We start from the raw sequence: 57,671 nt of genomic DNA, 5'->3' as shown, positions 1-57,671 counted from the left end.
GGTCGGCACAGTTCATAGCCACAAAGATTTGCTGCTTAAAGGTTTGAGCTGTGCTAATAAAACAGGGGTTAGGTACAATGAGCGAGTCGGTTACCTGCGATACCGGCTTCTCCAGTTCCTGTACAAATAATTTATTCGGCAGCCTTCCGGTAAAAAGCTCAAACTCACCTCCATCGGCTATGTCTTTATAATCTATGAACAACTTACTGTAAGGCTTTTTATTAAAGTTCATGCCTTGCAGGTAAGTATTGCTCAGGCTTACCGCCGTGCCCGAGTTTAATACGGTAAACTTTTTGCCGTTCTCTAAATTGATTACAGTTTTTTCAAACTGCGGCAAACCCACCTGGAACTGCTGCTGTCCGGGTGCAATGTTGTATAAACCCAAAGCACTCATCACATACCAGGCCGACATTTGCCCGCAATCTTCATTACCGGCTAAACCGTCGGGCTTATTGCTGTACTGCGTGCGCATAATATTGTTGACCACCACCTGCGTTTTTTCGGGATCGGCGGTAAAATTATACAGGTAAGCCATGTGGTGGCTGGGCTCGTTACCGTGTGCGTACTGGCCAATTAAACCTGTAATGTCCGACTGCTCGCGCCCGCTTAGCGCTGCTTTAGTCGTGAATAGTTCATCCAGCTTAATTTCGAATTTTTGCATGCCGCCCATGGCCGTAGCTAATCCTTCTACATCCTGCGGCACAAAAAAGCTATACTGCCAGGCGTTACCTTCGGTGTAATTATTATTGACCTCGGTAGGCTCAAAGGGCGTATACCAGCTACCGTTAACCCTTGCCTGCATAAAGCCGTTTTGATTATTGTAAACGTTTTTCCAGTATTGCGAGCGTTTAATGTAAGTAGTGTAATCCTGCGGTTTATCCATCATTTTAGCCATTTGGGCAATACACCAGTCGTCGTAAGCGTACTCCAGGGTTTTGGATACCGACTCATTTTCCTCATCGCCCATTACTAAACCTTTTTGGTTGTACGATGCCAGGCCAAACTGGTTGCGGCTGGTGCTTGCTTTCATGGCTTCAAGGGCCTTACCGGCATCAAAATCGCGGATTCCTTTACTGTAAGCATCTACAATAACGGGGATAGCATGGTTGCCTATCATACAAAAAGTTTCATCAGATGCCAGCGGCCAAACTGGTAATACCTTGGTTTGATCGTACATGGCCAGGAAAGTTTTGATGAAATCGAGCGTGCGTTTTTTATCAATCAGCGCAAGCAGCGGGTGTTCGGCACGGAAGGTATCCCATAGCGAAAAAACTGTATAATAGTTAAAGCCTTGCGCGGTGTGAACTTGCCCGTCTAAACCACGGTATTGCCCGTCAACATCATTGTAAATGTTGGGTGCCATCATGGTATGATACAAGGCGGTATAGAAAATAGTCTGCTTTACCTTTCCATAATCAACAACCGGAGCGCTGCGCTTTGGTGCATTGTTGTAACCATACCCGTATGGGTTGTTCATATTCTGCTGGCCTTGCGGTGCGGGCGGCGAGCCTCCTTCTACATCTATTTTAGATAGTTCGGTATTCCAACTGGCTTTAGCTTGCTTTTGAACTTGTTTAAAGTCAAAATCTTTGATCTCCGCATCCAGGTTTTTCAGGGCGCCCTCGGCACTTACCGATGATATGCCCACCTTTACCAATACCTCTTTTGGGTCGTCAAACTGTATAAACATTTTAATGTTAGTACCATCCAACCGCTGTTTGCCTTGCTGAATTACATCGTTCGACGCTATGCCATAAGTTTTAAAAGGCTTAGAAAACTTGGCGTGAAAATATACGTACTGATTCTTTGCCCACGACTCCGACTGGCGAAAACCCCTGATCTCATGATCGTTCACCACTTCAATCCAGGAGTTTAAAACTTTATCGCGGTGCTTAAGATCTATGATAATATTGGCCTGATTTGTAGAAGGATAAGTGTACTGATGTAAACCGGCGCGCTGGGTAGCGGTGAGTTCAACTTCTACATTATATTTATCGAGCGTGGTTTTATAATAACCCGGCGAAGCCACTTCGTTTACCTTTTTAAAGCCCGAACGGTAATCGGTGTTTTGCAGGCGGGGTACGCCCACGGTAGGCATAAATAAGATGTCGCAGTAATCGGGGATGCCAACGCCACTTAAATGCGTATGCGAGAAACCGTAAACGGTAGTGTCAGAATAATGATAGCCCGAGCATCCGTCCCAACCTTCTAGACGAGTATCGGGGCTTAACTGCACCATACCGAAAGGAACGGTAGCGCCCGGGAACGTATGCCCGTGCCCGCCGGTACCTACAAAAGGGTTAACTAACGGCGTATAGTCTTTTTTCTTTTTTTGAGCAGATGCGTTTGGCGGAGCTATGAGGATTAAACAAGGCAATAATAGGAACGACGCTTGCTTAACTAATTTAATGAACATAGGAATATAAACTACTTGGTTTTATGCAAAATAAGCAGTTTAATATGAAAGCGCAATATTAATTAGGAATACACAACTTACTCGTCTAAAGTAAATTCGTCGGCATCTTTTAAAAAGGGGAGGGCACGGCGCGTTTTTTCAAGCTCTTCGTAATTAATGCTGAAGGTATAAAGGTCTTCTTCGTTTGGCTTGTAGTAGATCACCTTGCCATTAGGGTCAATACACATAGAATCGCCTGAGTGAAAAACCTCGTTACCATCGTAGCCGAAACGGTTTAAACCTATTACATAACTTTGGTTTTCTACGGCGCGGGCCGGTATAAGGGTACGCCAGTGCAGGGAGCGGCGTTCGGGCCAGTTAGCCACTACCAACAGTAAATCATAAACTTCATTAACATTACGCAGCCATACCGGGAAACGCAGGTCGTAACATATTACCGGGCAAATAATCCAGCCTTTCAATTCTACCAACAGCTTTTTTGTACCTGCCGTGTAGGTTTCGTGCTCATTGCTTAAAGCAAATAAATGGCGTTTATCATAACTCTCAAAAGTGCCATCGGGGCGCATCCATATGAGCCGGTTATAATATTTCCCGTTTTCGCTGATGATCAAACTACCCGTTACTACGCAGGCAAATTTTTGCGCCGTGGTGTGCATCCACTGCATGGTTTTACCATTCATGAGCTCGGCCAGCTTTTCGGCATTCATGGTAAAGCCGGTATTAAACATTTCGGGCAAAACAATAAGGTCGGTATTGGTGCGTATGCCCGATAACCGCAACGAAATATTTTGCAGGTTTTTGTCAATATTTTCCCAAAAAAGATAGCCCTGATAGGTAGTAATTTTCAAATTATCCATAGGAAACGGCTTATAAACTGGTTATATACAGGAGCTTGTACTGCTGCAATTAACTAAAAATTTACAACTTAATTAATCTTTCAACGGCTTTATCTAACGTTTCTTGCTTTTTGGCAAAGCAAAATCTCAACACATGATGATCTGTGCCTTTGCTGTAGAACGCAGATACCGGTATAGAAGCCACTCCAAACTCTTTGGTTATGCGCATGGCAAAATCAGTATCCTTTTCATCGCTTATGCCATTGTATTGCACCGATTGAAAGTAAGAACCCGAACATGGCAGCAGTTCAAAACGGGTTTGCGCCAGTCCTTTGCGGAAATAATCACGCTTTTGCTGAAATAGTTCTGCAAGGCCAAGGTAACTCTCTTCGTTTTTTAAATATTGTGCTATAGCTACCTGCATAGGCGTATTCACACTAAACACCATATATTGATGTATTTTGCGGAACTCAGCGGTCATGGCAGCAGGGGCAAGGCAGTACCCTAATTTCCAGCCGGTGGTATGAAACAGTTTGCCAAATGATGATACGATGAAACTGCGCTGCTGCAATTCGGGGTAACGGGCCATACTGTGATGTGTTTGTCCATCGAAAATTAAGTGCTCGTAAACTTCATCGCTCAAGATCAAAATGTCCCGGTTTTTTACCAGCGCTTCCAGCTCCTTAATATCTTCTTCATGCAAAATGGTAGACGTTGGGTTGTGCGGCGAATTCAAAATGATCATTCGCGTACGGTTGCTAATGAGCCTTTTCACCATTTCCCAGTTAATGCGATAGTCGGGCGGTTCCAGCTCCATTGATTTTACCGTGCCGCCCATCAATTTAATGGCAGGGGCATAACAATCATAAGCAGGCTCAAAAACTATTACCTCATCATTAGGATGTATAGCGGCGCAAATAGCCGTAAAAATGGCTTGCGTGCCCCCTGCCGTAATGGTAATTTCGGTATCGGGGTTGTAAACAGCGCCGTGCAGCTTCTCGGTTTTGTAAGCAATTTGCTCACGCAATGGCAGCAGGCCAGGCATAGGTGCGTACTGGTTATGGCCATCTTTCATGGCTTGGGTAACCAGGTCAATTAGCTGAGGAGCACAATCATAATCAGGAAAACCCTGAGATAAATTGATTGCGCCAACCTCATTTGCAAGGGCCGACATTACAGAAAATATAGTGGTGCCGGTATGCGGAAGTTTAGACAGGGACATCATTAATGGCGAAATTAGTTAATTAGAAGTAAAAAATGGGGGCTTATTAAAAAGTATATGTGGCTATACTTCACAATTGACTACTTTAGTACAATGAAGCGCAACTCTTACCTTTTCATATTTATAGTGCTGTTATGTGTTACAGCCTGTAAGCCCAAAAAAGATAAAAATGTAACTGTAGTGGGATTTGTTGATGCTTTTGAGGATGCTACCATTGCCCAGGCTAAAACCGGTTTTACCGATGCATTGGCCAAAAACGGCTTTAGCGAACAAAAAGGAAATCTTAAAATAGAATATAAAAATGCGCAGGGAAGTATACCCACGCTTACCCAGATTGTTAACTATTTTGTATCTGAGCCTGTAGACCTGCTGGCCACCAGTACCACGCTATCATCGGTTACGGCATCGCAAAAAACCAAGACCATTCCTATTTTTATGATGGTATCGCCTACGCCTGAGCGCGCACATTTATTAGATGCGCAGGGCAAGGCGCCGGCCAATTTATTTGGTACGGTAGAAGACCTCAATTACATTGATACTTCTTTTTCTTTGATCCCTAAATTATTGAAACCCAAGCAAGGCAAACTGGTGGTAGGAATGATCTATAACCAATCGGAACCACAGTCGGCCGATGCCATGCAGCGTATTAAGGAACTGGCAGGTAAGCTAAATGTGACCTTGCTGGCATTGCCGCTCAATTCATCGGCTGAGGCGCAACTGGTTACGCAATCGCTATTAGATAAAAATATTGATGCTTTTTTTGCAAATCCCGATAATACTGTGTTTGCAGCCTTTGAAACCATCTTAAAAAGCTGCGAGCAAAAAAATGTTCCCATTTTTACCAGCGAAGCCGGTTTGGTGCAGCGTGGTGCGGTGGCGGCTTTTGGTGCCGATATTTATCAGTGGGGTTACCAATCGGGCGTGCAGGCCGCACAATATTTAAAAACACATAAAACCGATGGTTTAAAGCCCGAAATGGTAAAGGTGCGTAAACGGGTTTATAACGCTGCTGCGGCTAAAAAATACAACGTAACCATACCGGCAAACTTTGAGGCTGTAAAATAGTTATGGATTTTTACCTCACCGCTTTATTACAGGGACTATGCTTTTCGGGCATTGCGTTGGGTATTTACATCTCCATGAAAATATTCAACATCCCCGATATAACTACCGATGGAAGCTATGCTTTAGGCGGTATTGTAACAGGCGTTACGCTTACGCACGCCTACCCACTATACATCAGCATAGTGGTAGTACTATTGGCAGGTGGATTAGCCGGAGCCATAACCGGCTTAATACATACCAAGCTCAAGATAAACGCACTACTGGCGGGAATCCTGGTTATGACGGCATTATATTCTGTGAATCTAACCATTGCAGGGCGCTCTAACTTGCCGCTTATTGGTACGGCATCTATTTTCAACGTACTGAATTTTACCGCCGATGTAAATGTGAATACGTTTATCATACTGCTGGTCATTGTTGCTGTGCTTACAGGTTTTATAGGCTACCTGCTCAAAACTGATTTTGGTATAGCCATGCGTGCCACGGGCAACAGCGAAACCATGATCAGGGCACTGGGTGTAAATACCGACCGTATGAAGATCATCGGGTTGGCTTTGGCAAACGCCCTGACCGCTTTAAGCGGTTTCCTCATTACCCAACAACAAGGCTTTGCAGATATTAGCATGGGCGTAGGTATCGTAATTATTGGATTAGGATCTGTTATTATAGGCGAAACGCTTATAGGCTGGTTGCGCATTACCTCGGTTTGGGGCAGCTTGCTCTTGGTTTTAGCCGGAACCATCGTATTTCAACTGGTGCTTGCCGTAACGTTAGCCGTAGGGGTAAATCCTAATTTGCTTAAAGTGGTTACAGCTGTTTTGGTGCTGTTAATTGTTAGTTTGCCACGTTTATCTTTCAGGAGTCATGATTAAGCTGGAGAACATAAGCAAAACATTTAACCGAGGCAAAGCCAATGAGGTAAAAGCCATTGAAGATCTAAGCCTAACCATTTCGGTTCAGGATTATGTGGTTATTGTTGGTGCCAATGGTTCGGGCAAGAGCACGCTGCTTAACTTAATTGCCGGTAGTACGTTGCCAGGTAGCGGCATTATAGAAATTGATAACCATCCTGTTACCCGCCTGCACGACTATCAGCGCAGCCGCTGGATAGCACGTGTTTTCCAAAATCCCTTAAGTGGAACTGCTCCCGATCTGAGCATTCTGGATAACTTTAGGCTGGCTGCATTACGTACGCAAAGCAAGGGTTTGCGCATTGGAACAAATAATGTCTTTAAGAAGGAGGTACAAGAAAAGATAGCTTTGCTTGACATGGGTTTGGAGAACAAACTGATGCAACCCATGGGCACGCTATCGGGCGGACAAAGGCAGGCGTTAACATTGCTCATGAGTGTGATGGACGAGTGCAAGATTTTACTGCTTGATGAACCTACCGCAGCTTTAGACCCCCGATCGGCCAGGTTGGTAATGGAAACCGCAGATAAGCTGATTGCCGATTTTAAACTGACCGCTATTTTAATCACTCATAACCTAAAAGATGCGCACACGCATGGTAACCGGCTTATTCATATGGCCGAAGGAAAAGTGATCAAAGATTTTTCGAGCGAAAAAAAATTAAATTTAACGCAAAATGATTTATTTGAATGGTTTAGTTAGTTAACCCCAATAATGGCAAAGTAATTGTATTAGCAGGTGTATCTATGAAAAACAATCAATTTGCACCAATCAAAGATGCTTACCAATTAGTGCAAGGCGCTAAAATTAAGGGCATTAAACACGAAGAAATATTTGAACTTGGCAGTTATGACCCCGATAAACGTGGTTATACCGTTTACCCCTATGAAGACGGCGTTAAATTCAATGATTTTAGCGTAATTGTAAGCGAAAAAGAATTAAAAGACCACTATGTAATTGAAGGTGTAAATGTAAATATGCCTATCATGGCAGCTGCACAGGTTCCGTCTGCGTTAACCAGCCTTGGTTTAGCCAGTTAATTATATCATTTTATAAAAATCTGCCTCGGTTACCATTCCGGTTGCGCTAAATTACTTTGGCTTACCGGGATGGTAATCACATACTACACTAATCCCTTTATACGGGGGCAATTACCTCATCTTTTTTTGTTAATTGAAATTTGTATATTTGTGCAAATTTTTAACAATGCTAATTCTAAATCATTTCTGCCAAGCGTTACTTACGCGGCCCATGGGGCTGATGCAGGAGGGTTTTGCCGTTAAATAGCTTTCCTGCCTTCATGCTGATCGTGTTTAGATCAGAACCTTTCAAATCATTTTTTATTGAATTACAACCGGATTATTATTGAGCCGGTTTCCATTTATCGTTTATCATGGACACTTATTATACTATTGATGAAAAGTACTTACAGGCAGTGGAGGAGTACCAGTATGGCGAAACTCCTAAAAGCCTACAATTACTTAATGAAATTATAGCTGCCGAACCTTTGTATGCCCGGGCATATTACCAGTTGGGTTTATTGTACTATTACCAATTAAAAGATTACCAGCAGGCTGGTTATTGTTTTAAAACCTGCACCGAATTGGAGCCGGCGTTTCCAGATGTGTATGTGCATTATCTGAAACTGCTTGCCTTTTTAAATATGGAAAAGGCACTAGAGGCGGCCGGTAGCAAAGCTTTGCAAACACCCGGTGTTGACCAATGCAACGTTTATATTTTGCTTGGCAAGCAGGCCGAAAAAAATCAAAAGCTTACAGCGGCGCACACCTACTATGAACAGGCCTATGCAATAGCCACACGCAAATCGGCATTGCAATATATTGATGAAAGTTTGGAACGGCTGGAAGCTAAACGGCAACGCTCGGCTGCATTTAGGTATAGCTTAGCTTAATACAAGCGCCGTCTCTTTACAGAGGCGGCGCTTTAAAGTTTACACTAACGGTTATAATTTAATGAACACTTAATTTACTTTACCATAGGGCTTAACAATGGCTTAATAGTTTTGCAGTTTCAACAATACTCATTTATCGTATGAAACACTATTTACTATTGGTGCTACTGGCAGCCGGCTTTGTTAGCTGTAAAAAGGACAAAAATAACGCAGCTGAGGTAAACGAAGACCCTTCGACGTTTACTGAAGTGGGCTCTATAGATATTGGCGACGCTGGTGCCGCCGAAATTACAGCTTTTGACCCGGTTACTAACCGTTTGTTCGTGGTAAATAACGGCACGGTAAACAAGATCGACGTGGTTGATTTTAAAGACCCGGCTGCTATGAAAGTAATTTCGTCTATCCAGATGCAGCCTTACGGTGGTGCGGTGAATAGCGTTGCTGTATACAACGGTAAATTAGCGGCGGCTATTGAATCTACCGATAAACAAGCCAACGGTAAAGTAGCGGTGTTTAATACGAGCGATAACAGCGAGGTAAAAGTGATTAACGTTGGTGCCTTGCCCGATATGGTAACTTACTCGCCCGATGGTAAATTCATCTTGACCGCCAACGAGGGAGAACCCAATGCCGCTTACACCAATGACCCTGCCGGAACGGTTTCTATTATTTCGGTAGATAACAATTACGCGGTAACTACCATAGATTTTTCGGCTTTTGTGTCGCAAAAAGCTGCTTTGGCTGCTAAAGGTTTCCGCATTTTTGGCCCGGGTAATGATTTTCTAAAAGACATTGAGCCGGAATACATTACTGTATCAGAAGATTCGAAAACTGCTTGGGTGACCTTACAGGAAAATAATGGTATTGCAAAAATTGACTTGGCTTCTAAAACTATCACCAGCATCTTTCCGCTGGGTTTTAAAGATTATAGCACAGCCGGTAATGAAATTGATCCGAGCGATAAAGACGATAAGGTAGGCGTGCCCGCCAAATGGAATGTGAAAGGCATTTACATGCCCGATGCTATTTCAGTTTTTACATCGAATAATATCCCATACCTGTTCACCGCTAACGAGGGTGATGCCCGTGAGTATACGGCCTTTGTAGAAGCCGAGCGCGTAAAAAATCTGACCTTAGATCCAACCGCTTTTCCTGATGCCGCTAACCTGAAAAAGGATGCCCAATTAGGCCGCCTAAACGTAACCAAAACCTTGGGCGATATTGACGGTGACGGCGATTACGACGCCTTGTATTCTTTCGGCGCACGTTCTTTCAGTGTGTGGAACGGATTAGATGGTACGCAGATATTCGACAGCAAAAACGAGCTTGATGCTAAAACGGTAGCCGCAGGTTATTACGATGATAACCGCAGCGATGATAAATCAGTAGAAGCGGAAGGTATGGCCATTGGCAAAATAGGAAATAAAATGGTAGCCTTTATAGGTATGGAAAGGGTAGATGCTGTTGCCGTTTACGATATCACTACGCCAACTAAGCCTGTGTTTTTGCAACTGCTTAAATGCGGCGATGCCCCTGAAGGTGTGCTTATCATCCCTGCTGCAAAAAGCCCTACCAAAAGAAGTTTGCTGGTAGTAAGCAGTGAAGATGATGGACAAATTAAGATTTATTCGCCTAAAGCGATATAACCAATTAATTCACTAAACAACAAGGGCTGGTTCAATATTGAACCGGCCCTTGTTGTGTTAAAGGTTTGTTATTGTTACAACGTGGCCAGGTCTATCACGAAACGGTAACGTACATCGCCTTTCACCATGCGGTCAAAAGCATCATGGATGTTTGCCATGTCTATTAGCTCAATATCCGAGGTAATGTTATGTTCGGCGCAAAAGTCAAGCATTTCCTGGGTTTGAGGAAGGCCACCCGCACCAGATCCGGCTATGGTTTTATTACCGGCTAAAAGCGAAAAGGCATGAATTTGATAGGGTTCGGCCGGTGCGCCAACGCAAATGAGGGTACCGTTGGTTTTAAGCATTCCTAAGTACAGGTTCAGGTCATGCTTGGCCGAAACGGTATCTATAATGAAATCGAATGTATTCTTTACCGTAGTAACCTGTGCTTCATCTGTGGTTACCACAAAGTGATGAGCGCCTAAGCTCTCCGCATCTTTCTGTTTTTTAGCCGATGTACTCAGGATGGTACCTCGGCACCGAAAGCCACGCCAAACTTTACGGCCATGTGCCCTAAGCCGCCTAAACCAACTACGGCCAGTTTGTGGCCTTTGCCAATTTTCCAGTTGCGTAGGGGCGAATAAGTAGTAATGCCTGCACATAATAACGGCGCAACAGCGGCAAAGTCCAACTTGTCCGAAACGTGAAGCACAAAACGTTCGTCAACCACAATGTTGTTGGAGTAGCCTCCATAAGTAGGTGCACCATCATGCCCAATGCTGTTGTAAGTAAGTACCGGGCTTATCATACAAGCTTGTTCAAGGCCATGGTTACATTCGTCGCAGTGCCTACACGAATCTACCAGCACGCCTACACCCACACGTTCACCAACTTTGAAGTTACTTACGTGTGCGCCGGTTGCCGAAACTATTCCCACAATTTCATGCCCCGGTACCATCGGGAAAACACCCGGGAACCAATCGTTTTTAATGTTATGAAGGTCGGAGTGGCAAACACCGCAGTACTTAATGTCAATCAAAACATCGTGCGGACCAACCTCGCGGCGCTCAAAATTCCAGGGCGCTAAATCTGTTTCAGCACTTTGTGCTGCATATCCTTTGGTTTGTATCATTTTGGTATCTGTTTATGTTTCAAAGATACCGTGTGGGCGAGGTGTGAAATTATGCCAATCAAACAAGATGTTATGAAATGGAAACAGCCTCCTTACGGAATTGATTAGGCGTGTGCCCGGTTTCTTTTTTAAAGAAAATGTTAAAGTTGGATGAATGTTCAAAGCCAAGGCAATAGCCAATTTGGGCGATATCCCAACTGCTGTGCAACAGCAAGGCTTTAGCTTCCTGGATAACTTTTTCGGCTATCCACTCGCTGGTGGTTTTGCCGGTAGTTTCTTTTAAAGCCCTGTTAAGGTGGTTGGTATGAACGGCCAACTGCGTGGCGTACTCGTTAGCATTTTTAAGGCGGATGATTTGGCTGGGAGAATCAATAGGGAACTGGCGCTCCAGCAACTCAATAAACAAAGCACTTATGCGTTGCGAAGCATTACCTGCTTGGTAGTAATGATCGGGCTGTTGCATTTTCAACGCTTCATGCATTAAAATTTGAAGGTAGCTTTTTACCAGTTCGTGCTTATTTACATAGCTCGACTGCATTTCGGCAAGCATGTTTTCGTAAATACCGGTGATGAAAGGGATCTTATCTTCCTGGGGAATAAACAGGTGGTTGTTGCCTAATTTAAACAATGGCGATTGGGCTAAGCTGCCGTTCCTCAGGCTGCTGTCAATAAAATCCTCAGTAAATACACAAAAGTATCCCAAAGGTGTATCGTTTAGGGGTTGCCATGAATAAGGAATCATGGGATTAGTGAAAGTTAAGCAGGGGCCTTTAATATGAATAGATTTATCGGAGTAAGAAAGGATGCCCTCGGTTTGGGTAACAAACGAAACTTTATAAAAATCGCGGCGGTTAGGTGGCAGGTAAGTGCGTGCGCAGCCAAAGTCTTCTATCCTGAAAACGTTAAATTGCCCCTGAGGCACTGTTTCGACATGCTGGCTATAGAACTGGTGTAAAGTTTCTTTAGTGCTCATGTATCAAAGTTATGAATTTCAAACAAGATAATGGCAATAGGGCAAGACGCTTGTGGTGTAAATAGAAGAGGGGGCACTTTGTGAACCCCTCCCTGCCCTCCCGAGGGAGGGACCTTTATTTTTTACATTTTATAAGCAGCTTGATAAAATTCCCTCCTTGGGGAGGGTGCGGCTGCCGGTGTGGTGGCAGGGAGGGGTTTAATGAACTGTCAGCCGTTAGCAAAAGGCTATTTACCAGTCCTTGCCTTTGCTACTTCAGCTACAGTCACGGCGCTGGCTTTGTTGCCAAAGTTGCTGCGTACATAAGTAAGTACATCGGCAATTTGCTGGTTGCTTAGGTAGTTGAGCGACGGCATAATGTTAGAGTATATATCACCCTCGATCTCTACTTTCTCGCTAAAGCCATTCAGCACAATTTTAGCCAGGCGTATTTTATCGCCCAGTACATAAGTGGTTTTAATTAACGGTGGATTCATGTTTGATACACCGCCGCCATCTGCCTGGTGGCAGCTGAGGCAGTTTTGCGTATACACCAGTTTACCGTTAGCTAAAGATGATGCGGCTGCCAGTGTGGCTTTTGTAGCAGTCTTTTTTTTTGCCGGGCTTTTTTGCGCCGTAGTGTAAGTGGTAACTGCGGTTAACACCGTTAAGCATATGAGTGTAAAACGTTTCATTATTTTTTGTTGTAAACTATGCGGTAAATGGTGCCTTTAACATCGTCGCTCACGTATAGAGAACCGTCGGGGCCTTGGGCCAGTCCGCATGGCTTGTGGTCAGCGCGGCCGCTGGCTGTTTTTTCTGGCGAACCGGTAAAGCCATCGGCAAACACTTCGTACTGGCCAAAAGGCTTGCCACCTTTAAACGGCTGAAACACCACAAAGAAACCTGCCTGAGGTTCGGGTGCACGGTTCCATGAACCGTGGAAAGCAATAAAGGCACCGTTTTTATATTTTTCGGGGAACTGGCTGCCGGTGTAGAAAAGCAAACCGTTTGGCGCCATATGGCCAGGGAAAGCAACCGCTGGTGTAATAGCCTCTGGCATACCTTCTTTTTTAGAATCGCCGCCATACTCAGGTGCCAGGATCTTTTTCTTTTGATCCTGATCGTAATAGATATAAGGCCAGCCGGCATTGTCACCTTTTTTAAGGGCATACATGCATTCTGCAGGGTAAATGGCCGATTGTTGTGTGGTGTACATAGCAGGGAAAAGATCATGCAGTTGGTCGCGGCCATGCTGCATTACAAATAGCTGGTTGTTTTGCTGGTTCCAGTCTAACCCAACCACATTGCGCAAACCGGTAGCATAGCGTACACCATCGCCATAAGTTTGGTTAAGCTTATCAGCTTTAAATTGCCATATACCGCCTGCCGAATCTAAAATAGGGCATCCCTTTTGGCCCATGGAACCCGGAGTACGGTCTTTTTCCTGGCAGGAGTTTGAATAAGCACCCACATTTACGTAGATGTTGCCCGCGTTATCCAATACTAATGATTTCGTTTCGTGCTGATTTTTCTCGATTAGTCCAGTCACAATCTTTTCAGGAGTGTTAGGGTCTATCACCTGCTGTTTATCGTTCAGTTTGTAACGGAAAACCTCGCTGTTAGAAGAGGCATATAAGTAGCCGTCTTTAATATACATGCCTGTGCCGCCGTAGTTGCCGAAGCCCTGCGTTTCGTCCATCTTGCCATCGCCGTTGGTATCGTGCAAAAACAAAACGCCTTTGCCATCTTTAGGCCGCGCCAGTTTAACATAGATATCGCCGGCCGGGGTTACGCTGATGTGCCTGGCTTTGCCTGTATTTTCGGCTGCCCTTAAAGCACCAAAACCTGCCGGAAGCTTTAAGCCTGCATTATCGGCATCGGCGCCTACTGCACTTGTGCTATTAATACCAGAGCCATACCAGAGCATACCGGCAACGGCCAGCATAGGTACAATTGTAGAAAATACTGCTTTAGATTTCATAACTGATTGTTGTACTCAAATTAACACATTTCCGTTTGCATAGCCAACATACGTAAGCCAACAATTTTGATACAAAACCCTGTACCATTTGCATTGCTATATGTTGCAACAAACATATTAATAGATGCCTTAAACCTTGGCTCTTTAATTAATGTCATACCTGCAAATTAACGAGAAATGAAAAAGTTTGTCTTATCAATCATCATAGCAGCAGGCGGTTTAATTACTCAAAATGCTGCAGCACAAGTTGGCGTTAACGTAGGTTTACGTATTGGGCCGCTGGTTATCAATCTTCATAAACCTATTGCCCCGGCTGTAGTGTACGATGATTTTTATTACCTGCCCGAGGTAGATGCCTACTATTCGGTACCTGAGCGCTGTTACTATTATATGGATGGAGGCGGCCGTTGGGTTAACGCCGCTTACTTGCCCGGCCGTTACCATGATTACGACTGGCGCACTGTCCGCCGTTACGAGGTAAGAGCTCAGCGTCCGTATGCTAACCACGAATATTATCGCAATAAGTACAATGGTAACCATGGCGGAAATTGGGGTAACGACCAATATGCCTACGGCAGACCGCAAGGCCGCGATGACCGCGGAAATTACGGACGTTTACCATCATCGCCATACGATTCAAACAATGCCGGTGGCCGCGGCAGCTACGGGCAGCCAAACCGCAACAACGGCGGTTACCGCAGCGATGATAACCGTGGAAACTGGGGTCGTGATAACGACGGTAATAATGATAGGGGAAATAATCGTGGTAATTGGAATGGCAGCAACGATAGGGGCAACGACCGTAATGACGCCAATAAACCCGGCAGAGGCCAGGGCGGTAACAACCCAAATTGGGGCGGACAGCAAGGCGGAAATAATGGCAACAACAATGCGCAGCCAAGCCGTGGCAATAATGGCCAGGGCGGAGGTTATAGCCAGCCATCTAACCAAAACGGCGGCCGCGATAACAACACCAACTGGCAGCCAAACCGTGGCAATAATAGCCAGGGCGGTGGTTATAGCCAGCCATCTAACTCAAACAGCCAGCCATCTAACCAAAACGGTAGCCGCGATAGCAATACTAACTGGCAGCCAAACCGTGGCGGTGACACCCGCCCTGCCGGACAAAACGGCGACCGTGGCGGAAACCGGGGTGCCGATGGCCGCGACAACATGCCCGACCGTATGCACTTTAGCAGAAATGCCATGGAAAGCGGCCGCATGCAGGTAGCCGGAAATTAATACAGCGGGTTACTATAACCACTCCATCATATATATTTCTCAATTGAAAAAAGGGCCGCTTGTCAAAGCGGCCCTTTCTGTTTATTAAACGGTTTTATATGCTTACGCTTTAATAAGCACTTGCCTCTGTTAGTTCATTAATAACCTCTTGTGGTAAATTTAATGATACCGATTGTGCTAACTCCTGTAACTGGCTTACGCTGGTAGCGCTGGCAATGGGTGCTGTAATGCCGGGGCGGGCAATAACCCATGCTAAAGCCACTGCCGCAGGTGTGCTGCTGTAATTATGCGCTGTATGATCTAATGCCTTTAGAATACGTTCACCACGCTCATTTAAATACTTTTTGATACCCGCACCGCGCTTGCTTTTGTGCAAATCGGCTTCGCTGCGGTATTTGCCGCTTAAAAAGCCGCTGGCCAGCGAATAGTAGGTAATCACACCCAAATCGTTCTCCCGGCAAAGTGGCTCCAAGGCTTTTTCGTAACCTTCGCGGTCATACAAATTGTTTTCTGGCTGTAAGCTGACATAAGCAGGCAGCCCCAAGTTGGCACTCGTATCTAAGGACTCTTTAAGTCTTTCGGGACTAAAGTTAGATGCACCTATAGCACGCACTTTTCCTTCCTTAATTAGCTGTTCATATGCTTCCAGCGTTTCCTGTACCGGTGTATTTGGATCATCGTAGTGCGACTGGTACAGATCGATATGATCTATCTGCAAGCGCTTTAAAGAATCTTCGGCGGCTTTAATAATGTATTGCTTCGATAGGTTCTTGCTCGGGTCGCTGGCGTTCATCGAACTGCCGCACTTTGTTGCAATAACCACCTGGTTGCGCTTGCCGGTTTTTTTCAACCAGCTGCCTATAATGGTTTCCGATTCGCCTCCTTTGTTGCCTGGTACCCAGCGCGAGTAAACATCGGCTGTATCAATACAGTCTAAACCTAAATCCACAAAGGCATCAAGCAGCGTGAACGAAGTTTTTTCATCAATAGTCCACCCAAACACATTGCCGCCAAATACAAATGGCGCTATGCTGATATCAGAATTACCTAAAGTTCTTTTATTCATTGTCGAAAGTAATGGCTGTATTGTTTGTTTCGGGGTTATTGATCTGTTCAACCAATTCATCAACCCAACCGGCAAAGTAAGGTTCGCTGCCTGCTATGCGTATCCAGTTACCATCAGTGTCGCGGGCAATTACCAGGTTGAGGGTACCGTCAATAGAATTGAATTCATAAGCCTCGCTGTAGCCCGATTGACTTATCGTATTTACCACGCCTTCTATCTGGCTGTCTGAACCGGTTAATATTGCATCAAATTGTTGTTCCATGATTGTTAGTTAATAAAGGTTACTGAAAGTTGTTATACAGATAATAATGTTGGGCTAAAATTGTTTTTTTAAAAGAGGTATGTGACAAGGCTTTAGTATTTGGAAAAACTATTATCTAAAAACAGATGTTATTAAACCATCAATTATAATCTATGCTTTTTAATAAAAACATTAAATATTTTCAGGTTGCCCAAGGTGTTTGGGGCATGCGCCTATTGTTTGTGAACGTATACATCGTGGCTAACCGCCGTGGTTTTCCGAAAGGCTGGGTGCTGGTAGATGCGGGTATACAAGGTTCGGCAAAGCGCATTATTGCTATGGCCGAAGCTATATTTGGACCCGGTGCACGCCCTACGGCTATTGTACTTACCCATGCGCATTCCGACCATACCGGTGCCCTGGAAGAACTGCTTGAACACTGGGATGTACCGGTTTATGCACACGAGCTGGAAATTCCATACCTAACAGGAAAATCATCTTACCCGCCTGCCGACCCAACCGTGGGCGAGGGCATGATGTCGCTGATGTCGGTATTTTTCCGTAAAAAACCGTTGGATATCAGCAAGAACGTGCGCATTATTGATATGGAAGAGGGAATACCTCAATTGCCTGAATGGAAGGTGATCCATACACCGGGGCACACGCCGGGTCATATTTCCTTATTTTTACCGCTTAACACAACCTTGATTGTAGGCGACGCCTTTGTAACCACCAAGCCCGAGTCGGCCGTGGCGGCATTGAGCAACATTAAGCATATATCGGGTCCGCCGCGATATATGACTACCGACTGGGTGGCTGCAGAGGCATCAGTAAAAATACTGGCCTATATGGAACCTCGCATAGCTGCCACCGGGCACGGACCGGTAATGCGTGGTCGCGAGTTGCAGGAAGCCCTGCGTAATTTGGCCGATAACTTTGAGCAGCTGGCCATACCATCGGGAGGGCGCTATACAGATAAACCAGCCGAAGCCGATGAAACAGGTACCTATTACGTGCCTCCATTTAAGTCTACCACTAAATTTAAAGTGGTGGTTGGGTTAATGGCTGCGCTGGCCGGTTTTGCGGTTACCCGCACTTTGGTCAAATAGTAAGTAAGTATATTGTTACCTTTACCGTGTGGAAAGAGTAACGCCAGATAGCCAGATCTTAGTTGAAATTATAAAAATGCCCATGCCTTTTGGCAAACATAAGGGCGTTTTATTGTGCGATTTACCGGTGAGCTACCTTGAGTGGATGCACAGCAAAGGTATGCCTGCCGGTAAATTAGGCATGATGCTCTCCACCGTTTATGAGATCAAGATCAACGGGCTCACGTCAATTTTACATTCGGTAAAGAATGCGGTGAACACTAAGCGCCTGTAGTTTACGTATGTATAGGTATGAACAAGATCATCACCTATCTGGCGTTAATGCTGCTGGTTTGCAGCTGCGCTGACGGACAACCCGGTAAAAATAATCAATTTGCTGCGCTGCCCCAGCCCAAGGCTGGTGAAGCTGTAGCCACTTTTGGAGGAGGCTGTTTTTGGGCCATGGGCGAGGCCATGCTGGAACTGCGCGGCGTTAACCGGGTGGTATCTGGTTATGCAGGCGGCAATACCAAAAACCCTACCTACGAAGAAGTTTGCACCCGCACTACCAACCACGCTGAAACAGTACAAATTTATTACGACCCTAAGAAAATAAGCTACGCCACCTTAGCCGAAGCTTTCTTTTACGCGCACGACCCTACTACCCTTAACCGCCAGGGACCAGACACCGGTACCGATTACCGTTCCATAGCTTTTTATCGTACACCCGAAGAAAAGCAGACATTGCAGCAGGTAATTGCCAAGGTGAACACATCAAAACACTATCCCAGCAAAATAGTAACCCAGGTAGAACCCTTCAAGGTGTTTTATCCCGCAGAGAAATATCATCAGGGCTATTACAGGTTGCATTATAATGATAACGACTACCTGACCGCCGTATCCGAGCCGAAGATCATGAAGATGCGTAAGGCTATGAAAGCACAGTTAAAGCCGGAGTTTCAAAAATAGGAAAAGAAACCTGTTAGGGCCGTCGAAGACTCAACAAAGCGGCGCATACAAAGTCAAGCTTCTTTAAGAAGCTGCCTTAAAGCCGGTTAAACCAGCCTTTTTTCCAAAAGAACAACAGTTGTATTAAGCCAATGAACACCATAATGCCTACGCAATACAGGTAGCCATGCGGTTCATACAGCTCGGGCATGTTTAGCGGGAGTGATTTATTCGTATGCGGGTCGGCAGGAGCGAAGTTCATGCCGTATACGCCGGCCACAAAGGTTAGCGGGATAAAGATGACCGATATAATGGTGAGCACCTTCATGATCTCGTTCATGCGGTTGCTTACCATGCTCAGATACAAATCCATGTTGCTGGCGCTTATTTCCTTATAACTTTCTATCAGGTCAATGATCTGGATACAGTGGTCGTATGCGTCGCGCAGGTAAGTTTTGGTTTCCTTAGTAATGAGCGGGCTTTCGGTGCGGATCATGTCGTTGATCTTGTCGCGCTCTGGCCAGGCAGCGCGCCGCAGTACAATAAGTGTACGCTTGAGGTGCTGGGTATCGTACATAATGCTTTTGTTGGCATTTTCGTAAATACGATCTTCAATGGCTTCCATGCTTTCGCCAATTTGGTTAAGCGCCACAAAATACCAGTCTATCACGGTATCAAAAAGGGCATAGCAAATAAAGCCCGGCCCTAAATTGCGGATAGGGCTTTTATTTACATTAATACGTTTTTCCAGACCTTCAAAGTTTTGCTCATAGTTTTCTTCAAAACTAATTACCATGTTATCTTTCACGATAACCGATAGCTGCGTATTATCCAGATCGCATTTATCGTTACAGGTTATAAGGCGGCCGGTGGCAAACACGTATTCGTCAAATTCATCAAATTTTGAACGCTGATGCGTATTCATAATATCTTCAAGCACCAGGTCGTTAATGTTGAGTCGCTCGCCAATTTCTTCAATCAATGCAGCATCTCCCAAACCATTTATCTTTATCCAATGCGTGTGATCATTGCAATGGCCGAGTTGATCTAAGATGGTTTTTATGCTTTCACCTTCCGATTTTACCAGCTCTTTGTCATTGTAAGAATATATTTTTATCCGTGGTTTCAGGGCACCCTCAGGCACGCGAATGGTACCGGGCTTGTCGCCTACGTTGCTGGTACGACGGTGCAGCTTTACGCGCTTATAATCTATGGCGGTCATTTATTTACAGGTAATTGATGCTCTGCGGGCCTTGGTTAAACAGCAGATCTACTATACTCAGGTCTTTAAGGAAACCCTTGCGCTCTTCAAAAACCTGAAAATAGGGTTTTTGTTCAACCAACGCGTCTTTTTTAGGATGGATGGCATTGCGGTAGTCTGTAGCCTCCGGATATTCGCGGTGATACTCATCGGTATACTGCAATGGTATGGGCATCTTTAAAAACTTAAGAATCATGGTCAGTAATTCCTGGTTGTATTCAAATAGGTTATCAAACCGCTGCTGGTAAAAGCGAGCAAAACCATCTTCGTAAAACTCAAAATAGGCCGACCGCCTGTAGCACGACTCCAAACTCATCCAGTGTAAACGCTGCCACCTAAAATCGTTGCTGATCTTTACCTCATGAGTTGGGGTATGCACCTTGGAACCTTTTACCACCGGTACCACCAGCGTAAGCGCACCATCGGGCGAGTAAATGTTGGCCCGGTTGCGGTATGTTTGCTTAGGAAAATGCTCGTGCTTTTCTATCAATATATTGGGCTTATACTGGTTCAGGGCTTTAAAATAACTTACCGGGGGTAAATAAAAGAGCGGTAAGAGGGCGCCTTTTTCCATCATATAAATTCTTTATGTTTGTGCTTTAAATGTTTCTGCGAAAGTAATGATAAAGAAAGGTTTTTCCAGCTTAGGTGTCGGTTTGCTATACCTGGTCTCCTTACTGCCTTACTTTATATTATACCTCATTGCCGATGTGCTCTTCTTTTTACTTTACCACGTAACGCATTACCGCCGCAAAGTGGTGCAGCAAAACCTGGCCAACGCTTTTCCCGAAAAGTCGTTGGCAGAGCGGCAAAGCATTGAAAAGAAGTACTTCCGTTTCCTGGCCGATTTAATTGTGGAGACTATAAAACTCACTACCCTCTCTCAAGAAGAGGTAATAAAAAGGGTGCGAATAGAGAACCGGCAAATGCTGGATAACGCCGCTTTTAAAAAAGGTAAAAGTATTATAGGCGCAGTTGGGCATTATGGTAACTGGGAAAGCGGCTGCCTGCGCATGGGTTTAATTACCGAGCGGCCCTGCATTATTGCTTACAAGCCTTTGTCTAACGAGGTATTTGACCGTTTTTTTTATAACCTGCGTACACGTTTTGGCGCATATTTGGTACCCATGAAAAATACCTTTCGCAAAATTGTGTCGCACAGGCATGAGGTGACGTTTACGGTGCTGGCCGGCGATCAAACCCCATCGCGCGAGGAAGCCGTGTACTTTACCAATTTTTTAAACCAACCCACAGCCGTATTTTTAGGTGTTGAAAAGCTGGCCAAAGCTACCGATAGCCTGGTGGTTTTTTGTGATGTAAGGCGCGTAAAACGTGGTTATTACTCGTGTACATTCGTACCTTTGTTTGATAACCCCAAGCTTACTGCCGAGTACGAGATCACTAACGCGCATGTGCAGTACCTTGAAAATGTAATTAGAGAAGAACCCCAATATTGGCTATGGTCTCACCGCAGGTGGAAATTTAAGCCAACGATATAAAGTAATGAATGAACCTAAAGTTGCTGTTGTTATATTAAACTGGAACGGCCTTAAATTTTTACAGCAATTTTTACCCTCGGTACTGCAATCAAACTGGCCAAACCTGGAGATTGTAGTGGGCGATAACGGCTCAACCGATGGTTCGGTGGAGTTTTTAAGATCGCGGTACACTAACCAGGTCACCGTAATACAAAATGATGAAAATTACGGCTACACCGGCGGTTATAACCGGGTAGTTAACCAGGTGAAGGCCGATTACTATATACTGCTGAACTCCGACATTGAAGTTACTCCCAACTGGATAGCGCCTATTATACAGCTGATGGAAAGTGATAGCATTATTGCTGCTGCCGCACCCAAAATTAAGGCTTACGACCGTAAAAATTATTTTGAGCATGCAGGCGCAGCCGGTGGCTATATAGATAAGCTGGGTTATCCGTTTTGCCGCGGGCGCTTATTTTACGAGGTTGAAGAAGACAGGGGACAGTACGAACAATCGGGCGAAATATTTTGGGCATCGGGCGCGGCGCTGTTTATTCGCAGTAGCTGCTGGTTTGAGGCCGGCGGTTTTGATGAGCGTTTTTTTGCCCACATGGAAGAAATTGACCTGTGCTGGCGATTGAAGAATATAGGTTACAAGATCATGTACTGCGCCCAGTCTACCGTGTACCACGTAGGCGGCGGCACGCTTAATACCGAAAATCCATTCAAAACTTACCTCAATTTTCGCAACAATCTTTGGCTTATTAAAAAAAATATGCCTGCCATGCGTGCCAGCGTGGTAATAGGCACGCGCATGTGGCTCGATCTGATAGCCCTCCTACGGTTTTTAGGCGAAGGTAAACGCAAAGATGCCTGGGCCGTAAGCAAAGCCCATCAAAGCTTTGTAAGAAGCCTGTTTCGAGGTGCGGGGAGCGAGGTTTTTAGAGCGGGGAGTGAAGTAGTTGGAGTGAAGAAAGAGGAGCGAGGTTCTGTAACGGACGTATCGCAAATAAACGGCAGCACCTCGCACCCCGAAACCTCGCACTCCGCACCTCAAATCCCCGCACCCCGCACCCTAAATACCCCTAAGTCCCCGAACCTTGCTGGCTTGTACAAACGCAGTATCGTGACCCAGTTTTTTGTGAAGAAGAAAACACACTTTACGGATTTGGATTCAAAGGATTTTCATTAGCCGGTGGCGTGGTTCCCTCGGGGGTAGGCGCATCGGAGTTGGGGAGCTGTACAAAAACCTCTTGCTTAGGTGGTGGCATTTCAATGCCCTCGTTTTCAAACGCTTTATATATACTGGACAACACGCGGCTCTTTAGCTGCTGCCACATGGAAATATCGGCGGCCCAAAACTGTACCTTGAAGTTAACAGCGGTTTGTGTTAGTGTATCCAGGAACACCATCGGCTCGGGATTTAGCATAATATCTTCCCGGTATGCCATCACCTTCCTTAAAATATTCTTTACCTGGTCAACATCACAACCATGAGCTACACTAATAGAAAGTTCAACTTGGCGGTTATTATCGCTTAACGTCCAGTTAATTACGTGCTGAGATATCAAATCGCCGTTAGGGATAATTATTTCGGCACCGTTACCTGTTGATATTTTGCTCGAACGTATTCCAATTTCTTTAATAGTGCCCGAGTGATTGGCCACCTCAATAACATCGCCCACCTGCACCGGTTTTTCAAAAGCCAGTATCAAGCCCGATACCAGGTTGTTTACAATGTTTTGTAAACCGAAACCCACACCCACACCCAGGGCACTAATAATGATGGTGATCTTATCTAACGGAAAACCCGATGCACCCACGGCCAGCAAAAAGCCGACGCTGAAAATGCCGATACGAATGAGCAGGAGCGAGGTACGCGTTTTACGTTGAGCCGAAGTGGTGGCCCTATGCTGACCTGCAAAATCATAAAAATAAGTAATAACACGTGCCAATATGCTGGCTAACCAAATAACGCCCACAAAAATAATAATGCTGCCAAAGGTGAACAATGTGCCACCCAGTTTACGCGATTGGTTAAGGAAACTGCCAGCCAAATCAAAAACACCATCCTCTACACTCAAATTCTGGAGCAGGATAACCACCCACATCACAATTGCTATGATATTGATAATGCTCTTAAATTTGCCCTGTAGTAACTTAAAATCAAGATAAGAGCTAATGCTGTCTTTATCTACCTTATTGGCTTCCAACTGTAAAAAGAGGCTTTGTACCAATATTTGCACAAAGTAGTATAAGCTAATGGCCAACCAAAAGTTGTAAAGTGCCGTAACCCCAATAATTTTAGACAGGCTAAAGCGCCCTGCTATATTGAGTACCGATGCTATTACTTCTAAAACAATAAGCGCCCATAAAGCAAAGCGGCTGTAAGGAATATAGCTTTCATGCGTGGTGTCAAGTTGATTCACAAACCGATAGGTTATCCAAACGGTAGCTGCGGTAAGCAACAAAAATACGATACGGTCTACGTTAGATACCTCTATAAATAAATTGCTGATGCTGAACACCACCGTAAGCCAAAATAGCAGGCGCAGGTATTTGAACGGCGGCAACGGACAAGTTTTACGGGTGAGGTAAAGCAAGCAAATCATCGTCACTATAAAAATGCTTTCCAGGAATACCATCGGCGGCTGGTCGTACAAGTAAGGCATAATGAGCGATGCGACAAGGAACGACACCGCCACCGGGTAAATAGAAATGTAATTGGTTTGCTCGAGTATATCTTTAGCGCCTTTTTTAGTTTTGATGATCTTGCGGCGGTTAAAAAATACCCAGCAAAAGAACCCAACCAAAATCATTAAGCTCACTAAATGCATGTACGATTCGCCGTTGAGCAGATTAAACAGCCGCATATTCATGTTCAGCGTGCGCTCAAATGATGAAACGAAAGTGGTGCCATGGGCAGGTGTCATAGCCCATATGTAGCCATATTCGCAATTAAGCGAGTTAATGCTAAAATTCCTGATCTTGGTATTAATAAGATCTTTTTCTTCGATGATGGATATGTAAGCCGATGTTACCCGGTTTTGCATCAGTCCGATACGCAATAAGGCTTTCTTGTTGAGCTCGTCGAGCTTTTGAGCTTTAAGTTCTATACTGCTGCGCTGCTGTAAAAAGGTAAGACGCAGGGTGCTATCGGCCGGGAAAATACGAAATATAGAGTCTTTACCTATCTGGTTTATTTGCTCGTCTATATCGGCCAGTTTCTCGTTAATTTCTTTGAGCTTGTCTTGCCAAATATCCAGCCGGTCTTGCTGCTTGTTTAAAATATCCCGAATGGCGTAGAGGTAACGTAGCGTGCCCGACCTGTCGCGCACAATAAGATTGCGTACTACGGTGTTAAGTTTTTCGGTTCGGGGCAGTTGTGCGCTAATCTCCGTAGTGTCAAGTCCTTTACCCAGCCTTGTGCTTATTTGGTTGAAAGACAGTGTATAATACTCAATACGTTGAAGTAAATTATTGGTCGATGTATCAGAGGTGCGGTAATACCTCATCATCGAATCGCGGCGAAGTATGGCCGCCCGCAGTGAATCGCTTACTGTACGTGCACGCTTGGTTTTGGATTGCGCCTGGCTTTCTGTAGAAAAAGCAAGACCTATAAAAAAAGATAAAGTGAGTATCCGGATTAGGAAATTTTTACGCATTGCAGCAGCTAAGTATCAGTTGATGAGTGTATAACGGTTATATACGAAAAGCGCTTGACTTAGGTTGTGTAAAAGCTTCTAAAGTGCGCCAAATCTCTTTGGAAAAAATAGTTGTTGGTTTTCAATTCTTTCACACGGGGAGGGGGGCGGCTGGCTTGGGTTTAGACGAAGGTTGGTGAGTCGCATCATTAAACCCCTCCCTGCCCTCCCAAGGGAGGGATTTAGAGGCGCACTATGTTACGTTGTATTTTAAATGTTTAAAAATAGGTGTCGGCCTAGCCAGCGCATCTGGTCGGGAGCTCATCTTGAGGGCAAAGGGAAAGACTACTTCGGACTCATTGAAGTCATAAATTTAAGATGCAAATAAACTCTCCAACGCCAACCTGTACCCATCCAGCCCAAAACCCACAATAATACCTTTACAATTAGCTGAAAGATAGGAGTGATGCCTGAACGACTCGCGTTTATGTACATTGGAAATATGCACTTCAATAACCGGGGTATTGATGGCCGCAATGGCATCGGCAATAGCAATAGAGGTATGCGTGTAGGCGCCTGCATTCAAAATGATGCCATCAAAGTCAAAACCAACTTCATGCAGTTTATCTATCAGTTCGCCCTCTTTGTTGCTTTGGTAATAGCTTAACTCATGGTTGGGGTAACGTTGCTGCAGTGTGGTAAAATAGCTTTCAAAGCTGGCATCGCCATAAATAGATTTTTCTCTTATGCCCAACAGGTTTAAATTTGGCCCGTTGATGATCTGTATTTTCATCAGGATAATTTAATAAGTAATGATGTAGCTATTTAAGCCGTTATTTGCTTTGTATTAAAGGCAGCAGCCAAGTGGTTGTTACCCTTCAAACTTAACTATAAAAACACTAAAACTAAAACAGGGTGGATTGGCAGTCGGCAGTTAAAGGATTTCAAAATTATTTAAAGCTCGAAAGGTCGCTGTCGGCTAACTCTATTGAAGCCTATAGCCGAGATATAGGTAGGTTGAGAGAGTTTGCTGAAAGTAAGCCTGTTGTGCTTAAACCAAATGCCATTGTGCTGGATGATTTGCGTGAGTTTATACAGTGGATAAACGAATTGGGCATGATTCCCTCAACCCAGGCACGTATTCTTTCAGGGATAAAATCCTTCTACAAATTTATGCTGATCGAGGATATGATCAGCGCCGACCCTTCTGAATTGTTAGAATCTCCGCGCATTACGCGTAAACTGCCCGATACCCTGAGCTATGAAGAAATTAATGAGCTAATTGCCGCCATTGATCTTTCCAAACCTGATGGTACCCGTAACAAAGCCATCCTGGAACTGCTGTACAGTTGTGGCCTGCGTGTTTCGGAGCTAACTGAGCTCAAGATCTCTAATTTGTACCTGGATATTGAATTTATCAAAGTAACAGGTAAAGGCAATAAAGAAAGGCTGGTGCCTATTAGTCACACCGCCATCAAAGCCCTGCAATTATGGCTGGAGCACAGCCGGGTACATGCAAAAATTAACAAGGGCGAGGAGGACATCGTATTTTTAGGCCGCAGAGGTACCAGGCTTACCCGCGAGTTCATTTTTATGCTGATCAAGCAACTGGCTACGCGGATAGGGCTGAAGAAAAAGATAAGTCCGCATACCTTTAGGCATTCCTTTGCTACGCATCTTATAGAACGTGGCGCCGACCTGCGCGCCGTTCAGGAAATGCTGGGTCACGAAAGCATAACCACCACCGAAATTTACACCCACTTGGACCGGGATTATTTGAAGAGCACCATCATCCAATATCACCCCAGGAGCTAACTTTTGTTTGAAATTTCCCTACTTTATTCAAACGTTTTTAAGGACTTCAATACATGAGGAAATATGAAGTTTTTTGAAGAAATATGAATTTTTAAGTAACTTTTTAAAGCAAAATCGCCCTGATCATTCGGTCTTTACCTGCCATATCCTGCCGCAGTTCAATGTGCTGAAAACCTTTTTTGACGAGCATGTCAACCGTTTCCGCCCCGTAACTTTCATTGATTTCGAAGAATAAATTACCCCCTTTCACCAGTTGATTGGTAGCGAATTGGGCTATGGCGTTGTAGAATAACAGCGGGTCATGGTCCGGTACAAACAGGGCAGTATGAGGCTCAAAGTCGGTCACATTCCGGTGCATCTGCAGCTTATCGGCATTGGTTACATAAGGTGGGTTACTTACAATAACATTGTATTTCTGACCGGTTATTTCAGGTGTTTTCAGGCTTAAAATATCAGCTTCGATAAACGTAATATCCACTTTGTTAACGGCTGCATTACGTTGAGCAGTTTCTAAAGCTGAGGGTGATATGTCTATTGCAAATACTTTACTATCAATTAATTTTGATTTTAACACAATAGGTATACAGCCACTTCCGGTACCCAGATCGAGGATGTTGTATCCGCTGTTTCGTGGTATGGTCTGCAAGATCCATTCCACCAGTTCTTCCGTCTCCGGCCGGGGTATAAGCACCGATGGATTTACCTCAATGGGTAGGCCATAAAACTCGGTATGGCCTAAAATATATTGTATGGGTTTGCCGGTCTTTAGGTCGTCTAAATAAGTGAGTAGGCGTTCGCTTTGCACTACATTAAGCTCCGTCTCGGTAAAGGCTCTGACCGATGCCCTGCTGAGGCCTGTTACTTCAGTGATTACAAGGCTGGTAATAGCTTCTGCCTCGGGAGCGGTGTATATCTCAGCCAAGCTTGTCTTAAACACATCAAAAGCATCTTTAACCGTTTTCATACAACAAAGAAACATAAAAGCTACTTTTGTGCGATGGCAATTCATGAAATTTATATGCAGCGCTGCCTGGAGTTAGCTGCTTTGGGTGCTGGTAACGTAAGCCCAAACCCTATGGTAGGCGCCGTTATTGTGCATCAGGATAAGATTATAGGGGAGGGTTATCACCAAAAATATGGCCAGGCACATGCCGAAGTTAATGCCGTGAACCAGGTTTTGGATAACTATCCAAATGCAGCAGAGCTATTTAAGCAATCCACCATCTATGTATCGCTTGAGCCATGCGCACACTATGGTAAAACGCCTCCCTGCGCCGATCTGATCATTAAACACCAAATCCCCAAGGTAGTGGTTGGTTGCCGCGATCCATTTGCACAGGTAGATGGTAAAGGAATTGAAAAACTGCAACAGTCTGGTATAGAAGTTATTGTAGGTGTATTTGAACAAGAGTGCCGCAACTTGAATAAGCGTTTTTTTACCCGCGTACAAAAACAGCGGCCTTATATTATTTTGAAATGGGCTCAAACGGCTAACGGTTATTTTGCACCTGCCGATGGGACTCAGCATTGGATAACCGGCCCTGAAGCTAAAAAACTGGTTCACCAATGGCGCAGCCAGGAAGACGCAATTTTAGTTGGAAAGAACACGGCGCGCATCGATAATCCTCAATTAAATACCCGGCTATGGCCCGGTAAATCGCCCAAGCGGGTTGTCATAGATCGGAATTTGCAATTAGACACCACTTTGCATTTGTTTGATAATTCGGTTGAAACCTTTGTGTTTAACGCCATTAAAACAGATATCAACGATAAAACTAAATACATTGCCTTAGAAGACTTTGAACGCTTTGTGCCTCAATACATCCTTTTTCAACTGTATCTGCAGGATATTCAATCAATCATCATAGAAGGCGGAGCGCACACATTAAATGCTTTTATTGAAGCAGGTTTGTGGGACGAAGCGCGTATATTTACCGGCGAAACGCTGCTTCCGGCAGGAATCAGGGCGCCTGTTTGCTTTGGATATAACACGCAGGAAAGCCAGGTAGGACAAGATCGATTGCAGATTATTTACAACCAATAGAACCTTTAATGCTTTACATATTTTTAAGTGTTTGCTGTAGTGTGCTGGTTTCCATACTGCTCAAAATGGCCAAACGCTATCAAATAAACGTGGTACAGGCCATAACCTGGAATTACGCCATTGCAGCCGGCTTAACCTGGGTTTTCTTAAAACCGCAGATCAAAAGCGTTACCCAAGCACCTGTAAATATTTACCTGTTATTAGGCCTTTTGCTGCCAGCCATATTTTACATTATGGCATCGGCCGTGCGTAGTGCCGGTATAGTACGTACAGATGTTGCCCAGCGGCTATCATTATTACTTTCATTAACTGCAGCCGTCTTTTTGTTCAACGATCATTTTACAAGTTTAAAGATAGTTGGAATTGCAGTAGGCTTCGTGGCAATATTTTGCTTAATACCCTGGCAAAAAAAGCATGTGGTTACCCAAGGCAACCGCAATACGTGGATGTACCTGCTGGGTGTATTTTTAGGTTTTGGTACTATTGATATTCTGTTTAAGCAAATGGCGCTTAACAAAACAGCGCCATACACGGCCTCGTTGTTTATTGTTTACCTGATAGCGTTTGGCGTTTCGCTGCTTGGTTCGGCATATCAAATTCAATTTAAGAAAAAGCGCTTTATGTTCAGGCATATCTTTTTTGGCTTTATTTTGGGGCTTTTTAATTTTGGTAACATTCTGTTCTACCTTAAAGCACATACTGCGCTGGCCGGCAATCCATCTACCGTATTCACCGCTATGAACATTGGAGTAATTAGCGTTGGTACCTTGGTTGGGCTTATCGTTTTCAAAGAAAAATTGGGCGTATTACATAAGGTAGGCATAGTGCTGGCTGTAATAGCCATTGCATTGATAGCCTATGCTTCCAAATAGTTATGTTGTTCGAAGATACTTACCTTACTGTTGCTAAAGCCGCCGAAGCAACATTTGCAGATCGCGGCAGCAAACTCATTGCCTACGTTTATCCCATAGCTTCCGAAGCTGATGTTAAACCGCTCGTTAGTCAGCTTAAGTCGGCACATCCAAAGGCAAACCATTATTGTTGGGCATTGAGGTTAAGTCCTGACCGCTCTGTGTTTAAATTGAATGACGATGGCGAGCCGTCCGGTACTGCCGGCCGGCCAATTTTAAATGTCTTGTTATCTAAAAATATAACCAATGTTTTAATTGTAGTGGTGCGTTATTTCGGCGGAAAACTTTTGGGTGTTCCAGGTTTAATCAACGCTTACAAGACGGCTGCAGAAGAGGCTTTGAAGCTGTCGGAAATCATAGAAAAGGTGAGCAGCGATGTTTATAGTATTGAGTTTGATTATTTGAAAATGAACGCCGTAATGAAGCTCATTAAAGAAGAAGGTATAAACATACTTAATCAGGAGGCAGATAACCGATGTGTTTTTGAAATTTCTGTTAGAAAAGGTAGTGTAAACCAAACCATTAGCCGTTTAAACGGTTTAAGTGATATCAAGATTGTATATCGTTTTAGCAATTGAAATGTTTATTAAATTAATAATTAATTTATTGCGTTTAATGTAACTAATGCTTAACCTGGTACATCATTTACATCAAACCTAAGAAATATCATGAACGGCTTGCCAATTGGAATCTATCTCGAAAATGAGAGGAGGTTCGAGTTCGACTTTGTTAAACATTTACTAAAAATCAAATTCTTTAAAGAAACTCAGCCGGCGGGTACCATCGTTTCGCCTTTTCGTTTAATCAAGAACGATGACAGCTATTATTTGCTTATTCACAACTACGATCGCCTGGGCGAGCGTAAGATCATGATCGAATCTATTGACCAGGACGAACTGGTTATTAATCATGACAATACCTCATATAAGCTTAAAAAAGTAGCTTAACAACATAAAGTATTTAAATAGCGATTTTTAGTAGGAGGGTGATAGCAATATTACCCTTTTTTAGTGCCGTATTGCCTGTTATTTCGTAACTTGGGCATGTATGCAATCTTTTGATATTGATAAGTCAGACCTGCTGCGTATTAAAACTGCGCTTAATGGAAGTGATGCCGAACTACAACAAGTTCTGCAGCAATACCATACGTCTGAAATTGCTATACTTTTCGAAAAGCTTGAACCTGATGAGCGCGAACGGATCATCAATATTCTACCTGCCGAGGAGGCATCCGAGGTTATTTCCGAAATGGATGAAGAGCATCATCCAGCAGAATTATTAGCTAACCTTACCTCCGAAAAGCGTTCTGAAATTGTTGAAGAACTCGACTACGATGATGCGACCGACCTGCTATCGCAGATGGACGAAAGCGACCAGCAGGATATTTTGCGGGAGATTGACCAGGAAGATGCCACCAACATCCGGGCCTTATTAAGTTATGATGAGGATACCGCCGGCGGTTTGATGAATACCGACCTCATCAAGGTTAACGGTAAACTGAACAAGAACGAGGCACTGGAAGAGATCATCAAGCAGTCGGAAGAAATGGAGGAGTTTTATACGCTCTACGCCGTAGACGATGCTGATGTGTTGTTGGGTATACTTTCCATTAAAGATATTATAAAAGCCCGCCCCATGGTTAGGGTTGAGGAACTGGTTAAAAAAGATTATGTTTATGTAAAAGCCGATTTGGATCAGGAAGAAGTTGCCAAACTCATTTCTCAATATAACCTAACCAGTATCCCCGTAGTAAACGATGATATGCGTTTGCTGGGCCGCATTACGGTAGATGATATTATCGACGTAATGGAGGAAGAAAATACTGAGGATATTCTAAAAATATCGGGTGTATCTGAAGATGAAGAATTGAGCGGGGGCTGGCGCGATGCGGTAAAGAGCCGTTTGCCCTGGTTAATCATCAATTTGGCCACGGCATTCCTGGCAGCCTCGGTTATACGGAGTTATGAAGATACAGCAGCTAAATTGCCAATCATATCGGCTTATATGATCATTATTGCCGGTATGGGCGGAAATGCAGCCACCCAGGCATTGGCTGTAACGGTGAGGCGCATATCTTTAAGTGACCTAACCGACAGGCAAGCTTACATGACGGTGCTGAAAGAAGCTTTAGTTGGCATGACCAATGGTGCTACTAACGGAGTAATTGTAGCCGGAGTGGCTATGTGGTACGATGCTAACCCTATATTAGGCCTCGTAATGTTCTTAGCCATGACGGGTAACGTTATAGTTGCCGGTTTAACAGGTGCTACTATACCCCTGATATTGAAAAGGGTAGGTATTGATCCTGCCGTGGCTTCCTCTATCATCATCACTACATTTACAGATTGTATAGGTTTTTTGCTGCCTTTATGGTTGGCAACAAAGCTTTTATTATAAATTTGCCACCATTAACTTACAACATTATATGACTGAAGTAAGACACGACTGGACAAAAGAAAAAATTTCAGAAATTTACCATACCCCGCTGCTCGACCTGATTTATCGGGCAGCAACTATTCACCGCGAAAATAAGGATTATGCCGAAGTACAGATAAGTTCATTAATATCGGTTAAAACCGGTGGATGCCCTGAGGATTGTGCTTATTGTCCGCAGGCTGCCCGTTACCAAACCGGCGTAAACGTACATGCTATACTGCCTAAAGAGGAAGTAGTAGCCGCTGCCCAAAAGGCGAAAGCCGGAGGTGCATCTCGCTTGTGCATGGGCGCTGCCTGGCGCGAAGTGCGCGACAACCGCGACTTTGACAAGGTGATTGAGATGGTGAAGGCCGTTAACGAGCTGGATATGGAGGTATGCTGCACCTTAGGCATGCTAAACGAAGCACAGGCTCAGCGCTTGGCTGATGCCGGCCTGTACGCTTATAATCACAACCTCGATACCTCAGAGGAAGATTACAAGCGCATCATTACCACACGTACTTACGACGATCGCCTGCAAACCTTAGAAAACGTACGTAAGGCTAAAATATCGGTTTGTAGCGGTGGTATTATTGGTTTAGGAGAAACGGTAGAAGACCGTATTTCGATGCTAAGAACATTATCTAACCTGCCTAAGCATCCTGAGTCGGTTCCGGTAAATGCATTGGTACCTGTAGCCGGTACACCATTGGCCGAGCAGCCCCGTGTTTCTGTTTGGGATATGGTGCGCATGATAGCAACTGCACGTATTGTTATGCCACGTACGCAGGTACGCCTGTCTGCGGGTAGAACTGAAATGAGCACAGTAGAACAAGCGTTATGCTTTATGGCAGGAGCAAGTTCCATCTTTGCCGGAGAGAAACTACTGACCACGCCTAATCCATCTTTTGATGAAGATATGGCCATGTTTGAATTACTTGGCTTAACGCCACGTAAAGCTTTCAAAAATGGCAGGCCTAATCAAGCAGAAGAGATCAAAGAATATTTGGAAGCATAGTATTTGTGTTCTTTAACAAGAAAGCCTCAGCAAAAATTGCTGAGGCTTTCTTGTTTGCTTTTGGAAGCAGAGGTGAAAATGACGTCTACTTAATCATTACGCCAACTTTATTCAAAACGGGTAACTTTATAAAATTACCTTCTACAATACTTTCGGGCACGAAGATGAACTTCTTGTCATAGATATCGCGTCCTATATAATAGCTCACCCAATACTCGTTATTTAGACCAAATGTTTGCTCGTCTATAGGTTCAATTAAGGCGGTAGAGTTGCCCTCAATGATGGGCATCATATGGCGAAGGGTAGATGTCTTTACCTGTTCGCCATCTTTTTCACCATAACCCTTAGAGGTAATTAATATGTTTTCTATCGGTTGATTTTTCAGGTTGATCAGATACACGTACCATATCTTGCTTTCGGCGCTTTCTTTTTCAAGCGCTACGGCTACTGCAATGTCTTCAACAATATTTTTTGGCAAATCATTTATCATAACTAAAAAACGCCCGTTGCCGGGCGTGTGTTTTATTTTTTCTTGGCTGTTGTTTTTGCAGCTGGTTTTTTAACTGCAGTTTTGGTCGCCGGCTTCTTTGCAGCAGGCTTGGCTGCGGCCGCTTTTTTACCCGCCGGTTTCTTGGTGTCTTTCTCCATGGCATCGGCCAGGGCTTTGCACTCTTCAAAGGTCAGTTGCAATGGCTCCTTACCTTTAGGAATCTTAATATTTAGTTTTCCGTACCCAATGTAAGGCCCCCAGCGTCCGTTCAATAACTTCATTTCCGGATCCTCATCAAACGTTTTGATCAGCTTCTCGGCATCTTTAATACGTTTTTCCTTAATAATCTCTATCGCCTGCTCTTCGGTCACCGTCATTGGGTCTAAACCTTTGGGTAACGAGTAAAAGCTGCTATTATGACGAATGTACGGACCAAATTTACCTATGGCCACGGTCATATCTTTATCCTCAAACTCACCTGCTTTTTTCGGAAGCTTAAATAATTCCAGGGCTTCTTCTTGCGTAATGGTTTCGATCATCTGTCCCGTGCGCAGGCTGGCATACAAAGGCTTTTCTTCTTCATTGTCGCTATCGCCAATTTGCACAAAGGGACCATAGCGGCCTATGCGTACCGACATCTTCTTACCGGTTTCGGGATGAATGCCTAAGTCGCGTTCGCCACGGGCTTTATCAGCCGTTTCAATAGTGTTTTGTACCCCTTCATGAAAAGGCGTGTAAAACGTGCGGATCATGTTAGTCCAATTGGTTAAGCCCTGGGCAATTTCATCAAATTGCTTTTCAACATTAGCCGTAAAATGGAAATCCACTATGCCTTTAAAGTGCTGTACCAAAAAGTCATTCACAACAGCGCCAATATCGGTTGGAAATAGCTTATTCTTTTCCGCACCGGTATTTTCAGTCTTCTGTTCCTGCTTAACTGCTTTATCTTTTAATGTAAGTACGCGATAATTACGTGTTTTACCTTCGCGTTCTTCTTTAACTACATAGCCACGGTTTTGTACGGTGGAGATGGTTGGTGCGTAAGTAGAAGGACGGCCGATGCCTAACTCTTCTAATTTTTTTACCAAACTGGCCTCGGTGTAACGTGCCGGTGGGCGGGAGTAACGTTCGGTGGCAGTCATTTCCTGCAAAGCAAGCAACTGACCTTTGTTTAAAGGAGGGAGGATAGCGTTATTTTCATCCGAGGTGTTGTCCTCATCTTCATCGCTCGATTCCAGGTAAACTTTTAAGAAGCCGTCAAACTTCATCACTTCGCCGTTGGCTACTAAATCCTCTTTCCGGGTGGAAATCTCAATTTTAGCAGTGGTTTTTTCAAACTGTGCCTCGCTCATTTGTGATGCAATGGCACGTTTCCAGATCAGCTCATACAACCGTTTTTCAGCATTATCGCCATCAACGGTATGTACATTAAAGTAGGTAGGACGGATGGCCTCGTGCGCTTCCTGTGCGCTGGCCGATTTGGTTTTATATTTACGGAACTGGTGATATTTATCGCCGTAGGCAGATGTAATTTCCTGTTGTGCAGCGGTTAAAGCCGTTTCAGATAAATTAACACTATCGGTACGCATATAGGTAATCTTACCAGATTCGTACAACTTTTGGGCAACCGACATGGTACGCGAAACGGAAAATCCCAGCTTACGGCTGGCTTCCTGTTGCAGCGTAGAAGTGGTAAAAGGTGCTGCCGGCGAACGCTTGGTTGGCCGTGTATCTAAGGATTTAACGTTGAACGCTGCATCAATACAGTCGTTCAAAAACTTCTCGGCCTGTTCCTGCTCGGCAAAACGTTCGGGCAGTTCAGCTTTGAAAGACTCACGTCCTTTACCAAATATCGCTACTATACGGAAAGCAGCTTCAGCCTTGAACTTATTGATCTCACGCTCGCGCTCTACAATTAAACGCACGGCTACCGATTGTACACGCCCGGCAGATAGGGAAGGTTTAACTTTTTTCCACAATACCGGAGAAAGTTCGAAACCCACCAAGCGGTCTAATACCCGGCGTGCCTGTTGGGCATTAACTAAGTTATAATCTATTTTGCGCGGATTTTCAATAGCCTTAATAATAGCAGGCTTGGTAATTTCATGAAAAACAATGCGCTTGGTTTTATCTTCTTTTAAGCCTAAGGTTTCAAATAAGTGCCAGGAAATAGCTTCGCCCTCCCGGTCCTCATCGGATGCTAGCCAAACCATTTCGGCTTCTTTAGCTAATTTCTTTAACTCACTAACAATCTGCTTTTTATCGGCAGGTACCTCATACCTTTGTGCAAAGTTATTGGGTATATCTATGGCATCTTCAGATTTCACCAGGTCACGGATATGACCGTAACTCGATTTTACGGTGAAGTCTTTGCCCAGGTAACCTTCTATCGTTTTGGCTTTCGCCGGTGACTCAACTATGAGTAAATTTTTAGCCATTAAACGCTTTTTCTTTTTTGCAAATAAACACAATCAAACGCGAAACCAAAATTCGCATTTTGCATAAATGTATACTTTTATACCGTAAAACTTCAGAAATGTTTAAAATACCTCATTAAAGCAGAGGTAGGAAACTACATGAGAAAGCCACCACCCAGCAAGTCGTTACCTTCGTAAAACACGGCCGACTGACCCGGGGCAATACCCGATACGTTGTGGTGAAAATCAACTTTCATATGCTCGCCAATTTGCACTATGCTACTTGTAGAGCCTGCATCTTTATAACGGATCTTGGTAACCGCTTCCAAAGGCTCAGTGATGCTTGCATACTTAACTAGGTTAAGATTACGCACCCATGCTTCTTTACGTTCCAGTTGATCTTGTGTGCCTAAAACTACGGTATTTGTGGTAGGGTTAATTTGTGTAACAAACATAGGGTGACCAAACGCAACACCCAAGCCTTTACGCTGACCTATGGTATAGAATGGGTAACCTTTGTGTTTACCTACAATTGTGCCGTCTGCCAATACAAAATTACCACCGGCAACACGCTCATCCAGGTCTTCCACTTTATGGCGCAGGAAGGCGCGGTAGTCATTATCAGGCACAAAGCAGATCTCGTAGCTTTCGCTTTTCCCGGCTAATTCGGCCTGACCCATATCTAAGGCCATTTGCCTAATCTCAGGTTTGCTGAAGCTACCTAATGGGAAATGGGTACGTGCCAGATTTTCCTGCGATACGCCCCACAATACATATGACTGATCCTTATTTTCATCCTTGCCCTTAGACACTACATAACGGCCACTATCTTGCTGGCGGATATTAGCGTAATGCCCTGTAGCAATAAACTCACAGTCAAGCTTATCGGCACGTTTAAGTAAAGCTTCCCATTTAATGTGGGTATTACATAATACGCATGGGTTAGGGGTGCGGCCGGCTAAGTATTCATCCACAAAATTGTCGATAACGTAATTGCCAAACTCGCTTCGTATATCTAATATATAGTGCGGGAACCCATAACCGACGGCTAAAGCTCGGGCATCATTAATACTGTCTAAACTGCAACAGCCGGTTTCTTTAGACGAACCGCCTGCCGAGGCATAATCCCAGGTTTTCATGGTAAGCCCGATAACCTCGTAGCCCTGTTCATGCAGCATAATTGCTGCTACCGAACTATCAACTCCACCACTCATGGCTACTAAAATTCTACCGTGCTTACTCATATCAATTACAAAGATAAGCTTTAAAGTCTTTTGGCCGAAATATGCATCGTCAGGTTAAGGTAAAAGGATAATAATGTTGTGATCGTTTAGTTAACTAATGGTTAAATTATATTGTAAATCAAATATATACATAATTTATATAGACCAATTGATTAGGTTTTTCTTATAGAAGACATCACCTTGATTTTATGAATATAAAAGTTCTTATAATGTGTAATTTGCTTTAATTCAAAGCATTTTTTGAAGTGTATGCGAAACCGACATTTATCGAATTGCTTTTAAGAACAGTGATAAACTCGGCACATTAAATTATTTGTTCAACAAGTTAAACCTGCTTATCAGCAGGGGAAAGCCGGACTTGATCCAAAAATCACATTCAACACGTCCTCTGGACATTCCTCCTGTGTCTAATCTTTTCACATAATAGATCTTATTACTAACTAATTTATTTTCAGTGATTTCTTTAAAAACTGCATTTAAAAAATCTGAAAACTCTATTTCAGTTTTAAATTCACCCTTTTTTATGGCTGCTTCTTTCATTTCCTGCCATAAAACCGGATCTCCCCTAAGTCCCCATAGTTGTGGTTCCTCAAATATTAGTTCAAAGTTCATTTTGGTTATGATTTGTGATTATTGCAGTTTAGTTCTTAAAATAATTGCTTACTCATATAAAGAAGCAAAAGATGAAAGTGCCAAACCTTTAATAAAAGATTGTATACAAAGCTGCCTGCTTATTTAACAAAAACCGTTTTGATGTTTACAAACTCATGTATACCAAACATTCCCAATTCGCGGCCATAACCTGATTGTTTAATACCGCCGAACGGTAACCGTGGATCTGATTTTACGAGTGAGTTAACAAAGCACGAACCGGCTTCTAACCGCGTAGCGGCTATGCGTTCGCCACGTTGCATATCTTTTGTAAATACTGCCGCACCTAATCCAAAAATGCTATCGTTGGCGGCGCTTATGGCTTCCTCTTCATCTTTTACGGTTATTATTGCGGCTACCGGCCCAAACAATTCTTCGTCAAAAGCGGGCATGCCTTTAGTTACATTAATGAGTAAAGTTGGCGGGTACAAGGCGTTTCGTTCGCCGTTGGGAATAGTGCCGCCTAAAATGCATTTTGCTCCGGCAGCAATAGAGGCCTGTACTTGTTTATGCAATTCATCACGCAAATCTTGCCGGGCTTGCGGACCAACTTCTGTATCGGCACTTAACGGATCGCCCATGCGTTTGGTTTTCATTTTATCCAGCATTAACTGGGTGAACTTTTCGGCAACTTCTGCAACTACGATGAAACGTTTAGCGGCTATGCAGCTTTGCCCGCTGTTAATTAAACGACTATCGGTACAAGTGGTAGCCGCATGTTCCAGGTCGGCATCTTCTAAAATAAGGTATGCATCGCTGCCACCTAACTCCAGCACCGTCTTCTTTAGTACCGAGCCTGCCTTTTGCGCTACTTTTATTCCCGCCTGTGTACTGCCTGTTAAAGTCACCGCTTTAATTAAGGGGTTTTCTATCATGGCATCTACCATATTGCTGCCGGCCAGCAGCGTTTGAAAAACATGAGGAGGGAAACCGGCCTGTACTACCATTTCCTCAATGGCCAGGGCGCAACCCGGCACGTTGGAGGCATGCTTTAAAACACCGCAATTTCCGGCAGCCAGTGCCGGTGCTATAAAGCGGAACACTTGCCAAAAAGGGAAGTTCCAGGGCATAACGGCCAGTACAACGCCAATGGGTTCAAAAGTAATGTAGCTTTTGGTAGCATCGGTTTCAACTAACTGTTCTGTTAAAAACCGGGCAGCATTTTCTGCGTAGTAGGTGCACACTGCCGCACACTTTTCAATTTCGCTGGCACCTTGCTTAACTGGCTTGCCCATCTCCAATGCCATTAGCTTGGCCAGTTCTTGTTTTCGCTCCTGCAAAATGGCGGCAAGTTTATGAAGTAAACCCGACCTATCCTCCGCATTACTATTACGCCAGGTTAGCCAGGCAGTATGCGTTTGTTGTATTTTGTGTGCTACCAGTTCGTGGGTATGAGCTTCGTGAGTTGCTATAACTTCACCATTAAACGGATTGACTGATTGTATGATCATAGGGATAGAATTCTTAATGTAATTTGAATTTTAATTAAATGTAGAGAACCAATTTTAGATATAAAGAGTGTTTTAACGGTATTTTTGGGGTATTTAAACTATCAGTAAGTCGCAAATTGGTGATGGAAGATGTTAATTGAACAAAAAATTAATGTTATATACATAACAAAACTTAATGTTTTCTAACGAAACATTAGCAACACGATTAATTCCCTAAATTTTTCCTAAAAATGCATCCAACTATTGCGAAATTTTAACGCAGGCCTATATTTGTTATCAAACCTCAACAAATATGAATCTGACTAATTTAACAATTGAGCAAAAAATGCAAGGTATGATCTTTCTGGTAATCTGCTGTGTAGCGGTGATCAGGTATGTGATACTTTAGTGTTAAAGGATATTATTTTTTGGTATAATCATGTCCCCAGTTTTTGAGGGAATAATTCCAGTTGGTATCTGCTACATTGCCTGATGGTTTTTGTGCAGAATGCCTTTTAATGTAAGCTACTACTTTTTGCATATGCTTGTAGTCGGCTTCCTGTAACTCATCTTTCTTTTTGCGCAGTATACTGATGATCTTTTCGCCGGATTTGTGACCTACAGATTCGCCATCGCCGCTGTCCCAGCCAACTTTTTTTGACTCATCGGTCTTCAACCATTTTTCAATGGCTGATGCAGGCATATTCACCAGCTCTTTAAAATCGTTGTATATCTCTTTCTTCTCGTTATCTTCCAGATGCTTATCCATACCGTAATTTTAATACGATAATAACAGTTACAGGCAGGTTTTGTTAGCTCGATTAAGCCTAACGGGTATAGATCTGGTAAATGCCGCTCACTGTACGCATTGTGGGAGAGCCCACCAGTATCGTGGTTATTTTTTTATCCATCATTAATTCATCGGCTTCATGAATTAGCACCTCACCGGGTATAATAACAGGGTTGTGGCTCATAATGGTGCTTACTGTTTGGGTAGAGGTATCGGGGTTGCGCATTAGGGCACGTCGCAAATCGCCGTCGGTTATTACACCCTCCACGTAGCCTGGATTGCCTACAATCACCATCCCCAAGCGGCCTTCAGACATTCGCAGTAATAGTTCGGTAAAAGAAACGTCGGGCCCGATGAACGGGAGCACATCGGTACGCATCACATCTTTTACTTTAACCAGCAATTTGCGGCCCAGGCTACCGCCGGGGTGAAAGCGCGCAAAATCTTCGGGCTGAAACTTACGTGCCTCCATCAGGGCCACAGCCAAAGCATCGCCCATCACCAGCGTAGCGGTGCTTGATGAAGTAGGAGCCAGCTTGAGCGGACAAGCCTCGTGCGTAATATGCACGTTTAAGTGATGATCGGTGTTGGTGGCTATAGTTGATGCCGGGTTGCCGGTTATGCTTACTGTAGGGTTCTTATTCCATTTTAAAAAGGGTAGAAGCTTGATCACCTCATCAGTTTCGCCCGAGTAGGAAACCAGGATAATAAGATCATCATGCCCTATCATACCCAGGTCGCCATGAAAAGCTTCGGTAGGATGCATGTAAAAGCTGGAGGTACCGGTACTGGCCAGCGTAGCCGATATTTTTTTTCCAATAAGCCCCGATTTACCGGCACCTGTAATGATAAGTTTGCCCTTGCATTGCAATATAGCATCAACCGCCTGGGTAAACTGCACATCAATTAAAGCCGCAGCCTCCTGCAACGATGCTATCTCATCCTGAAATACTCTTCTGGCAATGTCTTGCATGGTATTGTTGTCTGTTTCGGGTTGTGTGTTGTTAGTTTCGGTTGTCAGTTGTCCGAAGTCTGTTTTCTGACTCCTGTTCGATTAGGCTAAGTATACTGTCTACCGGCCTCAGGCAACTGATAACAGACAACCGACAACAGCATACTCACTACAATAGCGATTGAATTACTTTATCCAGATCCTGTAATTTCACCATGTTAGGGCCGTCGCTTAGGGCGTTGTCGGGGTCGGGGTGAATTTCCATGAAGTAACCATCGGCGCCAAATGCTTTGGCGGCTAAAGCCATCATGGGTACGAAGGTGCGGTCGCCACCGGTTTTGCCGCCTGCACCGCCCGGGCGTTGTACCGAGTGGGTGCAATCCATACAAACGGGGTGGCCAAATTGCTTCATATCATAAATATTGCGAAAATCTACCGCCAGGTTATTGTAGCCATACATGTTGCCACGTTCGGTTAGTATGACTTGGTTGTTGCCGGCTTCAATTACCTTTTGGGCTGGGTAAAACATATCCTGACCGGAAAGGAACTGTGCTTTTTTTACATTTACAATTTTACTCGTTTGTGCAGCAGCAACCAACAGATCAGTTTGGCGGCACAAGAATGCAGGGATCTGTAATATATCAACTACCTCGCCGACTATGGCGGCCTGGTAGCTCTCGTGTATATCGGTAGTTAACGGCAGGTCAAAACGCTCTTTTACTTTTTGCAGCATTTCCAGGCCTTTTTCCAAACCGGGGCCACGATATGAACTTACCGATGTACGGTTAGCCTTATCGAACGATGATTTAAAAACCACCGGTATATTATACTGCTGCCCGACACGAGCTACCTGCTCGGCAACTTGGTAAAGCAGTTCCTGGCTTTCCATAACGCAGGGCCCTAATATGAAAAATGGCTTTTGTTGTATCTGTTCAAAAAGTGTCATTGACGAAGGATTATGAGCAGGCAAAGGTAGGATTTTTTTGGATTGGCGGTTGGTGATGTTTTAGAGCGAACCGGCTACGGTGTTAAAGCAGGAAAGCCCCGGTTATGGGGCTTTCCTGCTTTGCTAAAAAATCGTCATTGCGAGGTACGAAGCAATCTCTGCGTAGAAAAGTTGCTTGTATACCTATCACGCAGTGATTGCTTCGTACCTCGCAATGGCGACAGTTGATTTTATTTTAATGAACCATCATCTTTAAAAACGAGGCTAATTTCTCTTTCATCTCGCGACGGTCAACAATAAAGTCAAGGAAGCCGTGCTCTTGTAAAAATTCGGCAGTTTGAAAGCCTTTAGGTAAGTCTTTCTTAATAGTTTCTTTAATAACCCGCGGACCAGCAAAGCCTATAAGTGCACCTGGTTCGGCAATATTAATATCGCCCAGCATGGCGTAAGATGCCGTAACACCACCCGTGGTAGGATCGGTTAGTAAGGATATATAAGGTACTTTTGCCTGTGCCAGCAGAGCCAGTTTAGCCGATGTTTTGGCCATTTGCATTAATGAAAACGCAGCCTCCATCATACGGGCACCACCCGATTTGGAGATCATGAGGAACGGTACTTTGTTAGCGATGCTATAATCAATAGAACGGGCAATTTTTTCGCCCACTACCGATCCCATCGATCCGCCGATAAAGCTAAAATCCATACAGGCTACCATCAAAGGCTGGCCGTCTACTAAACCATGTGCTGCGCGTATGGCATCATTAAGGCCAGTTTTGGCAATGGTGTCTTTTAAACGGTCTTTATATTTTTTGGTATCTTCAAATTCAAGCGGATCGCCAGAACGCAGGTTGGCAAATAGTTCGGTAAATTCATTGTTGTCAAACAATACCGAAAAGTATTCTTTTGAACCTATACGCAAATGAAAGCCGCAGTAATGGCAAACGTACTGGTTTTCAACTTGCTCGGTGTAGTGTAGCGGTCTTTTACAATTAGGGCACTTATTCCAGACGCCATCCGGGGCCTCTTTTTTATCTTCGGTAGAAGTAGTAATTCCTTTAGATTCTCTCTTAAACCACGCCATTGCTATATCTTTCATTGATCAAAATCAGACTGCAAATAAACGAAAATATTCTTACTTAATTGTTGGCCCTTTTGTATTCGAAGCATACCAGTTAGTGTAAAAATTACACACTTCTTGGTAAAATATATAGAATACATTGTCTTCAAATACATAAAATTTATACATTCGTACAATAAACTAATCTCGCATATGGATTTAAAAAGTTATAAAGGCGTTTTGCACGGCGATCAGGTGCAGGAAATGTTCGAAGCTGCTAAGAAGCACCAGTTTGCTTTACCTGCAGTGAACGTAATTGGCACCAACTCAATTAATGCGGTAATGGAAACAGCCAAGGCGGTTAATTCGCCCGTTATTATCCAACTGTCTAACGGTGGTGCGCAATTTTACGCCGGTAGATCATTAGATAATTCGCAATTGCAAGCCTGCATTTTGGGTGGTGTATCGGCTGCCAAGCACGTGCATTTGTTAGCCGAGCACTACGGTGTTGCGGTTATTTTACATACCGACCATGCTGCCAAAAAACTGTTACCTTGGATCGACGGCCTGTTAGATCATGGTGAGAAATTTTTTGCTGAAACTGGCAAGCCTTTATTCTCTTCGCACATGCTCGATCTTTCTGAAGAGCCTATCGAAGAAAATATCGAAATATCGGCTAAGTACTTAGAGCGTATGGCCAAAATGGGCATGACCATTGAAATTGAGTTAGGTGTTACCGGTGGCGAAGAAGACGGCGTTGATAACAGCGATGTTGACAGCTCACGCTTATACACCCAGCCCGAAGAAGTTGCTTATGCTTACGAGCATCTGTCGGCAGTTAGTCCGCGTTTTACCGTAGCTGCGGCTTTTGGTAACGTGCATGGTGTTTATAAACCGGGCAACGTAAAATTACAACCGGTTATTTTACACAACTCACAAGAGCATTTAAAGCAAAAACACAATATTACCGAAGAGAAACCGATAAATTTCGTATTCCATGGTGGTTCGGGTTCAAGTCAGGAAGAAATTCGTGAGGCTATTTCTTACGGTGCCATTAAAATGAATATTGATACCGATATGCAATGGGCATTTTGGGAAGGTATTAAAGATTTCTATAAATCTAAAGAAGGTTACCTGCAAGCGCAGATCGGAAGCCCTGAGGGCGAAGATTCTCCGAACAAAAAATACTATGATCCGCGTGTTTGGTTACGTAAAGGCGAAGAAACCTTTGTTAAGCGTTTAACCCAGGCATTTGCCGATTTGAACTGTTTGGATGTGAACAGTAAGTTATAATAGTTATATAAATTATTTGTTACAAGCGTTAGTACCTAAAAGGCACTAACGCTTTTTTTGATGTTTAATTACCAAAGCTGATCATGTCGAAGAAACAAACAGGATTAATGGAAAGATTTGCGAATTGGGCAACCGCCGCCACCGGAAGCTCAGGTGCATTTTTATTGGCTGCAGGCGTAGTGGTACTTTGGGCTATGTGCGGCCCGGTGTTTAAGTATTCTGAAACCTGGCAATTGGTAATTAACACCAGTACCACCATTATTACGTTTTTAATGGTATTCTTAATTCAAAAGGCGCAAAATAAAGACTCAAAAGCGGTACATCTGAAATTGAATGAACTTGTTGCTGCCATGGAAGGTGCCAGCAACCGCATGGTTAACATTGAAGATCTAAGCGAACATGAACTGGAGCAAATTCATAAATACTATGTTAAATTATCGCAGTTAGCTAAGAGTGAGGATAATTTAGGCTGCACCCATACTATTGATGCCGCAAACTTCAACCATCAGCATAAATCACAACGGACAAAAACCAATACAGACAAAATTAATGAATCAAAAAATAAACGTGCAGAAAGTAACGGAGCAAACTGACCTGGATAAGGTATTTGCCATACGCCGCGAGGTTTTTGTAGGCGAACAAAACTGTCCGCCCGAACTGGAATGGGAGTTTGAAGACGAGTCGACCCATTTTTTAGCTACCGTTGACGGCTTACCTGCCGGGGCATCGCGCTGGCGTAAAACCGATAAGGGCTACAAGTTGGAGCGCTTTGCCGTGCAAAAAGATTTCAGAGGAAAAGGAGTGGGGCAGGCACTTGTACAAGCTGTTTTAGCCGATTTGCCTGCCGATGCAAACTATGTATATCTGCACGCCCAGATACAGGCTGTAAGCTTATATGAAAAGTTCAATTTCGAGAAAACAGGCCCTGAATTTGAGGAAGCCGGCATCAGGCATTACAAAATGCTACTGAAGCGTTAAGGCTTTGAAAATTAATAAATAGAAAGGTGCGGGGATTTAGTTCTGCGCACCTTTCTTATTTTAAGAGATGTCTTTAATCAGGCAATGGCAGTTTCCATGGTGATGTTACCTGCTAACACTTTATGTATAGGGCAGGAGTTGGCTATGGTTAACAGGCGGCTAATTTGTTCGGTAGTTAAATCGCCTTTAAAATCTAATTTGCTTTGAATAAGGTGGCCGCCATCTACGGCAAAGGCTTCCAGTTCAACACTAATCTCATCTACCACCCACATTTTACGGTCTATGTACATACGCAGGGTGATGACGGTGCAACTGCCCAGACTACTTAGTAGCAGACCGAAAGGGTTCATGCCGGTATCGCCGCCGCCAATTTCAGACGGTTCATCTATAATAATTGAGTGCTGGCCGCTGCCAGCAATGGTTTGATATTTTGCCCGGGCAATGCGGGCATTGGCCTGTGCTATTGAAGTAGTTTCAGTATCCATCTTATAAAGTATGGATTTAACGGGATACTTTGCAATTAGTTTCAGCAAGATGCAAAGTAAGAAGCAGTATCAATGACAGTGCAACCCTTAATAAAAGTCATAACAACGGCGTGCACCCTGAAACTTAGGCGAACTATTGCGCGATGGTAAGGTGGTTTCATATCCTAAACTGCCCTCTGTAGTACCGCTGGTGTTACTGTAATTAAGTTTGGATGATGGTGCATCGTGGCTTAAACCGAACCTCAACTTCTCGCCACCGTCGCGGTTAATAAACAGGTCGAAAATGAAAGATACCACGAAAGCACTCGGACCGCTTTGACCACCGCTGCGGTACCATAATCCCGCATTTACTGCACGGCGCTTGTATTGCATACCTGCACTAACCGATGTAGATGCCCCTTGTTTGTACATAACTACCGATGGTATAACATACGATTTCTCATCCTCGGTGTAATTATCATAAGGGTTTAAATCCCAGCGGTAGCTTAAATGGCCTGTAGCGCGCATGGGCAGTTTGGCCGTTGCCCCGGTAAACGATTGGTCGGGGCGGTTAATGTGTTGCAAGGCACCACCCCCCATAAAGTTACCCACAACTAAGTTTACGCCGGCACCGGCATCAAAATAGAATTTATTATTGAGGTCACCTAAATCGGCAGCCGAAGTGGTGCCGGGGATGTAGCCTAAGCGTGGGTCTATCTGGTCGCCGAAAACGAGTTTACTGCGGTCAATAGTACGGTTACCAATACCGGCCTGCAAACCAAATGACAATACAAAGTCATCGGATCCTACACTGTAAGAATATATACCGGCCAGGTTGTTGCGCAAGTAGTAGGCGGTACCCTCGTTAGCACGGGTAAACATTAAACCCACACCGCCACCAAACTTAGGGATGTTATAATCAACAGAGGCCGTCATGTAAGTGAGTGCGCCTGGTAGCGACGACCATTGATTGCGGTAGATCATATTCACCCGCACATCGCCTTCAAATTGGCCATTCAGTGCCGGGTTAAGGTAGACCGGCGAATTGAAAAATTGGGAATACTGGTGGTCTTGTGCTACAACATTCATCGCCAACACCATCATCACCGCACTTAGTACATAGTATCTAATCTTATTCATTTATATTATCTTATGACGTGTATTACTCCGGTACGCTTAGGCGCCGAGCCGTTGTACGACATCCCTTTCCACTCGTTACCATTGATAAAGCTGGCTTCTACCTGCCATATGTATACACCCTGCGGCACCGGTGTCCCTTTGAAAGTGCCATCCCAGCCGTCTAAAGGTTCACCTCGTGAGTCAAGCTTAGTGGTTTCCCAAACCAGCTGACCGTAGTTGTTAAATATCCGCATGTGCCACTCGCGCAAACCCGAACCTTTGGCCATGAAAGTCCGCAGTTCGAGGTTGGTGCTGGCAGGGGTAAAGGCGTTAGGCAGGTACAATTGTCCGGGTGTTCCGGTTATACGTACATAGCGTACTTTAGTTGAACCGCAAAACTGATTTGTGGCCATTAATGTGACTTTATATAAACCTGTGTCGGCATAGGTATGAGTAGGGTTTTGCTGGGTCGATCCGCTGCCATCACCAAAGGTCCAACGCCAGCTGCGCGGCCCGTTGGTACTTTGATCTTCGAACGAGAAAGAGTAGTTAGGAAAAGTGATCACACTATCGGGCTTCACCCTAAAATTAGCGATAGCAGGTGAATTTACCGTAATAGTACGCGTGGTAGTTTCAGAACAGCCCGTAGCCCTGCTGGTCACCGTTAAACTCACTGTATACGGTGAACCCAAATAACTAAAGGTATGCGCGGGCGGCGTACGCTGATCTGATGTGTTGGGGTTAGCCGATGTTGAGCTGGCATCGCCAAAGTTCCAGCTGTATAAATAATCGCTTGCTTGCGAACCCGGATCAATAGGCGTGGTATTGGTAAAGTTCACGGTAAGCATATTACATCCGGTCGAATTATCGGGAGCAAATACAGGTGCCGGTTTAGGTTTTACCGTAATGGTTAATGAGTCTATGGCTTCGCCGCAAGTATTAATGGCATGTAATTTTACTTTGTAGACTCCTGGGTTTGCATATACATGCGGTAAAGGACTGTTGCTATTGGTTGGCAGCGAAGTACCATCGCCCCACTCATATAAATATGAGCTTGCACCCTGGCTTTGGTTTAATACGGTTACCGAGAAGGGAGCACATCCAACTCTGTCACCCGGAGGGTTTGAAGTGGCTATGCCTGCACTTACCGTACGTGCGGTTACTTGAATGCTCCGTACCGTGCTTTTGCCGCTTGTGTTGCAACCGGTGTTAATAGCTTCAAGGTAAACACTGTAATTACCTTCATCGGTTATTATGATGCTTTGCTGCGTTTTGCTGGTAACGGTACGCACAACCACATCATTACCGGCTGCATCTACCAAATGATACAGGTAGCGGTCATTATTACCTGGAGTTATATTATCTATGACCAATGTAAATGGCGCACAGCCTGAGGTAGAGCGTGGTGCAAAACGTGGTACAGGTTTGGTGGGCTTAACGGTAATGTTCATCACCATGCTATCAATACTACAGGTAGTTTGGGCAATCAGTGATACTTTATAAACTTTATCAGTACCGTCGGCATCATCAGCAGCAAAAGTTACAGCAGGTGGTTGCACTTCGTTAGAGAACTGGCCGTTACCAAAGTTCCAGGTATAAGTACCGCTACTTAGTGGAGTTGATGTATTGGCGAAGGGAATAGTTGATGTGCCGCAATACTGCGTTGCATTGGGTGTAAATGCAGCTTTAACCTGTTTTGTGGTGGTGAAAATATGAGGAAATACTTTCGACTCGCAGCCGAATTGACTAGTTGCCATCAGCTTGATCTCTACCGACTCACCATCAACCGAAATGGTGTAACCTGGGAATGTTATGCCCGTACCTATAATCTGGTTATTTGCATACCAGGTGTAACTACTATTACGATCTGGATACGGCACTGCCTTTACATTTTGTGGCGTTATTACAAAGGGAATGCAGCCTGCATCTGCCGTCCAGGTATATTCGGCTTTGGCATTAGGATTAACTTTAACTACAACAACGTTACTGGTACTGCTTTGTACGCCATTACATAATGCTGAACTTACCACACGGCGATATTGAATATCGGCAATTAACACCGGCGTAGTATAGTTCATTTGTGTAGCACCGTTAATATTGCTCCAGGTGTTACCACCATCGCTGCTGCTCTGCCACTGGTAGATAAAATTGCCATCGGCACCGGCCGGATTACTTCCTGTTATTTGCCCGGCCGATTTGTTAACGCAAACACTAAAAGGCCCGGCATCAATCGTATTACTTGAGATAGCCGGTTGCACAATGGCCCTTACCGCGTTGCTCTTATCATCGGTACATGCACCCGAATTTACCGAACGCCTGAAGTAAGTGCTTTCGGCAATCACAATGTTAAGGTCTTTTTCTGTTTGGTTAGAAAGGGTAGTCCATGTAGTACCGTTTAAACTGCTTTCCCAAACATAAGTATAGGCACCACTGCCACCGGTTGGCGTGCTGCCGTTTATTGTTACGTTTTGACCCGCACAGGTGGTAGGATTAGGTAACGTAGTTACGTTATTTGCAATAGGCGGGTTATTGGTCACCTTCACCTCGTCAAACTGGGCAGTACATTGCGCTGCTCCGGTAATGGTCCACCTGAAGGTGTATACTTGGCCGGGCTGTAACCCGTTTACAGTGGTGGTAAATTGATTTGCGTTAGCGAAAGTAACACCGGTTTGACCCGAAGTAACTGTCCAGGTGCCGTTGAAATTTGTGCCGGGGTCATTACCTTGCAGCTGGAAACTTGATTGGCTGCACAGCACGGCATCGGTACCCGCGTTAGCTGCCGGAACGGCTGGTTGTACCGTAATAGTAATGGTTTGCGGTGCGCCTTCACAGGCATCGGCCGAACTGGCGTTTACGGGCGTTACTGTATAAGTAACCGTAGCAGCTGTATTGGTATTGTTGGTAAGTATCTGGTTTATACCTGTTGCGGCAATAGGTGTGGTTTGTTCAGTAGCACCGGTTACCCCGCCGGTAACATCAACCGTCCAGGTGTATCGTGTACCCGCAACAGTAGAGCTTAATTGTATGCCGCTAGCTAAGCCGCTGCAGATGGTATTACCAGCAGGGCCAGTTAGCGTTATTTGTGGCTTTGGTGCTACAGTAACCGTAAAGTTGAACGGGGTGCCATCGCAATCATTAGCCCTTGGCGTAATTCGGTAGGTAACGGTGCCATTGATGGTAGGCGATGAATTGGTCAGCACATCCAGGATATCGCCTGTACCTGATTGGCTAAAGCCGCTAACCGTTGATGAGTTCACCGTTACTAACCAGCTGAATGTGCTTCCTGCTACTGTAGAAGCAGGCGAATAATTAACCGAAGTGCCTGTACATATAGTTTTTGCAGATGTGCTGGTTAATGTGTTTGTTGGATTAATGGTGATCTGTACCTGGTCGGCTATGGTAGCACAATCGCCGGGTAGGGAAGTGGTGATCGATAGGGTGAGCACTACGTTACCTGCAGTTCTGTCGGCCGCGCTTGGCGTGTAAACAGGTTTTTGTGCGTTGCGATCACTAAAGGTACCCGTGCCGCTGGTACTCCAGGTAAGTGTGTTGTAGTTGCCTACTACTTGCCCATCGAGCTGAGCTGTGGTACCGGGACAAATAACTTGATCGGGCCCGGCCAATACCGTCGGAGCTTCTTTAAATGTAATTCGTTGCGTATTTGAGGTTACGGTGCCACAGTTGTTGGTGTGTGTAACGGTTACCTCATAAGTGCCAAATGCAGGAAAGGTAATTTGCGGGTACTGGCTGTTAGCCGTTGTGCCGTTAGCGAAAATGGCTGCTGCAATGCCTCCCTGACCGTTAATCGTCCACTGGTAGGTGTTGGCTTGCGGGGTTACCGTACCAGTTAATATGGTGCGTGTCAGGCTTCCAGTGGTTGCGTCGAAAGTCAAGGTTTGACCTCTGCCACACAACGAAAAGTCGGCCGATAACGTGGCCATCGGTGTGCCGGTTACTACTATCTGTTTGGTGGTGCTTTTAAAGCTTCCGCACGATGTATTGCTGATTTCTAAGTAAACCGAATAATTGCCGGGTGTGTTAAATAAAAATTGAGGTGCTTTGCTGGCGGCATTGGTGCTATTAGCATAAGTAAAACCAGTGGCTGGTGTAACTGTCCATTTATAAGTGTAGTTATCGCTGCAGATATTATCAAGCACAGATTGATCGGCCGGGGTTATCGTACCAGAACCTATACAAGCCGTAGCAGGAAGGGTAAATTCAGGTTTAGGTGCTTCTTGTACACATACGTCCAAGTTAAATCTGGGAGCAATACACTCACTCTGGCTGTTCTCCATTTCTATACTAACTGTATGAGGGCCGCGGGTAGTAAAGGTCCATGGAAACCTATCAGTAAGCTTTTTTCCAATGGCTTTTAATTCACCATCTACATACCAGGAATAAGTTGCATCGTTAAATTTACAACCTGCGTTATTACCCGGAGTAGCCGATTGACCGGGATCGGAGGAGTTGATGAATATAGCTTCGGTATTTAAACATATTTTGGTAGGGCCGGTAATACCGTTTCTTGGGGGAAGTAGTACCGCCTGGTTTGTAGAGAAAGATACGGCATTGTCTGGGGATGATGGAGGGCAATAAGGGTTAACCAAACTAAATCTCACCAAAAATTGATTGGTGATATTACCTTGCGCATTTTTTGCACCACACGATGATTTTAAGAAGGTATGCACTAATATACCACCCGCTGCCTTAATTTGGGCAAACGTATAATTCTGGCTGGTTCCATCGCCCCATGTAGCGGTGTATACAGTACCAGGGTAGTTGGCTTCTATACTACGTGCAGTGGTAATGTCAACATTAAAATTAACCTCTGCCTGTCCGTTTTGTAAACACCTGGCACCCGAATTTTCTGATCCGAAATTGATTAAAACTTTATTGTTAAGAAGCAAATACGACTTGGTTCCAACAGTACCATTACTGTTTACCGCTTTAACCAATACCGTATAGCTTGCTGCGGGCAAGGCGGGTGTTTGCCCCAACGGAGCTACATTAATAGTACCGCCTACGCTTTGGCGGGTCATGTCGTTATACAAGGTAGCAGTAACCGTATGGTTGCTGCTTAAGGTACTGCTTAGGCTATAACGGTTACCGTTTTCGCCGGCACAAGAACCAAATACCTCATTAGATGCTGATGAAGTGGTTGGCGATGCTGCAACTGCCTTAACGCCAGGATCGGTGGTAACCGTAAATGGATTAGATGGTGCACTTACAATAGCAGGTGCCGTTGATTGAACACGTACGCGGTAACCCGTGCCTGCTGCCAAAGTATTAGGTAACACTCCATTTACAAATCCAGTATAAAAGCCTGAGAAGGAACCAATCAATGTTTGCGATGCGAAATTTCCGTTCGCATCTGATAGATATAGATCATACCTGTTTGTCAGGCCCATGCGGCCACCCGATTCATCAACAGTAATTTCGGCCGAGATGCTCGAACCCAGCCCGTAAGGCCCCGGATCAACGTTGCGTATGGTAACAGTTTGAGCGAAAGCCTGGATACCACCCAGCAAACAACACCAAAATAATAAGCCTCTGACAAATAATCGGGTAAAAGTTTTAACCATTTAGACTGATATCGTATAAAAAAGTATGTGCAATAACACCTATATGCCCTTTTACGATGAGCAACTCTAAATGTTCTAATTAAATAATTAATTTAAAACTTAAGTTAGGCTATTTATGATGAAAGTGTTTTTCTTTAAAAATATGCGTAAACTTACTAATAATAAGAGGGTTAATAGGTGTTATTTACTATCCAAAGAATAAGTAAGCTACAAATATAGCGGCAATAACCCCGGCTAAATCGGCCAGCAATCCCATGGGTATGGCATAGCGTGATTTTTTGATGCCAACCGAACCGAAGTACAAGGCTACGATGTAGAAAGTAGTATCAGCCGAGCCATTGAAAATACAAGCCAGTCGGCCCACAAAGCTGTCGGGCTTAAAGGTGGTCATGGTGTCCAGCATCATGGCTTTAGCACCCGAACCGCTCAGTGGTTTCATGAAGGCTACCGGTAAGGCATCGGTAAAGCGGGTGTCAACGTGGAGGAAGGTAAATCCCCATTTAAACGCATCTACAATGTAGTTAAGCGCACCCGAACTGCGGAACACGCTGATCGCTGCCAGCATAGCCACCAGATAGGGTATGATACGCACTGACGTTTCAAAACCGCCTTTGGCACCCTCCACAAAAAGATCGAAAACATTCAGCTTTTTGTATAATCCTCCTAAAATGAAGGTAATAGGTATAGAAAACAGCAAAAGGTTGCTGGCTACTTTAGATACGGTGCTTATTTCTTCTTTAGACAGGTACACCGAAAAGTACCAAACCAGTAAACCAATAAAAGCCGTTAAGCCTCCCAGCCAGGCAATTATCACGCCGTCGAACAAATTAATACGTTGCTTTATAGCCACAGCCAGCATACCTACCATGGTAGCTACATAAGTAGCAATAATGCAGGGGATAAAAATATCGGTAGGATCTTTAGCATGTAAAATGGCACGCTGTGCAATAATACTTATGGGTAATAACGTTAGCCCCGAGGTATGCAGCACCAGGAACATGATTTGCGCGTTGGAGGCCGTTTCTTTGTTAGGATTAAGTTCCTGCAAGCTCCCCATGGCTTTTAGTCCCAGCGGAGTAGCGGCGTTATCGAGTCCCAGCAGGTTTGCCGAAAAGTTCATCATCATTTGGCCGGTAGCCGGGTGGTTTTTAGGCACCTCCGGAAATAAGCGGTTAAAGAACGGGCCTACAATGCGAGAGAGGAAATTGATAGCGCCGGCCTTTTCACCAATATTCATAATGCCTAACCAGAACGCCATGGTGCCAACCAGGGGTAGTGCAATGGTCATTACAGAAGTCTGCGTAGAATCAAACAAGCCGCTTACCAGCGTTTGAAAGGCGTCGACGTCGCCCAAAAAGATCAGCTTACCCAGGGTAATAAAAAATGCAATAACGAATAAGCCTATCCAGATATAATTGAGCGCCATGCGTGTGGTATGTATTTAGCTTTAAGCAGTATAGTTATGGTTGACAATAATGCAAAGACCCGATTATTCAACAAGAGTTAAGATAATGCTGCTAAAACTATCATTTTTATACTGCGTAAACAAAAGTTTCAACTCAAAATAATAATTTAGCTTTTTAATAATCCTAAAGCATATGCCCAATATTGAATTAATACGCGTAAGCGGCGATTACGGCTTCGAAGCCAATGACGAATACGGCCATACCGTTAAAATGGACAGCAGCCCCGAAAGCGGCGGACAAAACTACGGTGTACGCCCCATGCAAATGCTGCTGATGGGCTTAGGTGGTTGCTCGGCTATTGATGTGATCAGCATCCTGAAGAAACAACGTCAGGAGGTATTAGATTACCGCATGAAGATAAGCGGCGACCGCGAAGCAGGTGTGGAGCCCTCACTTTGGCAAAACATTACTATTGAGTTTCATTTAAAAGGAAACATTGATGAGGACAAAGCCAAGCGTGCTGCCGAGTTGTCTATCAATAAATATTGTTCGGTAGCTGCCACGCTTGAAAAGGCTGGTGCCGCTATCAACTGGCAGGTGATCATTCACCCGGCCGATTCATCATTATAATATACATTTCCATGTCTACAGATAATTTAGATCCGCTTAGTAAGGCTATCCGCATACGTTCGCCCAAAACGCTTCAGCAAGAGCATTCTACGCCATTGTACTTAACCAGCAGCTTCACCTTCGACGAAGCCGAAGCCATGCGTGCTGCTTTTGCAGATGAAACCGAGGCTAATATCTACAGCCGTTTCAGTAACCCTAATGTTGATGAGTTTATAGCCAAAATGTGCGCCCTGGAAAATGCAGAGGCAGGTTTTGCTACATCAACAGGTATGAGCGCTATCTTTTCGTCGATGTTTGCGTTGCTTAGCCAGGGCGATCACCTTTTGTGCTGTAGTTCGGTATTTGGTAGCACCTTTACGGTAGTTACAAAATATTTGCCTAAATATGGCATTACTTGTACGCTGGTACCGGCTAATGATAAAGAAGCCTGGGAAGCAGCCGTACAGCCCAATACCAAAATGGTATACCTGGAAACACCTACCAATCCGCAATTAGAGATTATTGATTTGGAGTGGGCCGGGCAATTCTCTAAAAAGCATAAGCTCATTTTAAATGTTGATAATTGCTTTGCCACACCTTTGTTGCAGCGCCCAACGGATTATGGTGCCGATTTAGTAGTGCATTCGGCTACGAAGTGGATAGACGGACAGGGCAGGGTAATGGGCGGCGTTATTGTTGGCCGTGCCGATTTGATTAAAGAGATCTATTTGTTTTGCCGAAATACCGGCCCTGCATTATCACCTTTTAATGCCTGGGTGCTAAGTAAAAGTTTAGAAACATTAGACGTACGCATGCAGCGCCATTGCGAAAATGCATTAAAGGTAGCCGAAACTTTGCAAAGCCATCCTAACGTAAGTTGGGTTAAATACCCTTTCTTACCTACACACCCGCAATATGAGATTGCTAAGAAGCAAATGACGCAGGGTGGTGGTGTATTATGTTTTGAAATCAAAGGCGGTTTAGAAGCCGGCCGGAAGTTCTTAGATAACTTAGAAATGCTGTCGGTAACGGCTAACCTGGGCGATTCGCGCAGCATAGCGTCGCACCCGGCAAGTACCACACACTCCAAACTGACAGATGAACAACGGGCCGCCGTGGGTATAACGCCCGGATTGATCCGTATTTCGACAGGTTTGGAAAAAGTGGATGATATTATTGCCGATATCAGTCAGGCGCTTGAAAAAAGTGTAGGGTAGTTAGTCTTGTTATGAACCAGGTTGCTCCAATACCTACATTACATTTATTTCAAAAGCTCGATCAGTTGTTGATCGAGCTTTTGAAATCCCTGTCGCCCGATGACTGGGATATGCCAACACTGTCCAAACAATGGACAGTAAAAGATATTGCCGCTCATTTACTTGATGGCAATTTGCGTATGCTATCAATTGCGCGCGATGATTACAAGGGCGATCCGCCGTTAAACGTTAATAGTTACCGCGAAATGGTAATGTATTTAAACGATTTGAATACGATATGGGTGTTGGCATACAAACGCATCAGTTCCAAAATTCTGATCGAGATGCTCGAGACTACGGGGCGCGAGTTTAATGCCTACCTGCATCAGCTTAATATGTTTGAGCCGGCTTTGTTTCCGGTAGCCTGGGCAGGCGAAACCGAGTCGCAAAACTGGTTTCATGTTGCGCGTGAGTATACCGAGAAATGGCATCATCAGCAGCAAATACGTGAAGCTATCGGGGTGCAGCATGTACTTATGACCACCGAGTTCTTTCATCCCTGCATAGATACTTTCTTACGTGCCCTTCCTCATGCTTACCGAGATTTAGATACGGTTGTCGGCGCTTTGGTTAAGGTAGAAATTACCGGTGACGGCGGCGGCGTGTGGTATATTGAAAAAACATTTTCTGGATGGCGTTTTGTAAAAAATATGGCCATGGCCGAGCCATCGGCTATGGTAACTATGCCCACAGGTGTGGCCTGGAAATTATTTACTAAAGCTATGACTGCTGAAGAGGCAGGAGAGGAGATACAAACTCAGGGCGATCCCAAACTTATAAATCCTGCGCTGACCATGATTTCGGTTATGGCTTAGTGCAATTGTCTGTTTAAACGAACATTATTTAAATGAGCCGGCATGTTACATGACGGCTTTTTTTATTTACTTAACGTTAAAGCTGGTTGTAGATAACGTTGAGCCTATACGTAGATTATGAACTACTTATCAATTCAAATCCTATCAAAAAGTTAAGTTCTGATTAAAAAAATTAAAACTACTATTTGTAACAAAAATATTACTGGCACTAATGTTGCCTATGTGGATGCGTAAGTAATTAGGACAATAGCGTCCCTACGTTTTACATCATATTTGAAGAACATGAAATTAAATTTAAAAAAAGCTGGCTTGTTACTCTCTGGAGTGGTAATAGGTAGCAAACTTTTTGCACAAACTCCTGCTGATACTACGATTAACACTACCAATTATGTAAAGCCATTTTCTGGTGGTGAAAACTTCCGCACTTGGTCTGTAGGTTTACACGCTGGTATGATGTCGCCTTACACTATCTTTAGAGGACATGAAGATTACAAAACACCAAACGAACGTTTAGGTTACGGTGGTTACATTAAAAAACAAATCTTACATTCATTTGGCTTACAAGCTAACTTCTTTAGAGGACATGTAGAGGGTACCACACCTGCATTTTCAAATGTAACTCCTTATGAGCGCTTTGAAACTAAAATCAAATATGCAGTAGATATCAGCGCTAACATTACCTTAGCCAACATCAACTGGAAGAACCACAAAAGCTTTATGCAGCCTTACCTTACCGTGGGTGGTGGTAGCATGAACTACAGCACCTCATTGTATGCAAACTCAGGTTCATCAACACCTAATGCACGTACAGATGATTTCCAACAGTTTTACATTCCATTGGGAGCAGGTTTAAAAGTGAACCTTGCACCTGGCGTTAACTTAGATTTAGGTTACCAGGTTAACTTTGTACAAAGCGACAACCTTGACGGACTTAACTTA

The 57,671-nt window shown here is 44.3% G+C and carries 54 protein-coding genes (2 of these 54 only partly in view); 26 read left to right on the top strand and 28 right to left on the bottom strand.

The window, feature by feature from the left end; all coding sequences use genetic code 11:
* The 3 genes from IEV61_RS13965 to IEV61_RS13955 form a co-directional block, all read right to left on the bottom strand.
* Nucleotides 1-2,416, bottom strand: partial view of a GH92 family glycosyl hydrolase gene (locus tag IEV61_RS13965; protein WP_188417640.1) — the 5' portion only. It extends 632 nt beyond the left edge of the window; only the first 2,416 of its 3,048 coding nucleotides appear in the window; the start codon lies at nt 2,414-2,416; its stop codon lies off the left edge, out of view.
* 77 nt (nt 2,417-2,493) lie between these two features.
* Entirely contained in the window at nt 2,494-3,273 is a 780-nt protein-coding gene (locus tag IEV61_RS13960) for an amidohydrolase (protein ID WP_188417639.1), read from the bottom strand.
* Nucleotides 3,274-3,334: 61 nt separating this feature from the next.
* On the bottom strand, nt 3,335-4,477 hold the full coding sequence (locus tag IEV61_RS13955; RefSeq protein ID WP_188417638.1) for a methionine aminotransferase: 1,143 nt from the start codon (nt 4,475-4,477) through the stop codon (nt 3,335-3,337).
* 90 nt (nt 4,478-4,567) lie between these two features.
* On the opposite strand from IEV61_RS13955, the gene IEV61_RS13950 reads away from it, so the two are divergent.
* From IEV61_RS13950 to IEV61_RS13925, 6 genes are all read left to right on the top strand, one after another.
* Nucleotides 4,568-5,539: an ABC transporter substrate-binding protein gene (locus IEV61_RS13950; protein WP_188417637.1), complete on the top strand. Its 972-nt coding sequence runs from the start codon at nt 4,568-4,570 to the stop codon at nt 5,537-5,539.
* A gap of 2 nt (nt 5,540-5,541) precedes the next feature.
* Nucleotides 5,542-6,411 carry an ABC transporter permease gene (locus IEV61_RS13945; RefSeq protein WP_188417636.1) on the top strand — a complete coding sequence of 290 codons (870 nt, stop codon included), beginning with the start codon at nt 5,542-5,544 and terminating at the stop codon, nt 6,409-6,411.
* Entirely contained in the window at nt 6,404-7,153 is a 750-nt protein-coding gene (locus IEV61_RS13940; protein ID WP_188417635.1) for an ABC transporter ATP-binding protein, read from the top strand. The genes IEV61_RS13945 and IEV61_RS13940 overlap by 8 nt, the downstream gene beginning before the upstream one ends.
* Nucleotides 7,154-7,197: 44 nt before the next feature.
* Nucleotides 7,198-7,491, top strand: a complete 294-nt coding sequence (locus tag IEV61_RS13935) for a hypothetical protein (RefSeq protein WP_188417634.1) — start codon at nt 7,198-7,200, stop codon at nt 7,489-7,491.
* A 353-nt stretch (nt 7,492-7,844) separates the two neighbouring features.
* Nucleotides 7,845-8,363, top strand: coding sequence for a hypothetical protein (locus IEV61_RS13930; RefSeq protein WP_188417633.1), 519 nt, complete (start codon nt 7,845-7,847; stop codon nt 8,361-8,363).
* Nucleotides 8,364-8,503: 140 nt separating this feature from the next.
* Nucleotides 8,504-10,009: a choice-of-anchor I family protein gene (locus tag IEV61_RS13925; protein ID WP_188417632.1), complete on the top strand. Its 1,506-nt coding sequence runs from the start codon at nt 8,504-8,506 to the stop codon at nt 10,007-10,009.
* 74 nt (nt 10,010-10,083) lie between these two features.
* On the opposite strand, the gene IEV61_RS20740 is transcribed toward IEV61_RS13925, so the two are convergent.
* The 5 genes from IEV61_RS20740 to IEV61_RS13905 form a co-directional block, all read right to left on the bottom strand.
* Nucleotides 10,084-10,458, bottom strand: coding sequence for a zinc-binding dehydrogenase (locus IEV61_RS20740; RefSeq protein WP_308472331.1), 375 nt, complete (start codon nt 10,456-10,458; stop codon nt 10,084-10,086).
* A gap of 53 nt (nt 10,459-10,511) precedes the next feature.
* Complete coding sequence (locus tag IEV61_RS20735; protein WP_308472330.1) at nt 10,512-11,123, bottom strand: NAD(P)-dependent alcohol dehydrogenase; 612 nt, start codon at nt 11,121-11,123, stop codon at nt 10,512-10,514.
* 70 nt (nt 11,124-11,193) lie between these two features.
* On the bottom strand, nt 11,194-12,096 hold the full coding sequence (locus tag IEV61_RS13915; RefSeq protein ID WP_188417631.1) for a helix-turn-helix domain-containing protein: 903 nt from the start codon (nt 12,094-12,096) through the stop codon (nt 11,194-11,196).
* 227 nt (nt 12,097-12,323) lie between these two features.
* On the bottom strand, nt 12,324-12,770 hold the full coding sequence (locus IEV61_RS13910) for a c-type cytochrome (RefSeq protein ID WP_188417630.1): 447 nt from the start codon (nt 12,768-12,770) through the stop codon (nt 12,324-12,326).
* Complete coding sequence (locus IEV61_RS13905; protein ID WP_229747141.1) at nt 12,770-14,059, bottom strand: PQQ-dependent sugar dehydrogenase; 1,290 nt, start codon at nt 14,057-14,059, stop codon at nt 12,770-12,772. The genes IEV61_RS13910 and IEV61_RS13905 overlap by 1 nt, the downstream gene beginning before the upstream one ends.
* Nucleotides 14,060-14,236: 177 nt before the next feature.
* Here IEV61_RS13905 and IEV61_RS13900 point away from each other — a divergent pair, with 177 nt between their 5' ends.
* A complete protein-coding gene (locus IEV61_RS13900; RefSeq protein WP_188417629.1) occupies nt 14,237-15,301 on the top strand; it encodes a hypothetical protein in 1,065 nt (354 codons plus the stop codon).
* A gap of 109 nt (nt 15,302-15,410) precedes the next feature.
* Here the strand turns inward: IEV61_RS13900 and IEV61_RS13895 are convergent, their stop codons facing one another.
* Together IEV61_RS13895 and IEV61_RS13890 are read right to left on the bottom strand one after the other, a co-directional pair.
* Entirely contained in the window at nt 15,411-16,367 is a 957-nt protein-coding gene (locus IEV61_RS13895) for an aldo/keto reductase (RefSeq protein ID WP_188417628.1), read from the bottom strand.
* Nucleotides 16,360-16,629, bottom strand: a complete 270-nt coding sequence (locus tag IEV61_RS13890; protein ID WP_188417627.1) for a hypothetical protein — start codon at nt 16,627-16,629, stop codon at nt 16,360-16,362. Before IEV61_RS13890 ends, IEV61_RS13895 begins: the two co-directional genes overlap by 8 nt.
* 152 nt (nt 16,630-16,781) lie before the next feature.
* Here IEV61_RS13890 and IEV61_RS13885 point away from each other — a divergent pair, with 152 nt between their 5' ends.
* From IEV61_RS13885 to msrA, 3 genes are read left to right on the top strand one after another with little or no spacing between them, the layout of a single operon-like run.
* On the top strand, nt 16,782-17,717 hold the full coding sequence (locus IEV61_RS13885) for an MBL fold metallo-hydrolase (protein WP_188417626.1): 936 nt from the start codon (nt 16,782-16,784) through the stop codon (nt 17,715-17,717).
* Nucleotides 17,718-17,745: 28 nt separating this feature from the next.
* Nucleotides 17,746-17,991, top strand: a complete 246-nt coding sequence (locus tag IEV61_RS13880) for a DUF3820 family protein (RefSeq protein ID WP_188417625.1) — start codon at nt 17,746-17,748, stop codon at nt 17,989-17,991.
* Nucleotides 17,992-18,008: 17 nt separating this feature from the next.
* The gene (msrA, locus tag IEV61_RS13875) at nt 18,009-18,665 is read left to right on the top strand and encodes a peptide-methionine (S)-S-oxide reductase MsrA (RefSeq protein ID WP_188417624.1); all 657 of its coding nucleotides are present in this window, start codon (nt 18,009-18,011) and stop codon (nt 18,663-18,665) included.
* 76 nt (nt 18,666-18,741) lie between these two features.
* Here the strand turns inward: msrA and corA are convergent, their stop codons facing one another.
* Both corA and IEV61_RS13865 read right to left on the bottom strand, forming a co-directional pair.
* On the bottom strand, nt 18,742-19,866 hold the full coding sequence (gene corA, locus IEV61_RS13870; protein ID WP_188417623.1) for a magnesium/cobalt transporter CorA: 1,125 nt from the start codon (nt 19,864-19,866) through the stop codon (nt 18,742-18,744).
* A gap of 4 nt (nt 19,867-19,870) precedes the next feature.
* Nucleotides 19,871-20,482: a WbqC family protein gene (locus tag IEV61_RS13865; protein WP_308472329.1), complete on the bottom strand. Its 612-nt coding sequence runs from the start codon at nt 20,480-20,482 to the stop codon at nt 19,871-19,873.
* A gap of 43 nt (nt 20,483-20,525) precedes the next feature.
* On the opposite strand from IEV61_RS13865, the gene IEV61_RS13860 reads away from it, so the two are divergent.
* Both IEV61_RS13860 and IEV61_RS13855 read left to right on the top strand, forming a co-directional pair.
* Entirely contained in the window at nt 20,526-21,404 is an 879-nt protein-coding gene (locus tag IEV61_RS13860; protein ID WP_188417622.1) for a lysophospholipid acyltransferase family protein, read from the top strand.
* 4 nt (nt 21,405-21,408) lie between these two features.
* On the top strand, nt 21,409-22,578 hold the full coding sequence (locus IEV61_RS13855) for a glycosyltransferase family 2 protein (protein ID WP_188417621.1): 1,170 nt from the start codon (nt 21,409-21,411) through the stop codon (nt 22,576-22,578).
* On the opposite strand, the gene IEV61_RS13850 is transcribed toward IEV61_RS13855, so the two are convergent.
* Both IEV61_RS13850 and aroQ read right to left on the bottom strand, forming a co-directional pair.
* Nucleotides 22,547-25,051, bottom strand: a complete 2,505-nt coding sequence (locus tag IEV61_RS13850; RefSeq protein ID WP_188417620.1) for a mechanosensitive ion channel family protein — start codon at nt 25,049-25,051, stop codon at nt 22,547-22,549. The genes IEV61_RS13855 and IEV61_RS13850 overlap by 32 nt on opposite strands.
* 352 nt (nt 25,052-25,403) lie before the next feature.
* Nucleotides 25,404-25,823: a type II 3-dehydroquinate dehydratase gene (aroQ, locus tag IEV61_RS13845; protein ID WP_188417619.1), complete on the bottom strand. Its 420-nt coding sequence runs from the start codon at nt 25,821-25,823 to the stop codon at nt 25,404-25,406.
* Between the two features lie 122 nt (nt 25,824-25,945).
* On the opposite strand from aroQ, the gene xerD reads away from it, so the two are divergent.
* A complete protein-coding gene (gene xerD, locus IEV61_RS13840; protein ID WP_188417618.1) occupies nt 25,946-26,845 on the top strand; it encodes a site-specific tyrosine recombinase XerD in 900 nt (299 codons plus the stop codon).
* 103 nt (nt 26,846-26,948) lie between these two features.
* Here xerD and prmC read toward each other — a convergent pair whose 3' ends face one another.
* The gene (gene prmC / locus IEV61_RS13835; protein ID WP_188417617.1) at nt 26,949-27,809 is read right to left on the bottom strand and encodes a peptide chain release factor N(5)-glutamine methyltransferase; all 861 of its coding nucleotides are present in this window, start codon (nt 27,807-27,809) and stop codon (nt 26,949-26,951) included.
* A gap of 33 nt (nt 27,810-27,842) precedes the next feature.
* On the opposite strand from prmC, the gene ribD reads away from it, so the two are divergent.
* From ribD to bioB, 6 genes are all read left to right on the top strand, one after another.
* Nucleotides 27,843-28,889 (top strand): bifunctional diaminohydroxyphosphoribosylaminopyrimidine deaminase/5-amino-6-(5-phosphoribosylamino)uracil reductase RibD, encoded by a 1,047-nt coding sequence (ribD, locus tag IEV61_RS13830; protein WP_188417616.1) that lies wholly within the window; start codon nt 27,843-27,845, stop codon nt 28,887-28,889.
* 8 nt (nt 28,890-28,897) lie between these two features.
* Nucleotides 28,898-29,761 (top strand): DMT family transporter, encoded by an 864-nt coding sequence (locus IEV61_RS13825; RefSeq protein ID WP_188417615.1) that lies wholly within the window; start codon nt 28,898-28,900, stop codon nt 29,759-29,761.
* Nucleotides 29,762-29,763: 2 nt separating this feature from the next.
* On the top strand, nt 29,764-30,378 hold the full coding sequence (locus IEV61_RS13820) for an IMPACT family protein (protein ID WP_188417614.1): 615 nt from the start codon (nt 29,764-29,766) through the stop codon (nt 30,376-30,378).
* Nucleotides 30,379-30,468: 90 nt separating this feature from the next.
* The gene (locus tag IEV61_RS13815) at nt 30,469-30,747 is read left to right on the top strand and encodes a hypothetical protein (RefSeq protein WP_188417613.1); all 279 of its coding nucleotides are present in this window, start codon (nt 30,469-30,471) and stop codon (nt 30,745-30,747) included.
* A gap of 100 nt (nt 30,748-30,847) precedes the next feature.
* A complete protein-coding gene (mgtE, locus tag IEV61_RS13810) occupies nt 30,848-32,197 on the top strand; it encodes a magnesium transporter (protein WP_188417612.1) in 1,350 nt (449 codons plus the stop codon).
* 28 nt (nt 32,198-32,225) lie between these two features.
* The gene (gene bioB / locus IEV61_RS13805; RefSeq protein ID WP_188417611.1) at nt 32,226-33,233 is read left to right on the top strand and encodes a biotin synthase BioB; all 1,008 of its coding nucleotides are present in this window, start codon (nt 32,226-32,228) and stop codon (nt 33,231-33,233) included.
* A gap of 85 nt (nt 33,234-33,318) precedes the next feature.
* On the opposite strand, the gene IEV61_RS13800 is transcribed toward bioB, so the two are convergent.
* From IEV61_RS13800 to accD, 9 genes are all read right to left on the bottom strand, one after another.
* Nucleotides 33,319-33,723 (bottom strand): hypothetical protein, encoded by a 405-nt coding sequence (locus IEV61_RS13800; RefSeq protein ID WP_188417610.1) that lies wholly within the window; start codon nt 33,721-33,723, stop codon nt 33,319-33,321.
* A gap of 32 nt (nt 33,724-33,755) precedes the next feature.
* Entirely contained in the window at nt 33,756-36,161 is a 2,406-nt protein-coding gene (gene topA / locus IEV61_RS13795) for a type I DNA topoisomerase (protein ID WP_188417609.1), read from the bottom strand.
* 134 nt (nt 36,162-36,295) lie between these two features.
* A complete protein-coding gene (gene mnmA / locus IEV61_RS13790; RefSeq protein ID WP_188417608.1) occupies nt 36,296-37,384 on the bottom strand; it encodes a tRNA 2-thiouridine(34) synthase MnmA in 1,089 nt (362 codons plus the stop codon).
* A 309-nt stretch (nt 37,385-37,693) separates the two neighbouring features.
* On the bottom strand, nt 37,694-37,996 hold the full coding sequence (locus IEV61_RS13785) for a hypothetical protein (protein ID WP_188417607.1): 303 nt from the start codon (nt 37,994-37,996) through the stop codon (nt 37,694-37,696).
* A 119-nt stretch (nt 37,997-38,115) separates the two neighbouring features.
* Nucleotides 38,116-39,486 carry an NAD-dependent succinate-semialdehyde dehydrogenase gene (locus IEV61_RS13780; protein ID WP_188417606.1) on the bottom strand — a complete coding sequence of 457 codons (1,371 nt, stop codon included), beginning with the start codon at nt 39,484-39,486 and terminating at the stop codon, nt 38,116-38,118.
* Nucleotides 39,487-39,886: 400 nt separating this feature from the next.
* On the bottom strand, nt 39,887-40,234 hold the full coding sequence (locus IEV61_RS13775; RefSeq protein ID WP_188417604.1) for a DUF3140 domain-containing protein: 348 nt from the start codon (nt 40,232-40,234) through the stop codon (nt 39,887-39,889).
* 58 nt (nt 40,235-40,292) lie between these two features.
* Complete coding sequence (locus IEV61_RS13770; protein WP_188417602.1) at nt 40,293-41,228, bottom strand: KpsF/GutQ family sugar-phosphate isomerase; 936 nt, start codon at nt 41,226-41,228, stop codon at nt 40,293-40,295.
* Nucleotides 41,229-41,376: 148 nt separating this feature from the next.
* Nucleotides 41,377-42,153 (bottom strand): 3-deoxy-8-phosphooctulonate synthase, encoded by a 777-nt coding sequence (kdsA, locus tag IEV61_RS13765; RefSeq protein ID WP_188417600.1) that lies wholly within the window; start codon nt 42,151-42,153, stop codon nt 41,377-41,379.
* 235 nt (nt 42,154-42,388) lie between these two features.
* Nucleotides 42,389-43,234: an acetyl-CoA carboxylase, carboxyltransferase subunit beta gene (gene accD / locus IEV61_RS13760; RefSeq protein ID WP_188417686.1), complete on the bottom strand. Its 846-nt coding sequence runs from the start codon at nt 43,232-43,234 to the stop codon at nt 42,389-42,391.
* Nucleotides 43,235-43,423: 189 nt separating this feature from the next.
* Between accD and fbaA the strand changes: the two genes are divergently transcribed.
* From fbaA to IEV61_RS13745, 3 genes are all read left to right on the top strand, one after another.
* Nucleotides 43,424-44,503, top strand: a complete 1,080-nt coding sequence (gene fbaA, locus IEV61_RS13755) for a class II fructose-bisphosphate aldolase (protein ID WP_188417598.1) — start codon at nt 43,424-43,426, stop codon at nt 44,501-44,503.
* Nucleotides 44,504-44,586: 83 nt separating this feature from the next.
* Nucleotides 44,587-45,096: a low affinity iron permease family protein gene (locus IEV61_RS13750; protein ID WP_188417596.1), complete on the top strand. Its 510-nt coding sequence runs from the start codon at nt 44,587-44,589 to the stop codon at nt 45,094-45,096.
* Entirely contained in the window at nt 45,053-45,481 is a 429-nt protein-coding gene (locus tag IEV61_RS13745; RefSeq protein ID WP_188417594.1) for a GNAT family N-acetyltransferase, read from the top strand. The genes IEV61_RS13750 and IEV61_RS13745 overlap by 44 nt, the downstream gene beginning before the upstream one ends.
* Nucleotides 45,482-45,558: 77 nt before the next feature.
* On the opposite strand, the gene IEV61_RS13740 is transcribed toward IEV61_RS13745, so the two are convergent.
* The 4 genes from IEV61_RS13740 to IEV61_RS13725 all read right to left on the bottom strand — a co-directional run bounded on the left by IEV61_RS13740 (nt 45,559) and on the right by IEV61_RS13725 (nt 54,072).
* Nucleotides 45,559-45,966, bottom strand: coding sequence for an OsmC family protein (locus IEV61_RS13740; protein WP_188417593.1), 408 nt, complete (start codon nt 45,964-45,966; stop codon nt 45,559-45,561).
* Between the two features lie 87 nt (nt 45,967-46,053).
* Complete coding sequence (locus IEV61_RS13735; protein ID WP_229747140.1) at nt 46,054-47,085, bottom strand: PorP/SprF family type IX secretion system membrane protein; 1,032 nt, start codon at nt 47,083-47,085, stop codon at nt 46,054-46,056.
* 5 nt (nt 47,086-47,090) lie between these two features.
* Entirely contained in the window at nt 47,091-52,646 is a 5,556-nt protein-coding gene (locus tag IEV61_RS13730) for a PKD domain-containing protein (RefSeq protein WP_188417591.1), read from the bottom strand.
* A gap of 187 nt (nt 52,647-52,833) precedes the next feature.
* Entirely contained in the window at nt 52,834-54,072 is a 1,239-nt protein-coding gene (locus tag IEV61_RS13725) for a spore maturation protein (RefSeq protein WP_188417589.1), read from the bottom strand.
* 172 nt (nt 54,073-54,244) lie between these two features.
* On the opposite strand from IEV61_RS13725, the gene IEV61_RS13720 reads away from it, so the two are divergent.
* The 4 genes from IEV61_RS13720 to IEV61_RS13705 form a co-directional block, all read left to right on the top strand.
* Nucleotides 54,245-54,682, top strand: coding sequence for an OsmC family protein (locus IEV61_RS13720; protein ID WP_188417587.1), 438 nt, complete (start codon nt 54,245-54,247; stop codon nt 54,680-54,682).
* A gap of 11 nt (nt 54,683-54,693) precedes the next feature.
* Nucleotides 54,694-55,878, top strand: a complete 1,185-nt coding sequence (locus IEV61_RS13715; RefSeq protein WP_188417585.1) for a trans-sulfuration enzyme family protein — start codon at nt 54,694-54,696, stop codon at nt 55,876-55,878.
* 11 nt (nt 55,879-55,889) lie between these two features.
* Nucleotides 55,890-56,732 carry a maleylpyruvate isomerase family mycothiol-dependent enzyme gene (locus IEV61_RS13710; RefSeq protein WP_188417582.1) on the top strand — a complete coding sequence of 281 codons (843 nt, stop codon included), beginning with the start codon at nt 55,890-55,892 and terminating at the stop codon, nt 56,730-56,732.
* 282 nt (nt 56,733-57,014) lie between these two features.
* Nucleotides 57,015-57,671, top strand: partial view of an OmpA family protein gene (locus IEV61_RS13705; protein WP_188417580.1) — the 5' portion only. It continues 699 nt past the right edge of the window; the window shows 657 of its 1,356 coding nt (coding positions 1-657); it begins with the start codon at nt 57,015-57,017; its stop codon lies off the right edge, out of view.

This window comes from Mucilaginibacter galii, assembly GCF_014635825.1.
Taxonomy (GTDB): Bacteria; Bacteroidota; Bacteroidia; order Sphingobacteriales; family Sphingobacteriaceae; genus Mucilaginibacter; species Mucilaginibacter galii.
This window is presented reverse-complemented; position numbering and strand designations above follow the sequence as displayed.

Excerpts from the sequence above, each read along its gene's own strand:
- IEV61_RS13745 (WP_188417594.1), top strand. The coding sequence starts at position 45,053 with ATGAATCAAAAAATAAACGTGCAGAAAGTAACGGAGCAAACTGACCTG.
- IEV61_RS13945 (WP_188417636.1), top strand. The coding sequence starts at position 5,542 with ATGGATTTTTACCTCACCGCTTTATTACAGGGACTATGCTTTTCGGGC.
- IEV61_RS13740 (WP_188417593.1), bottom strand. The coding sequence starts at position 45,966 with ATGGATACTGAAACTACTTCAATAGCACAGGCCAATGCCCGCATTGCC.
- accD (WP_188417686.1), bottom strand. The coding sequence starts at position 43,234 with ATGGCGTGGTTTAAGAGAGAATCTAAAGGAATTACTACTTCTACCGAA.
- IEV61_RS13715 (WP_188417585.1), top strand. The coding sequence starts at position 54,694 with ATGTCTACAGATAATTTAGATCCGCTTAGTAAGGCTATCCGCATACGT.
- IEV61_RS13855 (WP_188417621.1), top strand. The coding sequence starts at position 21,409 with ATGAATGAACCTAAAGTTGCTGTTGTTATATTAAACTGGAACGGCCTT.
- mgtE (WP_188417612.1), top strand. The coding sequence starts at position 30,848 with ATGCAATCTTTTGATATTGATAAGTCAGACCTGCTGCGTATTAAAACT.
- IEV61_RS13925 (WP_188417632.1), top strand. The coding sequence starts at position 8,504 with ATGAAACACTATTTACTATTGGTGCTACTGGCAGCCGGCTTTGTTAGC.
- IEV61_RS13785 (WP_188417607.1), bottom strand. The coding sequence starts at position 37,996 with ATGAACTTTGAACTAATATTTGAGGAACCACAACTATGGGGACTTAGG.
- corA (WP_188417623.1), bottom strand. The coding sequence starts at position 19,866 with ATGACCGCCATAGATTATAAGCGCGTAAAGCTGCACCGTCGTACCAGC.
- IEV61_RS13710 (WP_188417582.1), top strand. The coding sequence starts at position 55,890 with ATGAACCAGGTTGCTCCAATACCTACATTACATTTATTTCAAAAGCTC.
- IEV61_RS13885 (WP_188417626.1), top strand. The coding sequence starts at position 16,782 with ATGCTTTTTAATAAAAACATTAAATATTTTCAGGTTGCCCAAGGTGTT.
- ribD (WP_188417616.1), top strand. The coding sequence starts at position 27,843 with ATGGCAATTCATGAAATTTATATGCAGCGCTGCCTGGAGTTAGCTGCT.
- bioB (WP_188417611.1), top strand. The coding sequence starts at position 32,226 with ATGACTGAAGTAAGACACGACTGGACAAAAGAAAAAATTTCAGAAATT.
- mnmA (WP_188417608.1), bottom strand. The coding sequence starts at position 37,384 with ATGAGTAAGCACGGTAGAATTTTAGTAGCCATGAGTGGTGGAGTTGAT.
- IEV61_RS13730 (WP_188417591.1), bottom strand. The coding sequence starts at position 52,646 with ATGGTTAAAACTTTTACCCGATTATTTGTCAGAGGCTTATTATTTTGG.
- IEV61_RS13930 (WP_188417633.1), top strand. The coding sequence starts at position 7,845 with ATGGACACTTATTATACTATTGATGAAAAGTACTTACAGGCAGTGGAG.
- IEV61_RS13890 (WP_188417627.1), bottom strand. The coding sequence starts at position 16,629 with ATGGAACAACAATTTGATGCAATATTAACCGGTTCAGACAGCCAGATA.
- topA (WP_188417609.1), bottom strand. The coding sequence starts at position 36,161 with ATGGCTAAAAATTTACTCATAGTTGAGTCACCGGCGAAAGCCAAAACG.
- IEV61_RS13825 (WP_188417615.1), top strand. The coding sequence starts at position 28,898 with ATGCTTTACATATTTTTAAGTGTTTGCTGTAGTGTGCTGGTTTCCATA.
- IEV61_RS13910 (WP_188417630.1), bottom strand. The coding sequence starts at position 12,770 with ATGAAACGTTTTACACTCATATGCTTAACGGTGTTAACCGCAGTTACC.
- IEV61_RS20735 (WP_308472330.1), bottom strand. The coding sequence starts at position 11,123 with ATGATACAAACCAAAGGATATGCAGCACAAAGTGCTGAAACAGATTTA.
- IEV61_RS13915 (WP_188417631.1), bottom strand. The coding sequence starts at position 12,096 with ATGAGCACTAAAGAAACTTTACACCAGTTCTATAGCCAGCATGTCGAA.
- IEV61_RS13895 (WP_188417628.1), bottom strand. The coding sequence starts at position 16,367 with ATGAATAAAAGAACTTTAGGTAATTCTGATATCAGCATAGCGCCATTT.
- msrA (WP_188417624.1), top strand. The coding sequence starts at position 18,009 with ATGAACAAGATCATCACCTATCTGGCGTTAATGCTGCTGGTTTGCAGC.
- IEV61_RS13720 (WP_188417587.1), top strand. The coding sequence starts at position 54,245 with ATGCCCAATATTGAATTAATACGCGTAAGCGGCGATTACGGCTTCGAA.
- IEV61_RS13865 (WP_308472329.1), bottom strand. The coding sequence starts at position 20,482 with ATGATGGAAAAAGGCGCCCTCTTACCGCTCTTTTATTTACCCCCGGTA.
- IEV61_RS13775 (WP_188417604.1), bottom strand. The coding sequence starts at position 40,234 with ATGGATAAGCATCTGGAAGATAACGAGAAGAAAGAGATATACAACGAT.
- IEV61_RS13780 (WP_188417606.1), bottom strand. The coding sequence starts at position 39,486 with ATGATCATACAATCAGTCAATCCGTTTAATGGTGAAGTTATAGCAACT.
- IEV61_RS13725 (WP_188417589.1), bottom strand. The coding sequence starts at position 54,072 with ATGGCGCTCAATTATATCTGGATAGGCTTATTCGTTATTGCATTTTTT.
- IEV61_RS13735 (WP_229747140.1), bottom strand. The coding sequence starts at position 47,085 with ATGAATAAGATTAGATACTATGTACTAAGTGCGGTGATGATGGTGTTG.
- IEV61_RS13770 (WP_188417602.1), bottom strand. The coding sequence starts at position 41,228 with ATGCAAGACATTGCCAGAAGAGTATTTCAGGATGAGATAGCATCGTTG.
- IEV61_RS13960 (WP_188417639.1), bottom strand. The coding sequence starts at position 3,273 with ATGGATAATTTGAAAATTACTACCTATCAGGGCTATCTTTTTTGGGAA.
- IEV61_RS13955 (WP_188417638.1), bottom strand. The coding sequence starts at position 4,477 with ATGATGTCCCTGTCTAAACTTCCGCATACCGGCACCACTATATTTTCT.
- kdsA (WP_188417600.1), bottom strand. The coding sequence starts at position 42,153 with ATGACACTTTTTGAACAGATACAACAAAAGCCATTTTTCATATTAGGG.
- IEV61_RS13800 (WP_188417610.1), bottom strand. The coding sequence starts at position 33,723 with ATGATAAATGATTTGCCAAAAAATATTGTTGAAGACATTGCAGTAGCC.
- IEV61_RS13935 (WP_188417634.1), top strand. The coding sequence starts at position 7,198 with ATGAAAAACAATCAATTTGCACCAATCAAAGATGCTTACCAATTAGTG.
- IEV61_RS13860 (WP_188417622.1), top strand. The coding sequence starts at position 20,526 with ATGATAAAGAAAGGTTTTTCCAGCTTAGGTGTCGGTTTGCTATACCTG.
- IEV61_RS13850 (WP_188417620.1), bottom strand. The coding sequence starts at position 25,051 with ATGCGTAAAAATTTCCTAATCCGGATACTCACTTTATCTTTTTTTATA.
- IEV61_RS13950 (WP_188417637.1), top strand. The coding sequence starts at position 4,568 with ATGAAGCGCAACTCTTACCTTTTCATATTTATAGTGCTGTTATGTGTT.
- IEV61_RS13815 (WP_188417613.1), top strand. The coding sequence starts at position 30,469 with ATGAACGGCTTGCCAATTGGAATCTATCTCGAAAATGAGAGGAGGTTC.
- IEV61_RS13750 (WP_188417596.1), top strand. The coding sequence starts at position 44,587 with ATGTCGAAGAAACAAACAGGATTAATGGAAAGATTTGCGAATTGGGCA.
- IEV61_RS13900 (WP_188417629.1), top strand. The coding sequence starts at position 14,237 with ATGAAAAAGTTTGTCTTATCAATCATCATAGCAGCAGGCGGTTTAATT.
- IEV61_RS13940 (WP_188417635.1), top strand. The coding sequence starts at position 6,404 with ATGATTAAGCTGGAGAACATAAGCAAAACATTTAACCGAGGCAAAGCC.
- prmC (WP_188417617.1), bottom strand. The coding sequence starts at position 27,809 with ATGAAAACGGTTAAAGATGCTTTTGATGTGTTTAAGACAAGCTTGGCT.
- aroQ (WP_188417619.1), bottom strand. The coding sequence starts at position 25,823 with ATGAAAATACAGATCATCAACGGGCCAAATTTAAACCTGTTGGGCATA.
- IEV61_RS13905 (WP_229747141.1), bottom strand. The coding sequence starts at position 14,059 with ATGAAATCTAAAGCAGTATTTTCTACAATTGTACCTATGCTGGCCGTT.
- IEV61_RS13820 (WP_188417614.1), top strand. The coding sequence starts at position 29,764 with ATGTTGTTCGAAGATACTTACCTTACTGTTGCTAAAGCCGCCGAAGCA.
- fbaA (WP_188417598.1), top strand. The coding sequence starts at position 43,424 with ATGGATTTAAAAAGTTATAAAGGCGTTTTGCACGGCGATCAGGTGCAG.